Consider the following 57,671-nt stretch of genomic DNA (forward strand, 5'->3'; position numbering starts at 1 on the left):
CCATAACTGAATTCACTGAACTGCTTTTCAAATATCGGACTGAGTACTTGATGAATGGCTTGTTGAACGACTCTATCCACTACTGTTGGTATTCCCAATTTGCGCATCTTGCCATTCTCTTTTGGGATTTCCACTCTTAAGGCAGCTTGTGGTTGGTATTTTCTTGTTCTGATGCGCTGACGCAGTTCATTCTTGTTCTCTTTCAGGTATTGCTTTAGTTCGTCGACTGTTACGCCGTCGACCCCACTTGCACCTTTGTTTTTAAAGACACGTAAGTAGGCTTCATTCATATTTCGATTACTTAGAATCTGTTCTAAAAGGTCCACACTCGTTTCTCCTTTCCTCTCACGTAGTAAGGGACAGCTCCATTTTGGTTATCCTTTGAGATACGCTCATACCTTCACCATTAACACATTCGGAGTTCGTCACTTACGCATTCGCGGCGTTGAAACACTATAAATTGTTCAGCCCTTCATGATCTATTCATTACTATGGCTTCTGCTGACTTCTTGCGATTAACCTTTTTCGACTGTACTTTTGTACATCCGCAAGATCTCCCAGGGTAAGACAACGATCTTTCCTCTTTTACTCGCCTGATTTACCCGACAAAGTTACGCACATCTTTTGGACTTTGACTTGTTATGGAGCCTCATCCCTTTGAAGAGCCTTGGTATCAGATTTCTGTTCGTCGAGCCAAGATTTTATTCTACGCTTCCTCCAGCCCTTACCTCACGGTAAGTACCTTGCGCTTCCTTAGTGGTTGGTTGATGTGTACCCCCACAGTGGACTTTCACCACCTAGATCGCTGCCATGCCCGGCACACATAAAAAACGCTACTTCATATGGGCGAATGTGATCCCAATGAACATACCGATTTATCTTCAACTTATTTAGCAAAATGAAATTACTTTTTCATCCTGTCATTGCACATAACAGCATGCGAAAGCAACGAGTCGGCAAAATGGTTTGAAGATCGTTCGTTTTATGATTGAACCTTACATTTAGTATACGTGTTCCTCTCTGTCAATGGAAATTCATTTTATTGGGTATTTTTTTCGATTCGAATGGTTAAATTACAATTATATATTTCATGGACAAAATGTCAGGCGATGATCGGGAGGTGACGATAAAATTCAAAATAATATTTCTGCGTTGCAAGGTTACTCCATTCTTTTACTTTCGATCGGCCTTCTCAATCATGTGGTCTTGATTCCCATATTGTTGGACGCAGCGGGAAGAGATGCTGTAGTCTCCGTTGGGATGGCATTGGCCTTGTTGCCTGTTTGGGGGGCGTGCCTAGTCTATATCATGAAACACAAGGGTCAACAGCCGTTCCCCGATTGGTTGCAGCACCATTTCGGCAAAGGCTTGTCCGTCATTATCCTTGCGGCAGTCAGCATCTACATATGGCTGCAGGGTTACGTTACCCTCTTTTATTTCATTGTATGGACCCATTCGACTTATATGCCGCATACACCTAAATTCGTGCTTGCTCTTCTCGTATTAGCCTGCTGTTTCTTTCTTGCAACCGGGGGCCTTCGTTCCATCGCGATTACGTCGGGTATTTTGCTGCCATTTGTGGTGATTCTCGGAGTATTAGTTATGACCTTCAACTTCAAGCATAAAGACTACAGTCTTGTTCTCCCCCTCCTTGCCGATGGATTCGCTCCCGTTTGGCGGGGCAGCCTATATGCGGCGAGCGGAATTTTCGAGCTTGTGCTTCTTCTTTTTTTTCAACATCGTCTGATCAATCGCCCTTCATTCGCCGGCGTGCTGTTCATGATTTTTTCGCTCGCCGGATTGACAATAGGCCCTTTAATGGGAGCGATTTCGATTTATGGGGCAGAGGAAGCTGCTTTGCAGAGATATCCGGCATTTGAACAGTGGCGTGTTCTCGAACTGGGAAAGTACATAGAACATTTGGATGTTTTTGCAATCTATCAGTGGGTATCCGGAGAATTCATTCGCCTTTCGCTTTCCCTCTTCATCATTGCGGATGTGTGGAAACCGAAAAACAGAACGCCGCTTCTGCTGCTTGCGACCGGAACTCTGCTTATTGCCATTTTGGCGCCGATAAGTGACGTGCGGTTTTTGCAATTTCTAAAAACGATGTATTTCCCATCCACCTTCGTCCTGGTAATCGGACTCACCTTCTTGTTTGCGGGAAAAACATGGATTTCAAGATGGAGGATGAGGGGATCATGAAGAACTGGTTGATGCAATGGTTCCGAAAGCGGTCTTATCCACCTGCTTCGTTGCCTGCGGAACAGAGAATCGGGCATTCCAACGATGCTTGCGCGAATGACCTGGGCTTGACCGAACAGGAGATCACCGGTTTATTTCAAAATTCCGCCGATGTCAAATCTGTTTCTTGCCTGTGTGACAGGCAGAATCCGAACTCCTCTGTTTTATTGCTTTATTGCGAGGGGTTGACGGATCCAAGGGAATGGAAAGACATCGTTCTGCCGCGTTTAAGGCGGCTCTTTAGAACAACAGGCTTCAATGGCGACTCCATGACCCGCAATGATGAGCTGCCGCTAGAGAAGGTAACGGGCAACGGGCTGATGTTGAGACGGCAAATCGTACAGCATGTGCTGGATGGAAAACTCATTATTTTTACGCCTGTTCAACAGTGCGTGTATGCATGGGATATGGCCAAGGTGCCTCAGCGAAAACCGGAAGAATCCAGTATCGAGGTGTCGATCAAAGGTCCTAAAGACGGTTTTGTGGAAGAGATTGCGACCAATGTCGCTTTAATTCGCAAGCGCATGAGAACAGGCTCCTTATGTTATGAACAGGTAACGGTCGGACAGCGCACGCAAACCCGAATCGGATTGCTTTATTTGCAAGATGTTGCGAACGCGGCGCTGGTTGACAATCTTCGAACGAAACTGCAGGGTATCAAATATGACGGGATATGCAGCGCCGGGCAGCTGGAAGAAATGCTTTCGACTCCGAAATCCATATTCCCGATGATGGCCTATACAGGACGGCCCGATTTCGCCGTGGCCTCGCTGCTGAGCGGTCGTTGCGTCGTTCTAACGGAGGGTACGCCCAGCGCCCTAATTGCGCCGGCCGACGTCTTCTTCCTGTTAAAGACCGCAGAAGATATCCATTATCCCGCGCTGAGCGTTGCTGTAGCAAGAGGGCTCAGAATAGTCGGGATTTTGATAGCTCTGTTATTGCCCGCGCTATGGACTGCGCTGCTAAGCTTTCACATCGAACAAATACCAATCTTGCTATTGGCTACCATTTCGGTACAGCGGCTGGGCCTCCCATTCTCTGTCGCTCAAGAAATGTTTCTGACGCTGATTTTCCTGGAAGTTTTTCGTGAGGCGGGAGCGCGGTTGCCTGCTTCATTAGGACAAACGATTACTGTCGTAGGAGGACTGATTATTGGCGATGCCGCGATTCGGGCAGGGTTTATGTCGCCCAGTGTTCTGGTTATCGCCGCGATTACCCATGTGTTCGGCTCTATGGTGCCGAATCATTCGTTGAATACTACGGTCAGTATACTGCGGTTTGGCCTTTTCTTTGTTTCTGCCGCCTTCGGTTTATACGGTTTTTTTTGCGGAGTGGTACTGCTGCTTTCCTATCTTTCCACCCTGCAGTCTTTCGGATTACCTTATTTATCTCCTTTGTCGCCGCTGGACAGGGCAGACTTGCCTCAAGCCCTGTTCAATCTTCCATGGGCTTGGCGGCGGAAACGTCCGAATGCCGTGAATACGCAAGATTCAACCCGGAAAGCAGAGGAGGACTCATCATGAAGGCGATTTTAATCTTGGTCGCGGGAGCGAGCTTGCTTCTGACGACAGGATGCTGGGGCTCGTTAGAAATCCAAACGATCCATTATGTTACGGCTATTGGAGCCGACTACAAAGATGGAGAGTATGTTCTTTATGCTCAGATGTTAGACTTTTCGGATGCAGCCAAATCGGAAGGGCAGGCAAAAACAAAAAAGCCAACCAGTTATGTAGGGAAAGCGGCGGGAAAAGAGGAGGACTCATCATGAAGGCGATTTTAATCTTGGTCGCGGGAGCGAGCTTGCTTCTGACGACAGGATGCTGGGGCTCGTTAGAAATCCAAACGATCCATTATGTTACGGCTATTGGAGCCGACTACAAAGATGGAGAGTATGTTCTTTATGCTCAGATGTTAGACTTTTCGGATGCAGCCAAATCGGAAGGGCAGGCAAAAACAAAAAAGCCAACCAGTTATGTAGGGAAAGCGGCGGGAAAAAGCCTTTGGGATGCGGCCAATAAACTGCAAGCTACATCTCAACAAGCGCTTTTTTGGGAACAGGTATCGACGATCGTCGTTACCGACAATGTATTGAAGGCGGACAAACATCTGGAATTTCTGGAGTTTACGAATCGCTATAAAGAAATACGGTACAATACATGGATATTCAGCACAAAAGAAAATATCGAAGATATCTTCAAAGCCCAAACCTTTTTCAAATTTTCTCCGCTTTACACCCTGTTGCATGAACCGAAAGATCAGTATCGGCAAAGCTCCTCGATTTCCCCCGTCCGCTTGTATCAATTTATACGTTCATTAAAAGATAAGGCCAGGTCAAGTTATTTGCCGTCATTGACATTAAACGCCGCTTTTTGGAGAGAGGACGGTAAAAACATGAAGCTTTTGGAAATTGATGGCGCGGATCTGTTCCAAACGAAACGATGGAACGGTTGGATCAGTCGAACCGATCTTACGGGCTGGCAATGGGTGAATCCAAAGACGCAAAGCTATCCCGTCGCTTTATTGTCCGACGATGATATTTCGGCCGTCATGCTGTTTAAAAAACCGCGCATCCATATTCGACCTCAGGCGAAATGGGACAAAGCCTATTTTGACATGACGATTACATTGGACGCGCATCTTGTCGAACTGCGCGAAGCCATGACGGAAAATGAGTTGATGGAACGATATACAAAACTTTTGGAAGGTCAAATCCTCCATGTTTTTCGCGAAGGTATCCGCATCCATACCGACGTGTTGAACCTGGGAGATACACTGTATCGATCCAATCCGCGTGTATGGCAACAGATGGCCGATGACCATTCATTCGTTCTTCATAATGACGCAATTCGTCATTTGAAAATCAATATTCATTTCAATGATACGGGTGAATATAAGTTTGTGCCGCAAAAACAAAAAGATGAGGATAAATAACCAGAAGTCAGCGGCAGCACATGGAGCGTTTTACCAGGACGCAGAGACAAAGGCTAGGCTTCGATCATAACCTCGTTGTCATGCCGGCTTATACGCAGCTTCTCCCGGGCGCTGGAAGATCTTCAACAGCCAGTTGTACATAGAGGGCCTCGTAGATCATATATCCTTTCTCTAACGCCTCATGATCTTTGTCACTTGTCATTCTTAATCCCTGGCATATTGCATCTAATCCGGCAGCGTTGGTCAAGTCGCCGCCGCAGGCGTGAATGCTCCTTATAATTGAAGATTAAAATATAAATAAATACAGTGCTAATAGATATATAAGAATATACACCACAGAAGCTATTCTTCCGAAAGTCGTAATACAACCTTTGTCTTCTCTTAAAAAGATTAAATATAAAATACTTAATACAACCATTAAAATATACAATGGTGAAACAGCAAGTTGTGCAAATTCATTAGCCATTTGATAATTCACACCCCTATTAAATGCTAATCCTTATTTTATCAAAATTAAGAGTCCTTTCGCTTATTTTCATTAACTATATAATTTTCTATGCCAATTAATAAAGAATAAAATAAATAAATAGACACCTCTTAAGGAAAACTATATTTGATTAAGACTTTTCTGGAGGTGTCAACATTGTTTAGTAAGAAAAAAATCTTTTTTGCCCTCGTAATGTTTTTGTTAATTCCCTCTATCGTTTATGGGAATGAATCGAGACTTCTAGAAGCGCCTATTTATATTGACGATGTCCCGATAAATACTAGATATATCATGAGAGAAGGGCATTTAATGGTACCCGCACTTTATTTGAAACATACAGGTGCATATGTGGATTGGAACGATCAATATCGGTCTGTCGTATTTAAAGCAAAAGATAAAATGTTTGCATTACCAGTCGGAAAGAGCTACTCAGACGATTTTAATCAATCAACAGGAAAGTGGATCAGGCATCCTCTTCCAACATCAACCATTGATTTCGGCGGGGAACCATTTGTTCCGTTAATTGATGTTGCTAAGAAGTTAGGTATGGGGGTCAGATATGACCCAAAAGTGAATAGAACCTTTATAACAACAAATTTACCAATTGCAGCAAACTCAATAGAATCAGCAGGTACAACTGAAAAACTGGTTGCACTTACGTTTGATGACGGACCAGAAGACTACTATACACCAAAAATATTGAGTATTCTTAAGGAAAAAGGCGTTCCTGCAACCTTTTTCGTCGTCGGTAGACAAATCACTTATTTCCCTGAAATTATGAAACAAATTGCTAAAGATGGACATGGGATTGCCAATCACACATGGCATCATCCAGATTTAAGATATCAATGGTCTTCAACCGTAAAAGAAGAAATTATATCGACTCAAAATGAAATGCAGAAAGTCCTGGGAAAGAAACCTGATGTGTTTCGTCCTCCTTATGGGGCATATACTAAGGCGGATGTTGCGATCTTAAATGAAATTGGAATGAGAAACATTTTGTGGTCTGTTGATACCCTTGATTGGAGTGGAATGTCTGCAGAAGCAATTATGGAAATTATTCATCGAGACGCATCACCTGGGGGAATCATTTTACAGCATAATTTCCAATCCAAGGCCCGTTTATTGGATGGAACAATAGAAGCACTCCCACGAATCATTGATGACCTGCAAAAACAAGGATATAAATTTGTTACGATACAGACGATGTTGGATGAACAAAAAGGACAAAATCCTCCTGCAGAAGGGCAAGCTATTGAACCGCCAGTTTCTCAACCACCTGCACAGGAGAAGCCGATTGACCAACAGCCAATTGTTCCACCACCTGCACAATAGATATACAATACCTGAACTATAAAAACGCCAAACCTGTTAGGGATTTGATCTGATATATTAGGAGATAAAAAAAGATCTATACGTTGAAAGTTCTGCATTTACATCGTTAAGGTATTCCAGTATTCTCTCAGTGATGTAACTGAGAAATTGGGATTTAATTATTCAACAATGGCGCCCTTATCTGGAAGGCTCGATATCAAGATAATATTAAAGGCATAACATAACGATCTTCTGTTTTTGCTCCCATTTGAGGAATAAAACTGATTCTGCCCATTTGTGGTATAAAGCTTTGAGTTTTGACGAAAGTCATGTAAGGAAATATAAAGTAAAACCCTTCCTGATCACTTGGAAGGGTTTTCTGTTTGGGGTACCGCCAACATTTCGGAAATTTTGTACGCTAAGAGAATTTTAAATTAAAAAAAGTCGAATCCCTGTACGTTAAGGAAACGACGTTTTAGGTGTCTTCATAATTTGCACGCTACTAAATTTAAATAGTAAAAAACCGATGCCTCAAAGAATAATCGATTCTTATATTTTGCAATCGTCAGCATGAATGATGTTCAGTATTTTTAATCTAACCTTCCATATCCGGTAATTTAGAATTGGTTTTGTCAATCGCTTTACGAAGGCCTTTGGCTAATTTTTCTGCATCATCATTCGCCCAAAAATGGACAAAAAAGAGGCGTGGTTCTTCGCTCAGCATGTGATTATGTAATGCTGTTACTTCAATACCATGTTCGCGTAAAGTCCGTATCACAGGATTTACTTCTTTAGCAGTTAACACAAAATCTCCTGTAATCGCTGCTTTTCCCTCTCCTGTTGGTTGAAAGTTAATGGCAGTGGCAGTCCCCATAGTAGGAGGAATTATCATACCGTTTTCTTTTATCTCTTCAACACGAGGAAAACTCATTTTATACACTTGATTACTAACGGTTCCTTTTTTGCCGAAAATTTCATCAAGTTGTTCTTTATTTAATGGCAACTGACCATCAGCTGTATCACCCTTCTTATCATCATTTATAGGAGTTTGAGATTTACCTATTCCCTTACGAAGTGTTTCAGCTAAATCTACAGGATTTCCATGTCCTTCGATATGCATATACATAATATCTGGAGATTCTCCCATTAAATGATTGTGCAAAGCTGTTACTTCTATACCACCTCGAATTAGCTCAGTCATTACTGGATTTACTTCTTCTTGTGTAAGAACCAGGTCTCCCATGACCATTACTTTATCATTCATTTCTTTAAATGCTAACCAAGAACCTAATGCAAAAGCTGGTTTTAGTTGAATTCCATTTAGTGAAACCTGTAAATCGCTGCGAGGTAAACTAAAGTAGAATACATCTCCTTCTTTCATTTGTCCACTTTTACCGATCACCTGTTCAACGTCTTCCCAGTTTGTCTTTTGTGTAGCCATCGCAGGAGTATCTTGATTGGAACTTTGATTTTGTGGTTGTGCTTGATTCTCTTTAGAATTAAAGGAACAGGCTCCAGTAGCCAATATCCCAAAAACCAATATTAACCCAATTATGATTTTATTATGCTTTTTCACTTAATCATTTCTCCTTTTTATAAACATGTAACGGTCTGCCATCATTATAGGTTTATAGATGTTAAACTATACAATGACTAAGATATTAAGCTTCATCACGTGAGGAAATAATTTGGCCAATCCAGTAAAGACCTGAAAGGGCAATCATTATAAACACGATATCATCAAGAGGATCCCAGACTTTTTCTAAAACTTGATCAAGAATATTGATATCTGTGACAAAATAACCCCAAGAAAATGCCCCGATAATTAAAAACCAAAAAGCAATCCAATCCAATAAACCTTTAGGTCGCATATTTTTCTCCCTTCTTTGCTCAATTATTGTCGTAACTTTTATCCCAAAAATAAAATTAAGACATTAGTTACAGTTATTAACACGCAGAACATAGCAAACAGAAATGATTTCTTCCAATCCTTTTTAAAATATTGGATCGTAAACATCAATAAGTAGCTTGCAACAAGTACATTTAACAACGTTTCTAACATCCAATTGGGTTTGAATAAGAAATATTGTACGTTGATGACCTCTCCAATCACAATTAATACAATGATTAGAATCCTAATTCGTCCAAACATCTTATCAGTGGAAGCTTTTCTCTTTTCCTCTACCGTTTCCATTCTTTCACTCCTAAAGGGTAGATTATCGCAATAACCATACAGTTGTCCCCCTACTTCTAGCAGTTACTAGTTTCTTCCGGGATATGAAACCGTGGTTACATCTTCAACTACTTTTATTATAGGCACAAAATAATTTTGAATTCAAGGTTAAAAAGGACGAAGGAATTTCAACCTATAAAAAAAAGCATAGAGACTAAAACCTATCTCTACGCTTTTTTACTTACACCTGGAAGGCAAATAAAGACATTAGCCCAATAATAGTTAAGGTTATAAAAATAACTCCCGTTACATATGTAGAAATGACTTGTGAACGTGGAGTAATTGTAATCCCCCATGATACCATAAAAGACCATAGCCCGTTGCTAAAATGAAAAACGGTGGAAATAATGCCAAGCGCATAAAAAATCATCATGAATGGATTATCTAAAATGTCAGCCATCATGTTAAAATTAACTTCTTCACCGAGAGCTTTTTGGATACGTGTTTCCCATACATGCCAGGAAATAAAGATTAGAGTGATCACTCCGGTAATACGCTGGACAAAGAACATCAGGTTACGAAAATAACCATACCGAGAAACATTATTAGATGCTTGGAAGGCAATATAAATACCATAAATACTATGGAAAAGTAACGGAAGGTAGATAAGAAAGATTTCTAAAAAAATTAAAAAAGGTAATCCTTCAACAAACTCAATAACGCTATTGTAAGCTTCTGGTCCCCTTGTCGCAAAGTAGTTAGCTACTAAATGAAAGACAAGGTATAACCCGATTGGAAAAACCCCTAATAAAGAATGGAGTCTACGATTTACATGTTCATTCATTGATCCCATTGTTTTCCCCCTATTAAACTTGTAGAACTCTATTTTACTGTGAAGCCTTTAATTGTTCATAAATAGCAGTGAATATCATAAATCCTCTTTCTAACGCTTCTTCGTCACCCTTACTGATCAAGCGTACACCTCTGCAGATAAAATCTAATCCTTGTGCGACAGGCTCTAAAAATACCTCTTGAACTGTATCGGCCTCGTCAACGATTTGTGCGATACGTTCTAATAAAGGATCATGGATATCATACTCTTTTAAAATCGTGCGAAAGCTAGCATGTCCATCTCGATGCGAAAGTCGAACACCTGGTAAATCAAAAGGTTCTCCATCTTCCGGTAGCAATCCGCCTTCTGGGAGAAAAATAAATTCCGGTGTTTCATCTATATAATTTTTGATTAACCAACAACAGGCCATTCGATCAACACCAATATTTTGTCTTGTTACCCATTTCATAATCTAGTTCCTCCTTGCCTTTTTTATTGCCTCTTGGACTTTAATTCCTTCAGGAGAATCAAAATAATCAATCATTTTGACACGTTGATATCGTTTAGAGAGAGAGACAAGATCTCCTTTTTCAACATATAGGTCATTTAAGATCTCTTGATATTCTTCATTAACTTGAGCTATAAATTGTTGAATTAAATTCTCATCTTTTTGACCTAAAAGTAACGAGGCTTCCCATAGGGAAGCTTCCCCTTCCATTTCTTTAATTTCCATAACTAACCATTCAAATTGTTCAAGAGTCCATGGATTCTTTGGAAGAATCCATACGGAATCATGAAGTAAGATAGCCCCTAAGCGTTTCTTTAATTTTCTCCAAACATAAACTCTACGAGACGTAGGGTTACGTGGCACTTTATAATGTAAATGTAACCAAACTTTCACATTGTTACCCTCCGGCGATTTTATTATAGGAAAGGATTGTTTTTGGCTAATAAATTTTTTATACATGAGCCAAATATGTAGAATACGGCTTGCATCCATTCCTCCATATAAAGTTTAGGCCCAACCTGGCAACTACCATTTCTGATTCTTTTAAAATTTCAGTATATCCTATATTGACTTCTGTTAAAAACTGTTGGATTAACGTTTCATCTTGCCCGGGAAGGATCAATTCTGACTCAAATACCATAACACTTCCACCAAACTCTTTAATTTCTACTGATAACCATTGAAATTGCTCTCGTGTCCAACCTGTAATGGGCAAACACCATACGGTATCGTGGAGCAAAACGGCCCCAAGGCGCTTAAGTTTTCGCCAAACATAAACTCGGTGAGAAGTCGGTTCAGGTGGAACTTTATATAGAAGTAACAACCATAAACGTTTCATACAGTCTTCTCCGATCTTACTTTAGGAGTGTAAAAGGGGATAAATAATCAATCCTAAGACCGCTGCCCCGAGTATGATGATAGGTTCTGAAATCTTTTTAAACTTCCAAAGTAGTCCCAAGGTAACAATCGCAAATAATGCTGTCGGGATATCATAAATGGATCTTTGGCCTAAAACAATCACGGCACCGGTAATAGCTCCAACTGCCCCCGTCGTTACTCCTTCAACGAAAGCAGAAATAGATGGCAGCTTTCCATATTTTTTAAACAATGGTGCTGGGATGATTGTTAACAAGTATGCAGGAAGAAACGTAGCCACAGCAGCAATCGTCGCTCCTGAAAAACCGTGTAGTAGATACCCTATAAAACCTGTTGTAATGACTACAGGTCCAGGTGTAATCATAGCCACAGCTACAGCGTCCACAAACTCCTGAGCATTCAACCACTGATTCTCGACTACTACACCACTATAAAGAAACGGGACGATCGCTAGACCACTACCAAAGACAAATGCACCTGCTTTGGAAAAGAACCAAAAGATTTGCCATAATAGTCCTGTATCTACAGTGGATGGCGCTTTCGCCATGGCAAAAGCTAACGGCATTACTGCAATACTATTTACACCTTTTTTAAGATTTTTCAGCCATTGAGGAGGAGCTTTCACAAGTAACACTATAATACCTCCTGCTAATATTAAAACAATTGACTCAGACTCCGTAACTGCAGTGAATATAGCTGATGTTAAATAAATTCCTATAAGCAACCATTTTTTCCCTACCGTTTTTGTTGTGAGTTTATACGCACTAAAAGCAATAATACCAATAACACTTGCTCCTACCGCATAAAAGACAGCTTGCATCCAGGTCAGACCACCATATTGAACGTAAGCCCAACCAATAGCAACCACCATAATGAACGATGGAAGAGCAAAAGCAATTCCTACAAGGGTGGCTCCTATAAATCTATAATGGACATAACCGAGGTAAATTCCTAACTGTGCAGCAAGTGGTCCTGGGGAAAGCTGAGATAAAGCCAACCCATCTTTATAATCGTCCTCTGAAATCCATTTACGTTGTTCGACAAGGTCACGATACATATAATTGGCTAAGGCTACTGGCCCTCCAAATCCAATCGTTCCTAATTTCAAAAAATACATCACAATTTGCCAGAGTGAATACTCTGCCACTTGAGGTTTATGGGTCTTTTTAACTTTACCCAATACCGGTTCAGACATGTCTTTCTCCTCCACTTCACGAATATGGTGTAACTGTGGTTACATTATATTCTAAAAGATTAAATAAATAAATAAGAATTTCTATAATTGTGCTAGCAATTGCTGTTAGAGAGAAATCCCGTAAATGGTTCCGCAGTCCTAATGTTAGATTTAAATGAAAACTATTTAGTTAATCTAGAATCGATTTTTACACTACGGTCACTTAAATTGATAACAAGGTTAATACCAAAGTTACTTTCCTTTGTTTTCCGGTTCCAAAAATGGGTTTATGGAACTTTCCATTGAAGATAGTAAATCCCCCTTTTTTACTAGATAAGAGGACCAAAACTCATTTCCAATAACATTTTTTATGTAGTGTCAAAGGATGATTGGGGAAAAGCAAAGGTTCAAGGGACTAATATAGCTGTTCACTTAAGTTTTGAACAGTATTTACAAAATAAATGTGAGACTTTAAATACTAAACTTCAATGGATTTCCAAAAATATTGATAAAGTTGAAAGTATTAATATTGAGAAACAAAAGATACATGTTGAGAGACTACAAGCAGATACTCCTGAAGAAGCTAGAAATTTTAGTTTAGCTCTTTATAATATGCTTCCAAGAGTTAAACTTACGGATTTATTAATGGAAGTTGCTGAATGGACTGGATTTGAAGAGTCAATTATTCACGCTTCTTCTAATCAGCCACCTAAAGGTGAGGAAAAATCTATTGTAATGGCTACCTTAATGGCGATGGGGACGAATATTCGATTAACTAAAATGGCAGAAACAACTCCTGATATTTCATATCGCCAGATGGCCAATGTTATGCAATGGAGATTACATGAAGATGCTATGGCTCGCGCTCAAGCTACACTGGTAAATTATCAGCACCGTCTATCTTTAGCTACATATTGGGGAGATGGGACAACATCTTCTTCAGATGGTATGCGTGTCCCTGTTGGAGTATCATCGTTACATGCAGATTCAAACCCGCATTATGGAACTGGGAAAGGTACAACCATTTATCGTTTTACAAGTGATCAGTTTTCATCTTTTTATGCAAAAGTTATCAATACAAATGCAAGAGATGCTGTACATGTAATAGATGGATTATTACATCATGAATCTGACCTTTCAATTGAAGAGCCTTACACCGATAAGGCTGGTTACACAGACCAAATATTCGGACTGACTCATTTATTAGGATTTAAATTTGCTCCTAGAATAAGAGATTTATCAGACTCAAAATTATTTACAATAGAAAAAGCAAGTGAATATCCAAAATTAGAAACCATTTTACGTGGCCAAATAAATACAAAGGTCATTAAAGAAAATTATGACGATGTTTTGCGATTAGCTCATTCTATAAGGGAAGGAACAGTTTCAGCGTCTCTTATTATGGGGAAACTAGGTTCTTATTCAAGACAAAACAGCTTAGCCACAGCCTTACGTGAAATGGGACGAATAGAAAAAACGATCTTTATTTTGAATTACATTTCTGATGAATCATTAAGAAGAAAAATACAGAGAGGATTGAACAAAGGAGAAGCCATGAATGGATTGGCAAGAGCCATTTTCTTTGGAAAACAAGGTGAGCTAAGGGAAAGAACCATACAGCATCAATTGCAAAGGGCAAGTGCCTTAAACATAATCATTAATGCCATCAGTATATGGAATACCTTACATCTAACAGAAGCAGTTGAATATCAAAAGCAGTCTGGTAGTTTTAATGAGGAATTATTGCACCATATATCGCCTCTAGGTTGGGAACATATTAATTTGCTAGGAGAATACCATTTTAATTCCGAGAAAGTGGTCTCGTTAGATTTTTTAAGACCATTGAAACTTTCTTAACGTTGTTAAAAATGGGGGAACCGTCTCGAAAATGTGCTTACCGTTGTAAATCCGCATTTTCTGACGGTACCCCAATAGGGAATAAAGCTAAAAAGTGTATACGTAAAACTCATACCAAAAGCCAATACCATTATCTCTTCTATTGGAGGAGACAGTATATGGTTAGGGTTTCTGTTGGATCTAAATCCTTCTTAGTAAAATGAAGAAGGATTTAGTGTTTTTTTCCTTAATTTGATTGAATCGAATGAATGATCTTACCACATCCTAATTCTTGAAAGGATGGATGATGGTGGTACAAGAATTTTTAAATTGGTTTCACAATATGGGAATCGTTTCCCTGTTTATAATCATGGTTATAGAGGGATTATCTATTCCGTTTCCTGGGTTAATTTTGGCTATAACTTACGCATGTCGGTGCATCGAACTCATTAATTTTTCTTGCCAATAGAATTGTTATATTAGGGTAATCTAATACTATTGCTTAGAGTGTAAATTAGCGCTAGTATCATCGGCCATTATTTATTTAATAAGGGAGGCTAGTTATGATTGTTGAAAATATATTAATTTTTTCTGCCTCTATTGGCAATGGGCATAATCAAGCAGCTAAGGCATTATCAGAAGAGTTTGAAAAAAGGGGTTATCAATGTGAAATAATTGACACATTCAAATTTATTAATCCGGCCTTTCACAAAATGATATTAGAAGGATACCTGAAAATATTAAAGTATTGTCCGAGTGTTTGGAGAAAATTGTATAGCCATACTGAAGAACGTCCTTGGTATATGATAATGGACCAATTTGGAACAATGCTCTGTGACAAACTTTACTCTAAAATCAAAGAAAGTAGATGTATTTCATTAATTTCCGTACATCCATTTTCTACAGCTATTTTGTCAAAAATGAAGAGTAAAAAAAATGTTCATATACCATTATATAGTGTAATAACTGACTTTGTATTGCATCCAGCTTATTTTAGGAACGAAGTAGATGGATATTTTACGGCATCAGACCAATTGGATTATTATTCATCAAGATACAATGTCCCTTTATCAAAGATCCACTCAACTGGTATACCAATTCGTTCAATACCATCAGCAATGAAGTCTAAGTTGACACTAAAGCATGAATTAAACTTAGACGCTGAGAAAAAAACAATATTAATCACAGGCGGAGCAATTGATTTAACCAAATTCACGAAGGTATTAAAGGCTTTAAACACTCTAGAAAGTAATCTACAAATAGTATGTATAACTGGTCATAATAAAAAAGCGACAAAGAAAATTAAGCAATCAGATTGTAAACATGAAACAGTTAGTATTGGATTTACAAATAGGTTTACCGATTATTTAAGGGCGAGCGATGTTATTATCTCAAAAGCGGGCGGTTTAACAATGTCAGAGTCTTTAGTTTGTGAAACACCTATACTGATTTATCAACCAGTTCCCGGGCATGAAGAGCATAATTCCCAGTATTTATTGAAATATGGTGCAGCTTTAATAGCTGAAGTTTACAAAGATATACCAGTGGTGCTAGAACAGTTTCTATCTAATGAGAGTTATTATGAGGAAATAATACAAAATATAAAAAAAATACAAAAACCTAATGCTGCTAAAGAAATTATTGATAAAATTATCAATATTTAATATAAATGGTCACATAAAGTAATGAGCCTTATCAGTAAAATCCCTTTAAAGAATCTTTTTTTGTATAAACAGAAAATGTAATGGACATGTTATAAAAAATATTATATAGGGGTGTTAAGAATGAGGCCAATTAATTAAGACCAGCAATATTGTACATTGTGATTTACAGGATTAAAGGGAAATTGGAATCTGATAAAATTGAAAGGAGATTTGGTACATGGTCAAATTTATTAGAGAGTTTTTTGGTGTTGTAAATAATATGATCATTGCCTAGGTGAATTTGATTATGATGAGGCTTTAGAAAAAATGAAAAGAGATAAATAATATAGTAACAAACAAAAATCCTTATTTTATGGACTAAAGAGAATAAGGATTTTTGTTTTGGGAAAATATTAAAAAACATATAAACTATGCGGTTCAATCCTAATTTGAGCTGGAGTCCGTCCTATTATTTCACCATCTCCATGAATCATCAATGGAGTTGAAGAGTTTATTTCGAGTTCTGTTCCTTTAATTATTTTAATTGAAGGAGAAGACATATGTTGTCCTTTTAGAACTAATTTCAAAATACGAAAAAACTGAAATTTAGTCATTCCATGCACTATGCAGATATCAAATAAACCATCAGTGCATTCAGCTTTTGGACAAATAGGAAGACCACCTCCATAGAAGGGCAAATTAGCTACGGCGACCAGCCAAACTTTTTGAAATTTGTATATTTTCTTATCAATAACAACAGTGATATCGGCAGGAGTGAATTGGAACAACACCTTAATAGTGTTAATTATATAAGTGAGATGACCTATCCGAATTAAATTAAAGATTTTTTTAAATATGGACTGATTAGATACATAGGCAACTTCCCCATCAAATCCTATTCCTGCAACTGTGCAAAAGTAAGTTGAGTTGACAATTCCAATATCAATGATTTTAGATTCACCATTTAATATTCTATCTAACGCCTTATCATGTTCTAATGAAATACCGAGTCCCCTTGAGAAATCATTGCCCGAACCAGCTGGGATTATTCCTAAGGGTGTATTGGAACCGATTAGTCCATTAAGAACTTCATGAATGGTTCCGTCACCACCTACTACAACAATAATACAATTACATTTCTCATTGATTAGTTCTTGAACTATTAAGGTAGCGTGTTTTGGTTTTTCTGTATAATAAACACAATATAGTACATTTTTTTTTATAAGTATTCTTTCAATTTTATTCCAAATTTTAAGAGCTCTTCCATTTCCGGAAACTTTATTGACTATGAAACAATACAAAAACCTCACCTATTCATTAAGTAATAGAACCATTTTAGCCTAATTTATTATATTGTATACAAATGTATTTTTCTGTAAATATTACAAAGTGAAAAGAGTGGCTGGAGAAAACTTCATCATTAAACACTTGAAATGAAAAGACCTAGTAAAGGAATGGGAATATTGTGGAAAAACCTACAGAGGCGTTATTATTGAGCATTGCACTTCCTGGCTTTTGGCAACTTATAAACGGAAGACTGGTAAAAGGAACAATTTTATTGGGGTTAGAATTTATCGTAAATATTAAGGCTAATCTTAACGAAGTTATTATTTCTAGTTTTCACGGCGATATTGAAAAAGCAATTGCTCATGTTAATCAATGGTTGATGTTTTATCCTTGTTTGTATTTTTTCTCGATGTGGGATGCGTTTAAGGATGCAGGAGGAGGAAAAGATGAATTTTCTTTTTTTCCATTTGTGTTTGCAGCTTTTTTTGTAACCGTAGGATGTATATATTCCTCCACTATTAGGTTGTTTGGAGTAATATTGGGTCCTATTTGGCTTCCGATGTTGTGTGTAGTACCAGGAATTCTACTAGGAATTATTTTTATGACTACTTTAAAGAATTTTAAAGACAAAAATGTGTTTTGATATATCTTAACATATAGAATGTGAATGATAGTTATAACGGGAGTTTTAGAATTGGGATTTAAGAGCCAACGAAAATGCAAGGTTTTTATGTACTACTTGCGTATCTTGGCTCTTTTTACATTCATAATGGATACTGCCATAACCATACTTATTTATTCAGATTTTCCAGCATCATTAGTGTCTTTATTTGTTCCATTACAAATAAGGATATGGTTGTGTCTTTAGATTTATCTACTTTTACATCATTGACATATATTAATGGTCCAATTATGACTTTTATTGTTTTACGATACTTATTTTCCAAAAATATGATAGCAACCGGTAAAATGGGAATACCAGTTTTGGAAGCAAAATAACCTACTCCTCTTTTCGGTGGGATTTCTTTCTCATTTTTACGCCTTTTCCCCTCAGGAAAAATACCAAAAATTTCACCGTCTCCTATTATTTTCAATACCTTCCTTACGGGACGTATAGGATTGCCCCCATGCCTATCAATAGGAATAGCATGTAGGGCAGTAAAAAAACAACTAGAAAAACGACTTCGAAACAATTCCACTTTAGCCATATAATGGATTTTTCTCATTATAGTACACGATAGAACTAAAGGATCGTAATTACTAATATGGTTGGCAGCTACAATATATGGTGTTTGATGTGGAATATGTTCTGTCCCAATAACCTCTATACGAAACTTTAAGTACAATATTAATTTTGCAATGGGTTTTAGCAATGTATATAACATAACATCTGACTGAACTCCTACACTGATTTTTATTGAATATTATGAACTGGATCAGGGGAAAATATTCCAATAAAACTCTCCCTATTAAAATTTTTTTAGGAAGTATGCAGTTGAAATTTTTATTAAACCATGTATTTTCTATAGGTAGAGTTTGATACTATTACAAAGATCTCAAACCCTTGGTATAAAAAAGTTGAATTTAAGATAGAGTTAGTAATAATCTGAAATTGGAGGTTGAGCAATGAGGCGGCGTTATTTACTTCTTTTTATTTTTCTTTTAATTATAGTTATTAGCTTTAAAGGGTCAAGTCTCTCTTTTATAGAAGCTGATTATAACATAAACGAAGTTTCAGAAAAGAAAAATGTTGTTATGATAATAATCGATTCCATGACAGGAGAAATATTGCGAGAAGGTTTTAAAAATAATAACTTTTCGGCCTTGCTGTTTTTGGCGAAAAACGGCATGTTTTATGATGATTTAGTTGCTCCAATTCCTTCAATGTCAGTCACTATAGAAAGTACCATACTAACTGGAACGATGCCCGATTTTCATAGAATTCCCGGCTTAACTTGGTATAAACCTGAGGAAAATCGTTTGGTTAATTATGGTTCAACTTTAAAAGCATTTTTGAAAATAGGACCTACAGCTATGTTTGAAGACGTTATATATAATTTGAATAATGAACATTTAAGTAAGGAAGTTTCGACAGTTTTTGAAGATTTACATAACCGGGGAAGAACTTCAGGAGCTATAAATACTCTTGTATATCGAGGTAGTCGTGATTATGAAGTAATGGTTCCCACATTATTAAGAAAGATAACTCATTCGCCAAGAAACATCGAATTAAAAGGACCTGATATTTTAGCCTTCGGTAAATTGGTACAGCCGGAGCTGATGCATGAAAAAAAACTACCTGATAGTATCTTCAAAAAATATGGACTAAATGATAAGTATTCTTCTGAAGTAACACAAACATTAATTCGGCAAAACAAACTACCAGATTTTTCAATTGTTTATTTTCCCGATTTTGATAAAAAAGCCCATAAGCATGGTCCAATGTATATTGATGGTCTAAAGAAAGCTGACCAATATCTTGGAGAGGTTTTAGATGCTTATGGAAGTTGGGAGAAGGCAATCAAGGAAGATATTTTTATTGTGATTGGTGATCATGGGCAAGATAATACGATTAAAAACAAGGAAAAATTAACAATAGATTTGGATGATATATACGAACAGTATAAAATTTCCCGATTTTCTGGAAATGTAGACAAGGGAGAAATTGCTTTTGGTAACAATCATCGTTTAACATATGTTTATTCTATCGATGAAAAGTTGTCATTTTCAAACTTAGCCAATATTGCAATGAATGATAATCGTATAGCATTAAGTGCTTGGATTGAAAATAATTGGATCAATGTCATAAGTCCTGATGTTAATGGTATCTTTAAATTTAAGTCTGGTGGCAAATGGAGGGACAAATATAATCAAGAGTGGACTATAGATGGTGATCCTAATATATTGTCTATTGAGGTACATTCAGAGAATAAATTAAGGTATGGAGATTACCCGGATATTTTAAATCAACTAGAAAGTGCACTTAAAAGCCATGATGTCCCTGTCATGATACTAGCAGCTAAACCTGGCTTTTCATTCTACTCCGAAGCTGCCCCAATACATAAGGATGGAGGAGAGCATGGAGGGATTCATAAAAATGAAATATTGTCTGCAATGATTATTACTGGTACGGATGAAGTACCTCACTACCGCCGAATGGTTGACTTAAAAAGTTATATTCTCTCTCTCTTTGATGAAAAATCGTAAAATAACGCTCAAATATCCTAGTAAAGATCGTTTTACAATTTTATTTGAATTGTTTGTAGCGGAGGGTACTTGACTTATGAAAGAAATGAGGGGAAAGGAAGCCCCCTACGGACTAGGAAAAGGAAACTCCCTTTCCCACCCTTGGATTATTGCTTGGAGCGCAAATCAACGGGTGAAATGATTAACCTATATAACAACAATCTATGCTACAAAACAGCTTGTTTAAGATAGCCAAAGTTTAAAACAAGCGAATACCTCAGTTTTCACTTTTTTCGACATTAAACAGTCTCCATAAACTGCCTTTTCGAGACAAATCCTCTTTGCTAAATCGGCTATTTCCTTTTAATACAAATAGGAATAATTCTCTTATTATTTTTGTATGTATGAGTTAGTGGGTCTTACAATTCTTCAATCATTCGGAACAGTCTATTCACCATACAGAATTCGATCTATTGTAAAGCGAGGTGAAAAGGTATGGGTGTTATTCAATATACAGAGGCACATGTAAGACTGCTTGCCCGTCTGATTCGAGCCGAAGCGGAAGGAGAAGGAAATCTCGGGATGCTGATGGTTGGAAATGTTGGAGTCAATCGTGTTAGAGCAGATTGTTTAGATTTTATACAACTTCGAAGCATCCAGAACATGGTTTTCCAAAGTCCCGGCGGTTTTGAGGCCATACAGAAAGGTTATTTTTATCAAAGGGCAAGACAATCGGAAATTGATTTAGCGCGAAAAGTTATTAAAGGACAACGCTACCATCCGGCTACAAATTCCCTATGGTTTTTTCGGCCAGATGGTTCTTGTCCCGCACAATGGTACAATCAGTGGAATTCTGGGCGCTTTAAATCTCATTGTTTCTATCATCCTACTCAGCAAGATTGTCCAAGAGTCTTTTAATTTCTTTCTAGGAGGGAAATAACATGTATCCAAACTATGGTACTACACCAACAGGTTTTCAGCAGTTCTATACAGGAGTCGGATATCAAACTCCAGCTCTACAAAACATACAGCCTCAAGTACCTGTAGCACATGGTGTTCCAGCTCAAACTTTCCCTGCGCAGCTTGGTCAACAGGTTCCAGGAATGCTACCTTTAGAAGAATCCTATATTGAAAATATTCTTCGCTTAAATAAAGGTAAGTTGGCTACCGTCTACGCCACTTTTGAAAACAATCAAGAATGGAATGCGAAAGTATTTAAAGGAATCATTGAAGCTGCTGGGAGAGACCATTTAATTTTAAGTGACCCGCAAACAGGACAAAGAATTCTATTGCCAATGATCTACTTAGACTATGTAACCTTTGATGAGGAAATCGAGTATGAATATCCATTTGCCCCTCCACGGTTATCCATGTACCGTCCACGTTGAAAAAGAGTAAGTTCCTGATTCACAATGATATGCGGACTGGTAACTACTACGATTATAAATGGCCAAATCTAACTAGATTTGCCTTTTAGTCAAAAGCAGATTTCCCAAAGATTGTTTATCTTAAAAATATTTATTTAAGGAGTCTATAGGCTGTTGAAAAAGTCTTTTCAACAGCCTATTTCTATGTTCATTATCCAGAAAGTTCCCCACTTCTTCTATATTTTATTTCTGTTTGAACCATATCGTCATTTAAGTAAAAGTATGAACTAACTTTTATTAGTTTTGCTCATAATTTAGCGAACTTATCTCTTGTTGAAAAAAAATGAGCAATTAAGTAAATGGCGAAATAGATGAAATAGGAATAAATATATTCCCAATTAGGATACTTAAAATACCCTAACCACATGAAAAATGGCTCTGCGCCAAACGATACTATTAAAGCAAAGATGCCAGCTTTTATAAAAGGGTTTATATAAGGTTTATATTGCAAAAAGAACATTATAAATACTGGCATAAGACTAATATCCCATGGTTTATAAGCAGGAGCAATAGGCAATACCTCGTATGTATAATACCACCATCCTAATTTGGCACCAAGATTGTCTAGCCATACAGAGAGGAACATTACAAAAAATCCAACTAACAGGAGTCGATGTGTACTCTCTTTTTTTCTTAATTTCCACCATATTATCCAAGGAGCTATTGTTAAAATAGCAAGTAACCACCAACGCCAAGAAAATACAACATGTTCTGTCCAAAGGTCTAATTGAAGATCTGTCGTTAGTTGCAATAGTTCATATGCTTTCACTGCACCTTCCGTTACCTTCCCTATATCACTCATAAAAGAACCTCTTTTCTAGTTATTAAATTATTAAATTTCTATCTAAGACCTTTACTATGTGTTTTACTTATATATTTTTACCTTGCTTAGTATTTATTAGTATTAATTTTACTTTAACTAAAAAAATTTTCCAATTAAGGGATAAAGAGTTATTTTACAGGCAATAATACCTACTATAATTCAGTGAATGAATGTAGGTGATTTATCTTTGGAAGCCTTGCAATTTGATTATAAATTGAAGCCTTATATTTTTAGCAAGATCGTGGGAAGATTCATTCCTTCTGTTTATTGGAATACTAGCTTATCTTGTCTGCAATATTGCCATCACTCAGAACCGCATTTACCAAACGAACATTGGGTAAAAGTCAAAGTGAAATTTGGGGGTATTTGTGGGAGTGATTTAAATCTACTTTTTTTAAATGATAGCCCTGCTACTTCACCCTATGTTTCGTTCCCATTCACAATTGGTCATGAAATTGTCGGGGAGATTTCTGAACTAGGCTCACAAGTTTCGGAATTAAAAAAGGGAGATAGGGTTGTAATTGATCCTATTTTATCGTGTGCTGCAAGAGAAATACCCGATCCATGTCCAAATTGTGTTAAAGGGAATTATAGCTTGTGCTTATATAAAGCAGAGGGACACTTGTCACCGGGTTTATTAATAGGTGCATGCCGTGACACTGGCGGAGGATGGAGTTCTTGTCTTGTAGCTCATAAAAGTCAGGTCTTTAAACTCCCTTCTGAGGTGGATGATTTAAACGGCGTAATGGTTGAACCATTTAGTTGTGCTTTACATAGTGTTTTAAGAAATCCACCAAGTGAAGACGATACTGTTCTTGTTATAGGGGGAGGAGTTATAGGTATATGTATCATTGCCGCTATTCGAGCACTCCAAATTCCATGTAAGATTGTCGCTTTGGTAAAGCACTCTTTCCAAGCAGAGTTGGCAACCAAATACGGAGCTAATGAAATTATTTTACTTCAGAAAACCACGTATATCGAAAATTTAGCAAATGCTCTTAATGCTCAAGTATTAAACCCTCTTTTTGGAGCAAAAGTTATACAGGGAGGCGCAGATATTATTTTTGAATGTGTTGGAAAAAAACAAAGTATTAATGATGCGCTTCGTTTTTCTAGAAACGGGGGGAAAGTTGTTTTGCTAGGACTTGCCGGCATAATGGACGGTATTGATTGGACAACAGTTTGGCTTAATGAATTGAATGTTAAAGGAAGTTTTGCCTATAGCACGGAGGATTTTAATGGAAAAAGAATACGAACTTTTGAACTGGCAATTGCGTTGATGCGCAGTGGAAATGTCAACCTTTCTCCTTTAGTAACACATCGATTTCCATTAAGTGATTATAGGAATGCACTTAGTACGGCTTTAAATAAGAAAAATCATACTGCGATCAAAGTGGTTTTTGAACCTTAATTTTTTCTAAAAATAAGGAGGAATTCAAGAAAATGAATAATTTCACGATAACTAGTTTGAAAAAAGATCCATTTCTCACTTGGTATACAGAAGGTTTAAAAGAAAAATTTTTAATTGAGGGATACGAATTTTTTGAAGAGCCAGTTGATGATATTAGGCTGGTATTTAATATAATCGACCAAGAAAAACCACGACCATATCGTCGAAAAGCACAAGCCACTTTTGTCGTATCGATACTAGTTGTGAACGAAGAACCTGAAAATATATTTGAATTCGCTTATCCTTTTCTTATAAGAACAATAGCAAATCAATTAATTCTGATCGTGCAAAAAAATGAAAATATAGACCATTATTTTATAACACCTGAACAAGGTTTTTACAAATTGAGCTATCATGGGGTAGAAAAGGAAGATTTTTTCAAAAGTATTTATCAAAGATTGGAACCAGTTGCAGCAGCTCAACTAGTCATAGACAATCAGTTTATCAATGATTTGGACCAGAGTTTATGGAATGGCAATGAAATAACACAAAAAATGTACGAGGCAGGTAAGCAATTAGACCGAATGAATTTATTGCCTGCTCCATTTCCTCTTGAAAAATACTTGTCCGTTCGTGATATGCGTCAATTAAAGAAGTTATACGGGATAGGTGGCCTAAGTTATGGGAATCTAAGTAGTCGACATAATGATTCTCACTTTTGGATGAGTGCTAGTGGGGTCAATAAAGCTAATATGCGTGTAATAGGACAAGATATTTTATACATCAAAGGGTTTAATTCTATAAAGAATGCAATGGAAATAAGTATTCCAACTGCTATCTCTCCAAAAAGGGCATCTGTAGATGCAATTGAACATTGGATGATTTATAAAGAACATCCAAATGTTGGTGCGATTGTTCATATTCATGCATGGATGGATGGAGTAATTGCCACAGAAATTAATTACCCTTGCGGTACAATTCAATTAGCCGAAACTGTTGCAGATTTAGCACGAAAAGCTAAAGATCCTTCTAGGGCTATTATTGGTCTCAAGAATCATGGTTTAACAATAACCGGTCGAGATCTAGATGATATCTTTAATCGGATTGAAGGTCAAGTCATTGCCCAAGTACCAAGTGCATAAAAATTTTACACCAGTTGAAAAACTTCTTAATGCTTTAGAAGTGTTCTCTTTATAAAGGGTTTTTTGACTGGATAAAACATCGCCAATAGAAATTTTAAAATGTTGGAAAGGAGAGAGAAGATGGAAGGGTTGATTGAACCAATCGACAGGGTTGCGATTAGTCTTGGTCCTATTCGAATATATTGGTACGGTGTGATAATCATGACAGGTGCTATTATTGGCCTTTTAATCGCTACCAAAGAAAGTGAACGACGTTCTCTTCCAAAAGACACCTTTGTTGATCTAGTCCTTTTTGCAGTTCCTATTGCTATTGTATTTGCACGTGCTTACTATGTGATATTTAAATGGAAGTATTATTCTGCCCATCCAGATGAAATTTTTGCAATTTGGGAGGGCGGACTAGCTATGCATGGAGTATTATTAGGCACTGTTTTAACGTTTATAGTTTTTTCAAAGATACGAGATATTTCATTCTGGAAACTTGTTGACATTTTAGCACCAAGCTTGATCCTCGGTCAGGCAATTGGGCGATGGGGAAATTTTATAAATCAGGAAGCTCACGGTGGCCCTGTATCACGTGAATTTCTTGAGAGACTGTATTTACCTGATTTTATTATTAATCAGATGTATATAGAGGGAACGTATTATCATCCAACATTTTTATATGAGTCTGTTTGGAATTTTTGCGGATTTGTTTTCTTGATGTTCCTCCGAAAAATGAATTTAAGACGGGGTGAGCTTTTTTTAACTTATATTATCTACTATTCAATCGGTCGTTTTTTTATCGAAGGAATGAGAACAGATAGTTTAATGTTGACTGAACATTTACGTATCGCACAAGTAATGTCAATTATTTTAATCTTGGTAGCGATTTTAATAACTTGGTACCGAAGAAAAAAAGGATATGCCGATATTCGGTATTTAGACAACGCAGTCTAAATACGTACGGTCATTTCGGTTGAAAATCAATTTGATTGCCTATCTTATTAATACCGATTTATTAACCATTTCGGAAGGGAGTGAGATAGAATGTAATCACCAATTCCTAAGAGAGTCAGGCTTGTCCTTAAACCGAGGTTCGAGGAGGACAAGTACATATTTTGATGGCTACGATTCATCGTATCCGAAAATGGCTAAAAAAATTGTAGGTATGAAAAATGGGTATATGAATCTTATTTAGAGGAGGGGTTACAAAGAAACAAAGTAGCAAAAATATTGTTTCCTACAGACAGATAAATTTTTCGTTTCAACTTTTAAAAAATAAGGATAAAAAAAAGGGAAATAATAAGTAGAGAAAAAAATTCAATCTATAGAGGTGATTTTGATGAGATTTAAAAAAATCATGTTAGGTATGTTTACAGCTTTATTAACAACTGGGTTATTGTTTGGGTGTGGTACACCTAATGATGAACAAGAACCAGATCCAACTGAAGAGCCTTCTGAAGAAAAAGATCCAGGTGAAAACGAACTTGAAGAAGAGCAGAATCAATAATAATCACACCTGAAGTTTTAATTAAATGATTGAAGGAGTCATAATTATTTCTGCATTTTAGAAATAATATTTGGTTATTAGAAAAACGGGTTACAAATTGATGAAATTAACCTTTCTTCAAACGGTACTCAGCTTGTAGACAGTCTGCTTCGCAGAACACATCTACAGGCTTTTTATCTTTAGGTTGGCTATATAATTCTTCATTTTAGAAATATGTAAAAATATCACGTGGCACTCTCACGATACTGGCCTTTACTAACCAATCTACTACCGTATTTTAAAAGAAACTTTGTTAATATGGCTATTCGCTCCATCCTTTGTTGTTCTTATTGATTCTACACATGTAAAAGCTAAAAAAGATATTCCATACATTCATGTAGATATATCTGAGGTTCTCTCTGATCAACATAGATTTTACAAAAGGAAACGAGCTATATATCATAGCTCGTTATAACAGGGATATGACCAAATTGTTTTAGATGTTTTGTTCTTAATCCGTCAACCACAATTTTGCAACTGCATCTGCTTTATCCTCTTCATTAGGAGCAGCATATCTCATTACCATATCCGCATTTGCATGTCCTGATAATGCTTGGACGACGCTAAAGTCTTCACCATTTCTGACAAGTTTCGTAATAAATGTGTGTCTGAGAGCATGTACATTCATATTTTTGAAAAATATGTTGAACAGTTCTTTCTGAAATGCGTTTATTCCTATTAGAAAGGAACAATGCTTCATGCTGGTCTTTACGTATTTCTAAGTATTTTAATACGAATCTTCTAGTTTCAGGAGATAAAGGAATTTTTCGTTCATTATTACCTTTTCCGTATCTAACGGTTACGGAACCTTTCCTCTCAGAAACATCAAGGTCTCCACGATCAAGATGTACTAATTCTTTTAGTCTCATTCCAGTGTTTATTAGTAATTGAGCAATAGCAAAGTTTCTAATGTTTCCAGAACGATCAATCTCACGGATAACCTTATTTACTTCATTCCGGTCAAGCGATTTAGTGTATGCAGACAATTCATTTAATGGAGTACAGATTTATGGAATTTTCCTAGCTGCTATGGCAATAGGAGCCTTGATCTGCGCTACTCTTATCGGTAGGTTGGAAAGGATATGAAAAAGAGGGATTTTATATTACTTATTCATGGCCTTATCCGGACTGTTTATATTGGGTATATCGTTCACTCCTCCCTTATTAGTATCACTTCTCTTATTAGCAGCTATAGGTTTTTGTTTAACAGCATTTATCATTATTTGGGATAGTGCAACCCAAGAATTAATTGAAGAAGAAGTATTGGGTCGCGTAGTTAGTTTCCAAATGTTTGGGGGTCTCTTACTCCTCCCTATTGGGTATAGTATATTTGGATTTTTATTAGATAAGTTAGGAACTACCCTATCCATGAGTATAGCTGGAGTTAGTATAATCCTGGTAGCAAAGGGCCGAAAAAACAATATGGTTACTTAGCCCAAAAGCCAACTGTGCAAATCCTTGAATGCCAAATCCTAGGCTTAGTGTAATCCAAAGCTTATTGGTCTTCTTATTACCAATATAAAATGCACCGAGTGCAATTCCAACAAACCAAATTGCTTGGATTATGCCATAACCACTTGCACCTGCATTTACTACTTCTTCCGCATATACTGGTCCTAAAACGGTTATTGGGGTACGACCGAGATACGTGTAAAAAAGGGTCATAGGGTGGAATAAATTCCCACCTACGACCCTTTTGCTTTTCCCCGTCTTATACACTATACAGGAATATCTCCCTCGATTGGTTGTGGGACATTTTCTAAATCGATCATATAGTCTCCGAAACGTTTTATATGCCTAGTCAAATATGGGCTAAGCATGACAATATCTTCTTTTGAAAATACATAGCCTTCTTTAGAAAGTTCCCACAAAATAAGTGTTATGTCACATACATTTTGGAATATTACTGCGTTTGCAACTAAATCATTATATTTAATTCGCTTTTCTTGTTCTTCTGGATCATTTTCTGAAATGATGCCATCGCCACCAAAAAATAGCCATTTAGAAAATCCGTTATATGCTTCGACTTTGTTTGTACTAGCACCAATTTGCTCTCTTAGTTTTATATCAGATATATATTTAAGCAAAAATACAGTTCTTACAATCCTTCCTAATTCCCTAAAAGCTTGATATAATCGGTTTTTTCTACTATAGTTACTAAGTTTTCTAAGTAGTGTAGAGGGTAATATTTTACCGGCTTTGATCGAAAGAACAACTTGGAACAGGTCTTGCCAGTGTGTATCAATTAGTTCCCAGTCAACGGTATCACTAAACAATTGGTCAATGTGGTGATATTGTGTGTCCTTATCAGCCCTATAAAACTTTAAATCCTTCCAATTTCGAATACGTGGCATTAAATTAATCCCCAATAAATGTGCAAGTGCAAAAACAGGTGTTGATTGTCCTTGCGTATCTGCATGTAAGGTATCGGGTTGAATGTCTGATTTATTTTTTAGCAAACCATCAATAATATAAACTGCTTCCCATACCCCACATGGAATGAAGTGGCTAAAGAGTGCAATATAAGTATCTGAAACATGGTGATACGCAATCCCTCCATAACCTCCATATCGTATGTGATATTCTGAGATTAAGTTTTCTTCATAGAGATCAAATTTTGTTCCATCCGCAGCAGCCGATTTTCCATCACCCCATAGTTTAGGCAAACTAAATTGATTGTATTGATTTAAAATATCACGAATGGCTTCGTCGATTTTAGATGCGTTAATATGTCGACGATTTACAAATGAAATCATGTGTGGGGTTACTGACTTTTTCATGTGCTTGGAAGTCTGTGTCGGTCCTAAATTACATCCGTATCCAAAAGAAGTAATGATATATCGTTCCATTGCATTTTCAATCTTAGGATCTGAACCAGATAATGGTCCATAATGCCGTGTCCATTTTGTCCAATGTGCAACATTACAAAGAATATCTAAGACATTTCGTTCAGGTAAGCGTTGAGAAATAACTGCCTCTAGCGCTTTACTTGTCTGAGGTTGTTCTTTTCTCATTATTTTTCTTAACGTGGGTTCTCCATTTTCATTAATGATTACCTGACCGTTATCAGGGTAGCTTATATCTACTTTTTGCGCAGTATCTTCTAGCCAGTGCTTTAATTGTTGAACAAAATCTTCTGAATTTGAAGAAAAACCGAGTTCTTTACAGTATTCAGCTACCATCGGCTTACACTCATCCCAAGAAAGGAGCTGTTCACGGTAATCAGCAAAATTTTCTGACCCTTTCACACAAAGGTCCCCAGTTTTTAACTCGCTCGCAAGATAGGAAAAAATACAGATTTCAAGGTGCTTACGATGTAATATGTTATTTTCTTTAGGAACATAAATCGTTTTTTTCCACTGTTCACTAACAAATGAAAGCTCAAAATCAATTTGTAGGTTTTCAATTTTTCGGTTCTCATGATTACGTAAAAATTGCAAGGCTTCTAAAAGTGATTGATCCTGAGTGGTTGAATCTATTTCAATCATACTAATCAATCTAAAAAGAGTTTTCCTATGACTTTTATAGAATTTCCATAAAAGGGGAAGGTAGTTATTGCCATTATATGATGAAATGGATTCGCAATCTTCTTTTAATGAGTCAATACCACCTCTTTTTCCTAATAGCTCCTTTATTTTTTGACCGGTCAAGGTATCGTCCTCATTAATACTTGTGGTATCCAAGACTTCTACCAAAACAGAGATGAGATTTTCAGTTTTTGATCTATGTTTTTCTCGAAGGAGTTCAAGCTCCTCTTTTCCTTTATTATGTATAGTTCTGACTCTTTTGAGAAACATCTCTACCAAGCTATCAATAGCTGAAATTTTCGAGCGATAAGTCATACATAGTAACAGCATATATCTCTTAGGCAAATTAAAGTCTTTTAATTCAGATACATCAAGCGCTTTTGCCTCTAAAGCGAAGTGCTTGATTTTTGAATTTGGAATATTTTCTAGTAAGTTATCAATTTCTTCTATAAAATTAGATAACCAGTGTAATTTATTTTGGATTTCCCTCATATGAGAAAGTGTTGCGCTTTTTGGAACTTCTTTTAAAAGGTTATATTCAGAGGTCCGATTATCATCTGTAGTAACAAGTAAGTGGTCTAATTTTTGCTTAACTTCGGGAGTCAGTTTTGAAAATAATGCATTAAATAACTGGTGATTAACTAATGTCCTTATACGGCGCGCCAGTCGATCTAATGTACTAAAAGCAGGTAACTCACACCTTTCTTTTATTAACACTTCAATGGATACATTGATAAGATCAGCCGGATTGTCCATTGCCTGTGTGGCCTTATAAATTGAAGTAGTTGCAATATGTAATACTTCTTTTCCATAAGAACGTACATCAAGGTATTCTCTTATTGCTTTTTGATGTAGGTAAATTGATTTACTGTTGTAATTCGGTTCAACACTAGCAGAGATATTCAAACAACTCCGAATATGAATTACGATCTCTACAGGAATATCTTTCGGCCGAGGGAAATAACCAAGACGTTGGAAAGATTTTAACATAACTAGTAAACTAAGAACTGAAACTGGCCCCCTAGCAACTTTATGTGCAAATTGATTCTCTTCGGGTGTGGGAGAGTATACATCACGAAGTTCTTTGGAAGTGGGGCGTTTTTTAAACCTGGGGTAAGCCGTACGTTCAATAGATGCCAAATTACCAACTCCAATCACAGTAAGTTAGGGCAGTAACAAGGGCTGCTCTAGTCCATCACATTTCCCCTAAAATCTAACAAGTTATTAATTCATTTTTTCTAGTTTTCTTTTATTAATCGCTCGATATAATGATCCCTGTGAAAGTCCTGTACCTTCCACAATTTCTTTTACCGAGTATTCTTTACTGTCATACATCCTCAAAGCTATTTCAATTTTTCCTTGATCTACTTTAGGCCTTCCAAGTTTTTTTCCTCTTTTCCTACTTGCTTCTAATCCCTCTTTAACCCTTTCTACAATTAAATTTCTTTCTAACTCTGCGATGACACACATCATTTGAAACATGGCTTTTCCTGTTGATGTTCTTGTATCCATGTTCTCTTTGATAGAAACAAACTTTACACCTATATCCTCGAATTGCTGAATAATAGAAAGAATATCAAGTGTTCTTCTCCCTAAGCGTGAAATACTTTCTACTACAACGGTATCATCTTTCCTTATTAAATCTAACAATGAATTAAGTCCACCTCTATCCTTAATAGTTCCAGTAAATTTCTCTTGAACCATTTTTTCGCAACCATACTCAGAAAGTAATATAATTTGTCGGTCTAAATTTTGGTCAACGGTAGAAACACGGGCATAACCGATTATCACTAAAAAGCCCCCTGCACAATTTAATAATTTTATTGTACAGTAGACTTCATTTTTGTAAAAGTATTTGGTAAAACTTTTGGAAACCATTTTTGGTAACCTATAAACCTAACAAAATCAAGCATCAGATTTTCTAATTAACGTTGTTACAAAAAATATTGTTTTTGGTAATCTGATAGGCTACCTATTCAATGTTTAGTTGTTTACTATGCGGTCGGATATTAGTAACCCTGTCACTACCTCTAATAGATTGGAAAACACGTCTAACGTTCTAGACATTATCAGTTGGAGTTTTACCAAATTTTGATTAATATCCAATATTTAATAATCTAAGTATAATTATCTGGACTATCTTGGATAGTACATAACTTGAGAGGAAGAAAAATATTTTATGTCTTCAGCATTTAGGTCTTTTTATCGCTATTTTGCGATAATCGTATCATTTTGCATTATTATCAGTTTAGTAGGACCTTCTTTTGCAGAAGCAGCGCCAGGAGAGGCAAAAAGAGTTCCTAAAAAGGAAACCTTAACTGCAAACATTGGTGAACTACCAAATAAACTTCCAAAGGAAAAATTGGAGTTAGTAAGTAAACGTACTCCATTTTCAAAGCGATACTTAAATCCAGATGGAAGTTTCACCGAAGAAATCTTTATGGAACAACAGTTTTATCAAGATTCATCAGATAAAAAATGGAAAAAAGTCGATAATAACCTCAAAAACAACCCAAATAAATCGGGGAAATTTGAAAATACTGCAAACGATCAAAAGGCCTGGTTTACGAAGGAAACTGGAAATGGAGAACTTGTCATTGTTGAAAAGAACGAAAAAAGTATTAGTCTCGTTCCGGTGAAAGCCAACAAAGTACAGGGTACAATTAAAGAAAACGAAGTTAACTATGAAGGTATTTTCGACAATGTCGATGTTCGTTACCGTGTACAAGGTAGCGCAGTGAAAGAAGATATTGTTCTTAATCAATATCAAAACGAAAATACATTCAGTTTTGAACTGAAGATGAAAGGTGTTACATCTCATAAAGAGAAAAATGGCACAATAGTTTTCAAAGATTCAAAGGGAAATACAATTTGGTTCTTTGAAAGTCCTTTTATGACGGATGCAAAAGGCAAATATTCCGAAAAAGTTTCTTTGGATCTGCGTGAAGAAAACGGGAAAACATTTGTTGATGTTATTGCCGATCAGGCATTCTTGAAAGATCCAGAAACACAATATCCTGTCACGATTGACCCGACGATCGACAGTTGGAATGTGCTGCGCGATAATTTTGTTGCAAGCAGTTTTCCTGATTCTGTTTACTCTAGCAACTCTTACGTGCATACAGGTTATAACAGCTATTTTGGTAATACACGTGCACTTGCAAGATTTTATCTTCCGGCACTGCCTAGCGACAGCGTGATTGACAGCGCGACATTTAACGCGTATCAAACGAGAAATGACGGACAACAAGTATCTGTTGATTTATACCGTGCTACAAGTGATTGGCCGTCATCTGTGACATGGAATAATCAGCCAACAACTGCAAGCACAAAGGAATCCACAGTCGCAAGCACTTCCTATAATGCATACTGGAGTTGGGACATTACAAAGCTTGCAAAAGACTGGTACAACGGTGTACAAGCCAACTATGGTTTGATGCTGAAACAGCAGAATGAGACCACTTCACCATATCGAACGTTTACTTCTGTGAATAATGGTACCAATACACCTCGTCTAAGTATTAACTACCGAGTAGAAGCTATTGGTAATGAAACATTCTGGATGAATACAAAAGATGGCGTAAATCCAGCAAATGGAAACCTTGTTTATCAGGAATCGGATGTAGAGATCCCTGGACGCGGTCCAGGAGTAAGCATAACTCGAACATTCAATAACCGGAAATCTTCTTTTAAAGGTTTATTCGGATACGGATGGATTACTAATCTGGAACCATCAATCGTTGATTCAGGGAGCGGACCGATCACCTTAATTGATGAAGATAACACGCGTCATATTTTTGGAGAAAAAGTCGGAGGTGGATATGAAGCAGCCGGAGGTATTTATCTTGATTTAGTCAAGAATAGTGACGGAACTTATACCATTACCGAAATTGACGGTACAAAAACGAATTTTAACAAAGATGGCAAAATTAGCTCGATTGTTGACACAAATGATAACACAACGACTTTCGTGTATGACGCTTCTGGAAAATTATCAAAAGTCCAAGACGCTTCTGGGAGAGCAACAACTCTGGCTAACGGAACAAACGGATATGTATCAAGTGTGACTGATCCAGCAGGCCGGGTAACGAGCTATGAATACGATGCTTCTGGCAACCTCACAAAAGTGACCGATCCAGAAGCAAAAATCACAACATTCACGTATGATACGGATCATAATGTGACTGGAATCACCGATGCCCGGAATATCAAGACAACAGTTGGATATGACACATCAGACCGTGTTACTAGCATTAGCCGCCCTATCACAATTAATGGCGCTGCCACTACTAGTCAAACGACATATACCTTCGATACCACGAATCTGGTAACTTCGGTAACAGATGGTGAAGGTAAGCGCGTGGACTATACTACAAACGCGAACGGCAATGTAGTGCAAATAACGGAAAACCCTCTTGACCCAGCAAACAAGGCCGTCACAACTTTCAGTTACGATAACAATAACAACATGACAAAAGTTGTCGATGCGAACACGAACAAATTAAACGGGACAGCAGCGTATGTATACACATATGATGCGAACGGAAACATTACAGGAGTGCAATTGCCAGAAAACCAAAACGCGACTTATAGTTATGACAGCCAAAACAACCTGATAAAAGAACAGGACTTTAATCAAAACGTAAGCAGCAATGATTACGACTCTAAAAACAACCTGACGGAAGCGACAGATCCAAACGTGCAGACGTCTGCCAGCCGTTATGATTCGAAAGGGAATCTCCTTTACGATACACATCCGATGTCTGCGGCAGACAATATGCTGACAAATTCAAGCTTTGAGTTGGATCAAAATACGGATAACTGGCCTGATAACTGGGAGCAGCTAAAAGACTCTGGCAGCACAGCCAATTTTGCTTGGTCAAGTACGAGTAAGTTTGGTGGAAAAGCAGTCAGCATCTCCAATCCAACAAGTTGGGCAATTATCCGTTCAGATAAGTTCGACTATACAGCCGGAGAAAAATATATAGCGAGTGCCTATGTCAAAACCAGCAGTACAGTTGGTTCGGCTCTATTAAAAATCGAATTTTTCGATGATCAAAATAACTGGCTAGGACAGGAATTTTCATCTGGATTAAAAGGAACCCATGATTGGACTCGTTTGCAGTCTGTTATTGACACGGTACCAGCAAATACAAAAAAAATCACAGTGGCAGTTGGGTTGAATGCGGGTTCTGGAACTGCATATTTTGACGGTGTTCAATTGGAAAAAGGAACAATGCTTTCCGCTTATAACCTTGTCGAAAACTCAAGTTTTGAAAGATATGCTACTCAAGATGGAAAACCCAATAACTGGGATTCTAGCAGTAATCTATCTGTAAATGATAAAGTTGTTCAAAACGTTAACCCAGAGGATGACAATATCTATATCGGCAAATCTTCCTTCCAAATGACAGGAGAAGCCGGAAAGAATAAGTACCTCAAGCAGCGAATAAATATTTCCGGGGATGCCAATACACAGTTGACGCTATCCGGTTGGTCCAAGCAAGTTGGTGCAGACCCGAACGGCGGCTATTACTCTATGCAAATTGGTATCAATTATACAGATGCCACAACCGATTGGGATTACGCAAACGACTTTGATAAAACAGCAACAGACTGGCAACATGTTGCAGCAGAAGTAAAACCGAAAAAAGTGTTCAATTCGATAGACGTGTACTATTATTATTACAACCAGGCAGGAACAGCGTGGTTTGACGCAATACGGTTGGAAACTGGGGCATCGATTACCTCCAACACATACGATACTGGCGGTAACTATGTAACCAGTGTAAAAGATCAGGTTAAAAATACTGTTTCGTTCGGTTATGATACGGTTGGTAACCAGATAAGCACCACAGATACTAAGGGACAAACCACTTCGTTTACGTATGATACCCGTAATTTGTTGTCAAAAGTAACGGATGCTAAACTTGGTGAAACTTCCTATGGCTATGACGGCAATGGAAACCGTACAACAGTTACTGATACTAAAGGAAATCAAACTAAGTACGATTATAACGAGTTTAATCTTATATCAAAAATCACTAATCCATTAAACCAAGTCACGCAGTTTGAGTATAATCGGAACGGCCAACAAACAAAAGTTATCTTTCCAAAAGGTAATGCTATTACCAATACGTTTGATGCCCTTAATCGTATAAGTGGTATTTATGTTAATGGAGTAAAGAAATGGGATTACGGTTATGATGCGAACAACAACATAACTTCGATTACCAATGCTACAGGAATACAATCTTCATTGACTTATGATAAAAATAATCGTCTTACACAAAAGGTTGAGGGGTCGAACAAACTAGAATATATATACGACATGAATGATAATGTCACAGCAGTAAAAGCAACCGTAGGTGTAACAAATATATCTACCGAATATCGGTATGATTCATTAGACCAAGCGGTTGCGATAATACGGAATGGGGTCAACTTAGCAAAATATGTATACGATGAGCGCGGCAATATTAGTTCCATTCGTAAATCAAACAACACGTATACCAGTCAGGAATATGATGAAGCAAACAGACTAAGTCTCCTAAAGAATTACTTGCCTGACGGCTCGGTTTTAGACTCTTTTAAGTACAATTACGATAAAGAAAATCTAACGAGTGTAGTTACAAATAAAGGCTCTATTTCTTTTGAATATGATAGTTTAAATCAAATAAGGAAAGAAACACTAACAGATGGAACCACTTTGACTTATGAATACGATGCTGTTGGTAACAGAACAAAAAAAATTGAAACAAAAGGTTCCACAACAACATCTACAAACTTCATTTATAACGTGGCAAACCAATTGACATCTGTTAATGGTAAAACGTATAGCTATGATGAAAATGGGAATTTAGTAAATGATGGAGACAAATCATATATTTACGATTCAGAAATGCAACTTATTGAAATTAAAGATAGTAACGGTTCAAGCTTGGCTAAGTATACTTATGACTATGACGGAAAACGTACTAGCATAACAAATTCCAGTGGGACAACCTATTTCCATTATAGTGGGAATAAGGTGATTTATGAAACAGATGCTAATAATACTATTACTGCTGAATATTCTTGGGATGACAACGGGAATCCGGTAACCATGACAAAGGGTGGTAAAATATACTACTATCATGTTAATGGACATAGTGATGTTACTGCATTAACCGATGAAAATGGGAATGTGGTTGCACAGTATGAGTACGATGCTTGGGGTAACACCATTTCTAAGGCAGGCTCCATGGCTGAATCTAATCCCTATCGATATGCTGGATATCGCTACGATGAAAATACGGGATTATATTACTTATTGGCAAGATATTATTCCCCTGTAAATGGACGATTTTTATCGGAAGATCCGGTATTTGGAGAGCTAAAAAATCCAGTTACCCAAAACAGATATAGTTACGCTGGAAATAACCCTGCTATGTATATTGATCAAGATGGTAGATTCCGAACATTGGTAAGATGGCTTTCGAGTGCTTTAATTAAAAAAATCAAAAAGGAATTTAAAGATGATGATGAACCTTCTTTTAAAACTGGAGCAGCCGGTGAAAAGTACCTTAAACAATTAGTCGGAGGACGAGCACAAGTTTATTTTAAAACAAGTCTAGGTGGAAGGTATGTTGACCAATTGGCCAATGGTATTGCACATGAGTCAAAAGTTGGTTATGTTACGCTTTCAAAAAGAATAAAAGAACAGGTACAAAAAGATGCGGAACTAATAAAAAAGAAATCTATCAGAGGCGCTGTATGGCACTTCTTCAGAAGTGCAGTAACTGGAAAAATCGGAGGATCAAAAAACTTATTAAATTACCTTAGAGATCGTAAAATTGATTATATTATATATGATTAGGAGTGAAGAAAGTTGGACTACCCTTTAATGGATCCGCCTTTTGAGGTAAAACCTTTTGGGAAAATGTCAGCCAAAGAAGCGAAGAAACACTTTGAATGGTATGTTTCAGAAGTGCCTAATCGAATAAATCTATTGATTGATTTATTTGGTGCTACTGGGGGCGGAGAAAAGAAATACCTAGATTTATCCCCTAAGTCATTAATTATTTTATGGGAATGGTTCTTGCCTAATATTAAAACCACCTTAAAGACTAAAGAAGAGATAGATGATCAATTACAAAATATTCCTGATTGGCTTAAAGATGAAGTAAGAAGAAACAACAAAAGGTTGAGTGTGGCTAGCACTACATTAGCAATGGATATAGCAATTTATTTTGCAGAAACATTAATAAAACATTTCGAAAAAAATTTAAAATGGGGGTACATTACAAAACCTAAATCATTAGAATATGTTAACAGCCCAGTGTTAGTAGGGTTCAAATCTGATATGGAACTAAACCCGAGAACTGTAGTTTACAATTTAACTCTTGATGCAATTGATGGCAATACTAGTAAAGAAGCACTTTATCAATTATTCAAAGTTTGGCTTGAGTATATTTAAGACAGCACTCAAAGATTAGCTACGTACCCTGGCGCTTAGCGCTGGGGATTTTATTTAAAGATAAGAAACCCTAAGCCGAATTCCCCTACACTAAGGGAGATTCGGCTTTATTTGCAGTTATTGATTTAAAATGTTTTTGTTCATTATGAGTATACTCTTATAAACAAAGAATCCTTAGATTCTATGAAATCTAAGGATTCTTTGTTTGCTAATAATTCAGTGTTATGTAAACAACAGGTGCTTCGCCTGTTTACCATCCTACAGAAAAAAGAGAAAAAATCCCACCGTTATGAGAAAAAGACAGTTTTTTATATATTGGGTGACTGTCTATCAGTGTACCCTGTGTCACAAGAAAGTAACAAAGCGTTAAAATATTTCCCTATTTCAGGGAATTCGGCATACCTTTATTTAGTAGTGGTGAATGTTGTCTTGCGGAAACAGCTCTACCCTAAGAATTCATCGGTGTTAACTGATGGGCATGTCCGGTAATCCCTTATGTTTAAAAAGTGGAAATAAAAACCATGCTGTGACTCATTTTTACAAGTATCTCGGTTGTACCCCTATGTATGCCGAAGCATATGAGGTGTAAAATTTATTCCTGTTTTGTTCTTCATCCGTTTAATTAAAGAACGTACAGAACCATCAGTCATTGGCTTACCACGATTTGGTCCAGTTAAAGTGATAAAAACATAATTGCTATCAATTTCGTAAGAATGATGGTCTATTAGATAATCTTGAAAGAGATTCATAGTCTCTATAGACACATAAACTTTTCGTTTTTCTCCGTCTGATGTTTTGGATTTCCTAACCGTTATAGCGTTTTTACCTATATCAAAATCCTCTACCCACAGAGAAAGGGCCTCTCCAATCCGTAATCCTCCTTCATATAATATATGGAATAATAATTCATCCCGTATATTGCTGCACGCATCATGGATGACTTGGATTTGATTTTTACTCAAGGTTTTGATTAAACGCTTTGTTTCCTTAATCTTTAAAATGTTTTTATCATAAGAATTCCCTTTTGTAATGTGATGAAGGAAAGGTTTAAAAGTCTTAAAACGTCCAGGGACTTGCTTTTTTAATTGATCATTTAAATTTCCAACGTAATCCTCGTTACGAGTCAGATAGTCATAGAACCCTATGACACAGGTTATGATGGTATTGACCGTTTTTTCTGATCGTTTTGCTAAGGTTTCTTCAAAGTAAATGACTTTTGTAGATTGATCAGGAATTCTTAGCCAACCGATGAATTGAGCCAAAATATCAAGGTTTACTTCTTGATATCTTAATCCACTCTCCTCTAGGAATTGAAAGTAAAGCTTTAGATGGTAACAGTATGACTTTAGTGTGTTTTCAGCTTTTCCAATGTTATCTAAATACTTTATATACTTTGCAACAGGTATGATAGGATACCCAGCCTTGTCAATTAAAAGAAATCTTTTCTTCTCTTGAATGAGGACTTCTTGTACTTTCAACATTACCACCCCCTGGTTTCATAAGATACTATATATTCATAAATTTCATAGTACACATAACGATTCTTTAAAGAAATAAAAAAGAAGTAGTTGGTATCGTAAGATACGTTAATAACTACTTTTAATACTAGTACAATTAAGGCTGGTTATACAGATCAAGTCTTTGGGTTAAGTCATATTCTTGGCTTTCGATTTGCACCAAGGCTTAGGGATCTTTCTGACACTAAGCTTTACACAATGAGTACTGCACGTGATTTTCCAAAGATAGAAAGTATATTACGAGGGCGTATTAATACAAAATTGATCTATGATAACTATGATGATGTACTAAGGCTAGCTCACTCAATAAGAGAAGGAAAAGTATCCGGTTCACTCATAATGAGTAAATTGGGGTCATATTCACGACAAAATAAATTAGCAACAGCTCTTCGTGAAATGGGACGGATTGAAAAAACTATCTACATTTTAGATTATATTTCTAACGAAGCATTACGACGTAGAGTTCAAAAAGGATTAAATAAAGGTGAAGCGATGAATGGCCTTGCTAGGGCTATATTTTTTGGTAAAAGAGGTGAATTAAGAGAGCGAGGTCTTCAAGAACAACTTCAGCGAGCAAGTCGAGCAAGTGCTCTAAATATCCTAATAAACGCTATTAACGTTTGGAATACCGTTTATTTAACAGAAGCTACAGCTGCTTTAAAAGATAAAGGGCTATTCAAAGAGGAATTAATGCAACATATCTCCCCTTTAGGTTGGGAGCACATCAATTTCCTTGGGGAGTACTCATTTGATATTAACAAAACTACTAAATTGAGTTCGTTGAGACCTTTAATAAAATAATGAAGAAAGACGAATTTTCTTAGAGTAGGAAAACTCGGCTATTTTGATGTCGAAATTTGCTTAGCGTATGTTTTCCGCGTTTTGCTACCGGGACCCCTATATAATCTACGTCCCTTATACAACTGTCGATGCGTTAAAAAAGACAGTGTATGATATTCTCGCTGAATTAGATAGTGAGGCTGATATGAAGAATTGTTTTATTGAAGCAGATGTTTATTGCGATGAATTAGGACTCTCATGGTAATTTCAAGGATTTCTCTTTTATTACCATATTAAATAAGTAAATTACTTTTACTGGAAGAAATCCTGCGGACTAGAGCAGCTACCCTGTCACTAGGCCTTATTCAAGTAAGCAATCGATAGAAGAACGCGAAAACCTGTTAGACCGCGACTTTACTACTAAGACTATTAATGAAAAATGGGTAGCTGATATTACTTATATCCACACTCTTAAAGATGGATGGTGCTATTTAGCTTCTGTAATGGATTTGCACTCTAAAAAAGTTGTTGGATACTCTTTTTCACAAATCATGAATACAGACTTAGTGATGAAAGCATTAGATAACGCATATTTGGCACAAAACCCAGCAAATGGGCTTATTCTGCATACAGATTTAGGCTCTCAATATACCAGTGAAGAATTTCGGAATTACGTTCAATCAAAGGGTACCCTAATGGAGTTCTCGATCTCTTGTGGTGTTTTATATCCCAAACTACCATGAATCCTTTTACGATTATACCAGCCTTCAATGTATTGAAATAAAGCTATCGCAGCTGATTTGTGATCTAAATATTTAACATGAGGGTTTTCTTCTTTCTTCAGGGATTTTTATGCAAGGCTTTGTTAAGGCTTAGGGTTGATATTGTTTAGATTCCGGTAAATTGTGCCATCCTGATCGTAAGAATATTACGAAAGAGGTAAGGCTGATGCCGACTTTAGCGAATGTCCTAGCTGACGTTTCAGATTTAGCAGACAAGGATAAAGAATATCTATTTGAATTTCTTAAACGTATTTTTATCCCATAAGCTTCTCAACAAGGTAACTTGATTGGTGAGCTTAGAGAACGTAAATTTACTAGTGGTTATCATTGTCGACATTGCGGAAGTGTGTCCGTTGTTCGCTTCGGTAAGCGTAATGGTCGTCAAAGGTATAAATGTAAGGATTGCTTTAAAATCAGCAATGACCTAACAAATACTCCACTATATCGGTCCAAAAAAGCTAATAAGTGGATTACGTTTATAGAATGTATGCTAAAGGGGCTATCTCTTCGCGAATCTGCTAAAATTGTCGGTGTTCATTTCACAACTTGTTTCTAATGGCGGCACAAGATCCTATCTGCTTTGGCAAGGCAACAAACACCTTCTTTTGAAGGCATAGTAGAAACTGATGAAACCTATTTTTTAGAGAGCCGCAAAGGAAGAAATGTTATCACAGATAGAAAACCTCGAAAACGTGGTGGTTCTGCAACTAAACGAGGCATTTCCTCTGAACAAGTATGCGTACTAGTCGCAAGAGACCGTAATAAAACTACATTATCCAAAGTAGTAGGAATGGGACGTATACTCACTCAACAATTAGATGGAAATTTAACACCACTTCTACATGGTGATACTGTACTGTGTTCGGATTCTCATCACTCATACAAGTCATATTCAAAAATAAATAATGTCGAACATATCATCATAAACACTAGTAAAAAAGTGTATGTTAAACGTGGTATCTATCACTTGAATAACATTAACAACTACCATTCTCGACTAAAGAAATGGATAAGAAAGTTCAACGGTGTTTCAACGAAATATTTGCAACTATACTTGACCTGGTTTCAGTTTCTTGAAAACCGTGAAATGGAAGCAGATTTGAGCAAAAAGAAACTGATGCTCTTTTTAGCCTGTGTATTAGGTACTTGGGAAACGGCAGACACCTTACGATTACGGACAGAAGCATTCTAAAGCCTTATAATTTCAATTTTTTAAATCAACCCTTATCAATAACAAAGCGTTATGCAAAAAAAAGAACCGGTTTATCTGAATCTCCTTCCGGCTCTTTCCTCAAAAATCTCGTATTTTAAAAATCTAAGTTATTCCGAAGGCTGTTTTTCGTCCGTTTTTTTAGTCAGAAACCAGCCAGCTGCGGCAATCCCAATCAAAACAGTATAGAAGATGAGCTTCCATTCTGTTGAATGTGCAAATTCATATGAAATAATTCCGACATCTGGATGTCCTAATGTAAAGATGGCAAGTTTTACACCAACCCAGCCGACAATCGCAAAAGCGGCAATTTCAAGACCTGGCTTTGCATGAAGCAATTTCACAAAGTAGTTAGCAGCGAAACGCATGATAATTAAACCGATTAATCCACCGGCAAAAATGACGAGGAACTTACCACCATCTATACCCCCAATGTTCGGAATATTTGTGTTCGGAAGGGTCATAGCCAGCGCAACAGCAGCCAAAATTGAGTCAACAGCAAAAGCAATATCTGCCAATTCTACTTTAAAAACTGTTCCCCAAAAACCGGATTTCTTTTCTTCCTTTTTTGCCTTATTCACATCTTTATTTTTAATGACGAGTTTCCTCAAAATATGATTGATTGCGATGAATAACAGGTATAAAGCACCTATAGCCTGTACCTGCCAAACATCGACAAGGAAAGAAATGATGAATAATGAACCAAGGCGGAAAACGAAGGCACCTACTAGTCCATAGAAAAGTGCTTTTTTTCTTTCGTCCTCAGGAAGATGCTTTACCATTATGGCCAGTACAAGCGCATTATCCGCTGCCAACAAGCCTTCGATGGCGATTAATAATAGCAATACCCATCCATATTCTAATAAAATTGAAAGTTCCAATTAAATTTTCCTCCTATTAAATAGTTCTATGTCTAAAAATAGTTCTAGCTGTGTCATTATTTCTAATATCCTCAGTGATCCGAATAGCATCCTGATCCAAGCTTTCTAGACTTTTTTTGAAAGCTAGTCCTGTTTTAAATCGATAAGATAATGTGGCTGTCGATACTCGGGTAGAGTTCGGTAGCCGGAAAAGATAGCATCTGCCTGAATACACTTGGTTGTTAAAATAGTAACAGAATCAACGATTTCTTCGTTTTTCTCCTCCCTATCCATTAGGACCAAATCACAATCGATCCGTTTCAGTTGTTGTAATATAGTTCCACCTTTAATCAAGAAATATCCCTTTACCTGCTCACCTGCCCTATATGTTTCCTTTTCAAGTATAAGATCGATCTGTGTTGATCCTATTCCTAATAGTGCCCTATATTTCTCAGAATCATGAATGTCTTCCTGTTTTTATTTCGGGATCTTTAGCCACTTATTTTTTGGGCATTACATGTCTTGCATCGAGCCGTTCCTCTATTTTTGCAACCTGCTTTTTATCTTTCAAGAGATCCTCTTTATTTTTTTTGACCAACTCCACAAAGGATACTTTTCTTTTCATAATCCTTCTCACCATTCTTTCTATAGTTTGATATCAAAAAGTCCTATTCATGCAACTCAGATCTGGAAAAACAAAAAGACTTTTACCAATAGGCAAAGGTCTTGCTAACAACGAATTCGCTGCCAACAAAGCCGAGAGATTAGAAATCTCCGAAATGACGACTTTGGTGTAAAAGCTACTCCCCTTTTAAAAAGGATGTAGTATTAATGTATAGCTTTAGTTTAAATATTAAGTCAACCATTCTTTCTCACTTTTTAGTTCTAAGGATTACTATAACTTTTATCTAGCTAAGAACTTCAATAAAGCTATTATATTCTATTATTAAGACCTAAATCGTAAAAAGTCATTAAAAATTGAGGGGAATGCATATAAATATGAATAATATGTATCGCTCTTTAGCTTCCTTGTTCCACAAAAGGGCCATTCACAAGGTCGTCATTGAGAGAACGAGTGTTTACCGGTATTGTGGGAACAGAATGCGGGGCGGCAACCACGGCACTCTGTTTCTTTTTTAATTGGTCTGCTAACGAAATAACGGATTCGGATATTTGTATAGCCGTAATTTCTTCCCCTTGACAATAAAAACGCATTACGCCAGATAGCGATTCTTTTACCAGGATTTCCTTTACAGCGTATTCTTTAGGTAGTAGCCATTTATGTCCTTTATAAGAAAAAGTACTATCAAAATGTGTTTTACGATAAACTGGGTAGCTAGTATCATAATCAAGCTTTGGTAACGGACCTAGTTCTCTTCAGACCAACGTTCTTGTGGTGAAATTCCTGTTGTATCATTACTCTTTCGATTGCCAATACGGTCTAACCAACCCTCTACAATGGTTATCGTAGACATTATGATATAGTACTGTTTACAAAAATATTATAATTCTCAAGGTGACATCCCTTTATTTTTTTACATAAAAAGATTTTTCTCAAGATCATTAAATAATTTAAATACCATCACACGTTCACCTGTACGAGAGCTTATATCAGTATGAAAACTTTTCACTTCTTCTCCCGTTATAGTTAATATAATACCCTTAAGATCTTCTATACCTGATTCAACTAATTCCGAACGAGTTTTCTTTATAGTTAACATTCCCTCTTTTGTTTCACAAACGGTATATTCAGCTGGTGTTAAAATACCTTTTAGATTTACAATAATCATATCCCTTAATATATCTGTCTTAACTGATACAGACCCACGCCCAAGAAAATCCTTTTCCCATTGAGTAATTGCCTTACTTATCTCAGATTCATAAGAACCTTTAGATATTTTCATATATACTACATCTCCTATCAAACCAAAAAATTGGTTTATTCCATATGCTTTTTTTAGTCTTTATGACGATTTTCATCCTTATAAAATAAAGTTGAGCGCCTGTCGTCAATCCTGAATTCAAAAGTTTCCAAGATGCATGCTATATTGACAAAATTGATTATTCTAGCCATCAATTAATAATCTCTAATGACATGACCTTCATATACACCTTCAATATCCAATTCAATTTCACTGTTCCTTGTGATCTCTACAATTTTGGATAAAATGTTTTCTTCCATCATAGAGTGTATATATAAAAATCTAATAACACCTGATTGAGTTTCCTCAAGTTCTTCATAAGATTTTAAATTATAAACATCAATTGCTTTTCTAATAACTCTTTTTATACATTCTAAATCTTTATAATCAAACATACTAATATCTTCTATTGTTTCAATTACAAAATCAGTTAAATTAGAGTCCATTAAATTCTCCTTATAACCAAGAAAAACATTATCCCTATTATTTAAATTCTAATAAGAAAGAATTGATTCACTTAATATAAAAACTATATAAAAAGCTAAAAGCTTTATTGCTCCTAGCTCCTGGCTTCTGATTCTTAAGGATTACACCAATCACAATAAGTGGGAGATGATGTTGTAACACCATCTTGACGGGGTTCTTCTTTTTTAAAATTGCAACTAGGACAGCCATAAACTTCTTGAGCAATTTGTTTTGTCCTAAGGCCACAAGCTTCACAAGGTAACCCACGAACCACATCTATTACTCCCCATCCTGGACAACAACAATTTGGACAAAAGTTCATCAATCGAACAGCTAATTTTTCCGCCAACTTATTGATTACCTTCATCCGAGTAGGGTTTCTATGAGCTCGCATATCTGTTTCAACATAAACTAAACCATCTGCAGATGCAGAAGTACAAAGATCAATGGCTTCCTTTACCTCAGAAGCTCTCTTTAATCCCTTAAAAGTAAAACCTTGAATGAAACCTGAATTTGGTCTAACCACTAAGGCATGGGAAGGGAAATGTACCTTATCTAAGAAATCTTTAAGATCATTAAATGTAGAAATTGTTTTTGCATCAAAATTAGTCTCACCGCTTACCTCATGCTCTATAACCTCTATTCCTCGCTCTTCATCAATCCATAAAAGAATCTCATGATCCTCTGCAACCCAAGGAAGATAACGATGTGGTCCAAAACTGCCTTCACTAGCTATTCCAAGAGGGAGACCAAGTTCCTCCATTCCCATTCTTGCTTTTTTCCGGAGAGTTTCTAAGGGCGTAAGCTCTCGCTCTATCTCTCCAGAAAAGGTTCCTAACATGTCTGTATTGATCTTATTAGGGACTTGTATAGAAACATTTAAGAATTTTTTAAAAGGTTGGACAATTGCCTGCTGTTTCCCATGCATTGTAGATAAAACTGCCTTTTTCCCCATGTATGGGTGCATAGAAGTTAACTCCCCCTTCCATTTCAGATGATCAGGTAAGGTTTGACGCTGTTTTATTAGTAGGAACCTCCACAATTGAGGATTTTCCATCCTTATTATTAACTACTAAACCTCGAACTTTAACATATGACGGCACTAATGGATGATGACGAATGATATCAACACTTTTTTCGATATTGCCACTACCATTTTCTTTTCCATTTAGCCATTCATCGACCGTATCACCTGAAAATTCAGGCCTGCAATTTTGAAAAAGATAATCCAATGTTTGTATTTTGTCTTTCATTGATTCAAGTTGAGTTAGTACATTAACTGTGTCAGTCCTCTTATCATTTGTTCCTACAACAAAAATCTCCTCAACATTTTCCTGATAAATAGCAATGATAACAGACCTCATTATATCTCCATAAGGATGTGAGATTAAGGTATCATAGCTTTGTATAGTCAGCATGTTTTCTGCTCGTATATTAGTCACTTCTTGTAAAATAGGCTCCAACCCATTTTCAATGTCCGTTAAAAATAGTGCTTTTTTATTTTTATCTAAATTCATTTAATACACCTTTCCTATTTTTTAAATTTTTTGATTGAGTAAAAAATCATTATATAAATGTTTATTTTAGCAGTTACCAATTTTCCCAGCGTCCATCTGGATCAACACTAGCAAGTCGAACCCATCCATTTTGAACTTTTTCTCGATATACTGAATCATTATTTAATAACCGTTCTACATATTCGCTAGGTGCTTGGATGACAATCAGCAAACGAAGAGGAGAATGATAAGCCTCGTGATCTGATTGCATGACGGATTGCCAAGGTAGTCCGGCTAACAAGTCACTTGCATTCCCCTGCATAACACCGAGACCTGCTGTAACGGTTTGAGTAACTTTATTTCCACTACCATAATAATGAGGCGCTACCGTTGAAGCGTAATATTGTAGATTGATCCATTGGGCCACCGTTCCTGGTCCTGCAATAATATTAGCTAGGAGATCACCACCTTCATCCTGCTTCCAATCATAATTATGAAGGAAGGCTCTACCTTCCAAGTCACAATCCTGAGTTAGTTCACGTTGGCCGATAATAAAAGCTGCATTACGAGCTAATCCCCATTCCGGACGTATCTCACTCCAATCTTCCGCAAATCGGTGTGCCTCAGCCTTTGGATTTTTAAGTTTCGATTGGAAATTCGGTAATAGGGCTAGACGCTCTGCATTTGCTTTATGGCTCACTTTCGGCATAATAGCTTCGATACGATCAAATGCTTCTTGTGCAGCTTCGGAAAGCTCAGGAACATAAATCCAGTGTAATTCATCCACCGTTGTTTTATGCTCAGCAGCCACGAAAACGGTGTCCTCAGGGATTTTAATTCCTTCAGAAGAAAGCTCTTCTCTTACCTCAGGAAGGTTGCATAAAGCAGCTAAAACCCTAGCATTGAATCCACCTGCCGCCCCACCGCAGGCACCACAGTCGAGAGCAGCGGCATAGGGATTGTTGGTACTTTTACTACCATGACCACATATTACGACTAATGGTGCGAAATTTTTTGTTAACCCCATCATTTTCAGAGCTTGGCGCGCATAATTCACTTTTTCTTCTTCAGAAAAACCAACAGGTATCTCTGCTTCTGTATTATGAACATGATTAAGCGAGAGCGTTATATTAGGTTTGCGTAACCAAGTCTCACAAAGGTTACGAATAAAACGATCTGCTCCTCTTGGCACAAAACTACGTGCTACCATTTGTAGACTAAGCCAAGGTCCACTTAGCTCAGGTAAAAGTAAGCTCGAAAGTACATTCTGTTTCATCATTTTAAATGTATAGCTTAAGGAATTAACTGCCTGCTTACGTTGTTGATATGATTTGAGTTCATTTTCATTTGCAGACTCTTTTATTTTGTGTCGAGGCTTTAGTATAACTGGCAAGGAAGAATGGCTGTGATTACTCCCGAGTTCACTTGTTGCTATTGGTAAGCCAAAGAAACCGGCAATTCCAATCGTTTCAAACGGACCTTCTTTTTCAAGTTGACGACGAAAAGGTTCTGATCGTACATCAATGCAGAATGCAAATTGAGCTAATGCTGATTTTTTATCGTTTGTCTCACGTTGTTTAGAGAATATCTTCTGACCTAATCGATCCGTGTGTGTTTGTTCCCAAGCTTCTAACCAAAGTTTCCTGCGAAGCTTCTCATCAAAGCTGTAGGCAAATGATAAATATTCGTTTTGTTCAGCGGCTGACATCTGTGACCATTCCTCGATTGTAAGGTCCCCCCAATGGATCCAAGATGCTATAAGGGGAGTAATCGAAACTCTTTTCCCAGATCGTTGATTGGTCAAAGGTAAGTAAGGCTTTATAAGCGCCAATTCCATAGAAATTCGAACTGCTAAATATTTTGTTAGGAGTGCATGTTCATGGCTCGATTGTCGGGAGCGCCAAAGCATCATCCCTGCCCACCCAGGTAAGGAAAGTAAATGACCTTCAAGATAAGTCTGTATCTCTGATTCAGGTATTTCTAGTACGAATAACGCTTCTTTTAAAGCCATATGTGCCTCTTGTGGCCAACCTTTTAAACTTTCGCGTTGCTTTTTACTAAGTGCCGGATCATATTGAATGAGACGCTGCCAGGCACGATAGAAACCTTCCTCACGATTTGGCATTGTCCAACCTGCCTGAGAGTCATCAAGATATAATTTACACCACTTGATGACATGATGATCAAGAATATTAACTAACCTGTCACCATCTTTATTCTCTACATGCGAACTTATTGGTTGCATTGGAAAATTCTCGATATTATCCGTATTCAGTCCACTAAATTTACCTACCAATTTCTCTACCAATTTCTCCAGCTTGCGTGATGATAAAAGGTTAGAAGGTAATGGAACTAATTTTAGTGCAGCATGGCAAAATCGCTCTGCCACGTCCCGTGGGATATTAAAGGAATGTGAATCAAGCCAACGCTGTAGCCCCATTTTCACAAAAGCTTCATCAATCTCACCTTTACTCTTTGCCGAATGGATCATAGACGCACTAGGGTATATATCAACATCACGAGTATTTTTTAACCAAGCTGCAACCTGGTCAAAAGATTGCTTTTCAAGTCCCATCCATGGATTACGTGCTGCAAATGTAGAAATAGGCCAAAGTGGTGCAATCACTCGGCTAGCAGATTCAATTAAAACGTTAATATCACTTTCTTGAAAATCAATATCTGTATCTTTCTTTTTTGCATTTTCTTTCGTTAATACGGATGTTACACCCATCACTGATGACCTCCTTATGATAAGTATTGTTTAAGGTAGTTTGGATGACTCTCTACTGACTTTGGTTTTGCTTCACCTAATCGCACTAACCAAAGATAGAGTACTGCGAAGAAAACAGATGAACGATTACGAACAACCCACGTACCTAAAGCACTACCAAATAGTAAGAGACATACGACAATGATGACAACTGAAATTGGAGGTTGAACACTTTGAAAAACGGTTGTATGCAACCACTCATAGAAGAGGTTATGAATGATAAAATAAACGATGGCTGCTCCTCCTAAAAATGATAAGCCAGCAATTCGACCAATTCTCCCCTCTCCAAAAGCTACGAGCTGTGTCCAAGAAACGGACAATGACCACCCTAAGATTAGCGCACTAATCAATTGATACCCCTCTCCAGGAGCCATGAGCCAAAAAGCAACCCCTACAACTAAGGCTAAAATCCGACCAGCCATGATCCATAAATAGGATGACTTTTCATTAACGCGAGTCGATACTTCGAAACGACGTACTGCCGAACCAGCCTGTAAAAACAGCGTAGCTTTGAACAAACCATGTAAGATAAGATGAATAATGGCTGCTATATGAGCACCTAATGCACACTGAATGAGCATAAACCCCATTTGTCCAATCGTTGAGCCTACTAACTGACGTTTATAGTCAACCTGGACTAAACTAATTCCAGATCCAATCAATACAGAAATGCTTGCAAGAATAAGTAACATAATCGAAGCTATATCACCATTAAAAAGAGGTGAAAATCGAGTTAGCATAATCCCACCTGCATTTACTAAACCTGCGTGCATAATCGCAGAAACAGGAGTAGGAGCAACAACAGACTCAATTAACCACCTTTGGAAAGGCCATTGGGCCGCAGGAATTATCACTGCTAATATAATCAATAAATTAATCCCTGTTCTCTCCCATGATCCAAGTTGAGCTAAACTATCATTTGTTAGAGCTAATGATAACTGCCATTGACCTGTGACTTGAAAAAGCCAAATCATCGCGAATAACAGAGAAAACCAACTTAACATAAATAATCGACCAGAAACCTTGGCTGCTTGACTAGTTATTTTCCAAGCACTGTTTAAACTTATAAGTAAGGTTAAACCGACGAGAGTTGCTCCCCAAAATATAACCATCAAGCGGAGATCACCACTTAACCATGCAATTGAAGCAGCACCTGTAGTGAAAGTAAAAAGCGCAAAATATTTTCGATAAGAACGATCCCCCATTAAGTAACGTACAGAAAAACGCTGAATGATTAAACCAATTGTAAGAACAAAGAAAGCCATTAACCAAGCTAAGGAATCTAGGTACCAAGGACCAAGATTTCCATTCTCACTACTATTAACAAGAGCCACTAAGGAAACCAAAGGCGGTAATGCCACGATACCAATATGAATGCGAACAAAACTCAAGGGTACTCGTGGATGTAAAAACAATAGTCCACTTAGCCCAGAAGCAATAAGCATAATAAAAAATAATGTTAACAATGATGACAAACTCAGCGAATCTAACATTTCAAATTCTCCCTTTTTTAAATGATGTTAACGTACAAAAAATCCTTTTAATTAAGGTGATATTTTTCTAGAATTTCATACAATTTTATTTTCTTCTTTTATTGGTTAAATGTTGTTTTTCAATAAAAAAAACCGACAACTTCAAAACTTCAATGATGATATTAAATCATTGAATCTTGAAAATTGTCGGCTTCACTTCAACTAACTTCAGCGAAGTTTTTTGAAGAGCTACCTTTTTATAGGTTATATTACTATGTTTTAACTTCCTTCTAAAGAAAACATCGGTATAACTTTAATTTAGTCCCTTGATTATGAAATAAATCGATTTACGTTACTCTTCCTTTTTATATTAGGATACTTTTTCAACCAGTCAATATTAAATATTAAATATTAAAAGAATGCTAATGGCCAAATTATTTAAAAAGGCGAAAATAAACATCTGCCGATTATTAAGTTAAGTATAAGATATGCCAAATTTTAAAAATTGTCAACAAGAAAGCCCCCATAAATGAAGTATCAATTTCCTCTTTTTTAAACAACATATTTGATAACTATCGTTTTAGCTTAATACATTCCTTCACAATCTCTTTCCTATCATAACATATTTATCCAATTTAGTATCCCTGAAAAGTACCGAAAACGGACGTTTATGGAACTTTCCATTGAAGATAGTAAATCCCCCCTATAACTTTTATATTTATTTTGCGCTTTTTTTAATACTTATTTTGCGTAATAACACAAATAAAGGAACATATATATTAGCTTGACTAATATGTATGTTCCTTTTATATCTTTTCAACAAATGAGCCCTTTAAATGGAGAACGATCTCCCGATTATGGAATTATGATGTTCCACCGTATGAAATGAACTTTTTTCTCTAGAATTTGCTGAAGAGCTTTTTCAATTTTGGAAAATTTAAACTTAAATCCTTCTCTTTTCTAATCATTCCGGGAATACCCTACAAATTCTTAACATCATTGTTGATTTTACCTTAAAAAGGGAATATTTTTTTTGATTAGGTAGATACTGAGAAAATAATATATTTCTTGAAGGGAGAAATTAACTTTGAAAAGAAAAAAATACTTACTTGTACTAATATCTTCTGTTTTATCCCTAGGATTTCTATTTGGATGTAATGGCGTTGATGAAGATGAACCAGATCCAACTGAAGAACCTTCTGAAGAACAAAACAATGAAAATAATCAGTAACTAATTATTAAAAGATTAATCATTGTAATTCAATACAAGTTAAGAAAGGAAGTTTTTCATTCAAATCATGATTGAAATCATAAAAAGTATCATTGGAGAAATAAACAAAATGTTTGTGGCATTAGTTGAATTTGATTATGAAGAGGCTTTAGAAGAAATGAAAAAAATAATCTGTGTTTAAATCATGAGAACCCTTACTTCATCAAAACTATGAAATTGAGGGTTCTTCGTCGTTTTGTTAATTGTTTCTCAAATAACATATAATGCACATGGTTGAATTCTAATTCGGGCAGGAGTTTGGCCAATCACTTCCCCATCCCCATGAATCATCAGTGGAATTGGGGAATAAATTTCAAGCTCTTTTCCTTTAATTATCTTAATAGAAGGAGAGGATGTATGATTTCCTTTAAAAACTAATGGAAATATACTTAAAAATTCCCACTTGGACATTCCTTGAACAATACATATATCAAATAAACCATCATTGCTTTTAGCCTTTGGGCAAATAACAAGTCCTCCACCGTAAAAAGGTAGATTAGCTACGGCAATTAGCCACACCTTTTGAAACTTGTATAGCTTTTTATCAATCAATATAGAAATATCCGTTCGTTTGTATTGGAATAACACCTTAATTGCACTAATGATATATGAAATATGACCCATCCGTATTAAATTAAGTAATTTCTTATATATTGAAGCATTCGTCACATGAGCTACTTCCCCATCAAATCCTATTCCTGCTACTGTACAAAAGTATGTGGAATTTACAAATCCGATATCGATGATTTTTGGTTTCCCACTTAATATACGTTTTAACGCTTTATCATGTTTTAAAGGTATACCTAGTCCTCTTGAAAAATCATTTCCTGAGCCAGCAGGAATAACTCCTAAAGGTATATTCGTACCGACTAATCCATTAATCACTTCATGGATAGTCCCATCGCCACCTACCGCAACAATTACAGTTACTTTTTTCTTGCTGATAAGTTCTTGTACTAATAAAGTGGCGTGTTTTGGTTTTTGTGTAAAATGAACACAGTAATAAACGTTTTTTTCTTGAAGTTTTTTTTCAATTTTACACCATATTTTTAGTGCTCTGCCATTACCCGAAACTTTATTAACAATAAAACAATACAAATATCTCACCTATTTATAAGTTTTTAACAATATAGCCAATTTTACTTGTAAATATACAAGCATCATAAGGCGTTCTTAATATGAAGTTAACTAAAAACATGAAGATGCTGGGGCAATACGTTAAAATGCAGGCTTTTTACATCAGCCTTTTCGCCATCAAGATTGAGCGCGATGTCCTCTGAAATCGTAAAGTAACCAGATTTTTTACAAGTGAGAAGATGAAAATAACCATCATTATGTGTTGAATTCTTGATAAGACGTTCAAAAGGACCAACGGAGTCTCCATTCATGATTAAAAATAAAGAGAGTTCAGAAATTACTTCATTTGTGGAAACATCAACTGAAATAGTATTTGATTGTTTTGTCAAAAAAAATGTTTTAAGAAAAGGAATGCAATAGGCCCATTCACCAAAACACGATTTAAGGAAAGGAGAAGTTTTATAGGTAATATCCGACAACCAACCAGCTGCTGCAATGTTGGCAAAGTATAGGTTTCCAAATTTTCCAATGTCAATTTGTTTTGTATTACCTCTTTCAATAATTGAAAGAGCTTGTATATTGCAATACATACCTATATATTTTGCAAATCCATTACTCGTTCCAAATGGAAATACCCCTACAGTGGGCCTATATTCTTCTGCCGCTAAAAATTGGAGCGATTGGTTCACAGTGCCGTCTCCTCCGGCAATAAAAATCGCATCCCATCTGTTTTGGCATGCTTTTTTAATGGGATGAATCGTTAATCGATACCCCATTTCAGAAAGTTTTTGTAGTAGCATCGGAAAGGCTTTATGAGATCCCTTTTTTCCAGAAAACGGGTTATAAACCATTAATGCCTGTTTGTTTATTGTATTCATAGTCAAATTCCTCCGATTCATAAGACCTTAAATATTATAACCATAAAACTATTTTTCTCTTTCTCACTTCAAAATAGTTTCTTTTTTCAGGAAAATACTTTCCATATTTATCAAAAAAATGAATAGTAAGGAAATTGTCGGGGAAAATTATTATATGAAATTGTTGAAGAAACTAGGTGATATGTGTTGAAAGTTTTGCAATTCGATTATAAAATACCCCACTATATATTCAGTAAAATAATCGGAGGATTTATTCCTTCTGTTTATTGGAATGCTCGGCTATCCTGTTTACGATTTCACGAACAATCGGAGCCGGAGCTCCCGAATGAAAACTGGGTTAAAGTAAAGGTGAAATATGGCGGTATTTGTGGCAGTGATCTTAATCTTCTTTTTTTAAATGATAGTCCTGCTACTTCACCATTTGTTTCGTTCCCATTCACAATCGGTCATGAAATCGTAGGAGAAATTGAGGAAGTAGGTTCACAAGTTACTGATTTAAATAGCGGAGATCGAGTTGTTATAGACCCTATTTTGTCGTGTGTATCAAGAGGTATAGAACATCCTTGTCCCACCTGCCTTAAGGGTAATTTTAGTTTGTGCGCATATAAAACTGAAGGAGACCTTTCACCAGGTTTGTTAATAGGAGCTTGTCGTGACACAGGTGGGGGATGGAGTTCGTTTATAGTGGCTCACAAAAGTCAAGCATTTAAACTCCCAGCAGCTGTGAATGATTTAAACGGCGTGATGGTAGAGCCTTTTAGCTGCGCTTTACATAGTGTTCTAAGAAATCCACCAAGTAAAAATGACACTGTATTGGTCATAGGAGGAGGAGTGATTGGGATATGTGTCATTGCGGCTATTCGAGCACTGGAAATCCCGTGCAGAATTGTTACATTGGTGAAACATCAATTTCAAGCTGAGTTGGCGTCCAATTATGGGGCTAACAATATAATCCAGCTTAGAAAACATACTTATGTAGATGACCTAACAAGAATTCTTAAAGGGCAGGTATTAAAACCCCTTTTTGGTCCTCAAGTAATTCAAGGAGGTGCAGATATTGTCTTTGAATGTGTTGGAAAAAAACAGAGTATCAATGATGCACTTCGATTCTCTAACAACGGTGGAAAAGTTGTTCTGTTAGGTCTAGCCGGCATAATGGACGGAATTGATTGGACGACAGTTTGGCTAAATGAGTTAGATGTCAAAGGAAGCTTTGCTTATAGTACGGAGGTGTTTCAAGGAAAAAGCACACGAACGTTTGACATAGCGATTGAATTAATGCGTACTGGAAAAGTCGATCTATCACCATTGGTTACGCACAGATTTCCAATAGAAGATTACCGAAATGCTCTTGGTACTGCTTCAAATAAGAAAAATCGTGCAGCAAGCAAAGTGGTTTTCGAACCGTAACAATTTGATAGAAGTTAGGAGGAAGACAAAAATGAAGAACTTTACAATAACAGGTGGCGAAAAAACTCCTTTTCTCACATGGTATACGGAAGGATTAAAGGAAAAATTTTCAACTGAAGGATACGAGTTTTATGAAGAACCAGTTGAAAATATTAGGATTGTATTTAATGTGATCGAACAAGAAAAACCACGTCCGTTTCGTAGAAAGGCACAAGCGACTTTTGTCGTATCGATACTAGAGAAAAATGAAGAACCGGAAAATATATTTGAAGCTGCTTATCCATATCTAATTAGATCTTTAGCGAACCATTTAATTTTCATTGTGAATAATAAGGAAAAAACAGATGTTTATTTTATTACTCCTGAACAAGGATTTTACAAATTAAGTTATCAAAATGAAGAAAAAGACTTTTTCCAAAAAATTTATGAAAGATTAGAACCGGTCGCATCGGCTCAATTAGTGATTGACAATCATTTTGTGGATGATTTGGATCAAGATTTATGGCATGGTAACGATATCACACAAAAAATGTACGTATCAGGCAAAAAATTAGATGAAATGAATTTATTACCTGCACCCTTTCCACTTGATAAATATTTATCATCTCGTGATATGCGTCAGTTAAAAAAATTATACAGTATAGGTGGTCTTAGCTATGGGAATCTAAGCAGCCGACACGATGATAAAAGCTTTTGGATGAGTGCTAGCGGTGTCAACAAAGCTAATATGCGAGTAATTGGCCAAGATATTTTATATATCAATGGGTTTAATTCCAAAAAAAATGCGATGGAAATAAGTGTTCCTCCTCGTATTTCTCCAAAAAGAGCGTCGGTTGATGCAATTGAACATTGGATGATTTATAAAGAGCATTCAAAAGTGGGGGCAATTGTTCATATTCATGCATGGATGGATGGTGTACCAGCAACGGAAATTAACTACCCTTGCGGTACGATTCAATTGGCGAAAACTGTA

Annotated in this window: 46 protein-coding genes and 8 pseudogenes (1 of these 54 running past the window's edge); 23 read left to right on the forward strand and 31 right to left on the reverse strand. The window is 36.6% G+C overall.

Annotated elements, in window-relative coordinates; translation table 11 throughout:
* Window positions 1-326 (reverse strand): annotated as a pseudogene (locus tag ACFFIX_RS21365) (group II intron reverse transcriptase/maturase); the annotation flags it as partial.
* Window positions 327-1,143: 817 nt separating this feature from the next.
* Here ACFFIX_RS21365 and ACFFIX_RS21370 point away from each other — a divergent pair.
* Genes ACFFIX_RS21370 through ACFFIX_RS21385 form a run of 4 tightly spaced genes read left to right on the forward strand, consistent with a single transcriptional unit; the run spans window position 1,144 to window position 5,175 of the window.
* Window positions 1,144-2,205, forward strand: a complete 1,062-nt coding sequence (locus tag ACFFIX_RS21370) for an endospore germination permease (RefSeq protein WP_311315997.1) — start codon at window positions 1,144-1,146, stop codon at window positions 2,203-2,205.
* The gene (locus ACFFIX_RS21375) at window positions 2,202-3,767 is read left to right on the forward strand and encodes a spore germination protein (protein ID WP_251157350.1); all 1,566 of its coding nucleotides are present in this window, start codon (window positions 2,202-2,204) and stop codon (window positions 3,765-3,767) included. The genes ACFFIX_RS21370 and ACFFIX_RS21375 overlap by 4 nt, the downstream gene beginning before the upstream one ends.
* Window positions 3,764-4,012, forward strand: coding sequence for a Ger(x)C family spore germination protein (locus ACFFIX_RS21380; protein WP_251157351.1), 249 nt, complete (start codon window positions 3,764-3,766; stop codon window positions 4,010-4,012). Before ACFFIX_RS21375 ends, ACFFIX_RS21380 begins: the two co-directional genes overlap by 4 nt.
* Window positions 4,009-5,175, forward strand: coding sequence for a Ger(x)C family spore germination protein (locus ACFFIX_RS21385; RefSeq protein ID WP_378937692.1), 1,167 nt, complete (start codon window positions 4,009-4,011; stop codon window positions 5,173-5,175). The genes ACFFIX_RS21380 and ACFFIX_RS21385 overlap by 4 nt, the downstream gene beginning before the upstream one ends.
* Window positions 5,176-5,263: 88 nt before the next feature.
* Here ACFFIX_RS21385 and ACFFIX_RS21390 read toward each other — a convergent pair whose 3' ends face one another.
* Entirely contained in the window at window positions 5,264-5,422 is a 159-nt protein-coding gene (locus tag ACFFIX_RS21390; protein WP_472843804.1) for a chromate resistance protein ChrB domain-containing protein, read from the reverse strand.
* A gap of 396 nt (window positions 5,423-5,818) precedes the next feature.
* On the opposite strand from ACFFIX_RS21390, the gene ACFFIX_RS21395 reads away from it, so the two are divergent.
* Window positions 5,819-6,997: a polysaccharide deacetylase family protein gene (locus tag ACFFIX_RS21395; protein ID WP_251157353.1), complete on the forward strand. Its 1,179-nt coding sequence runs from the start codon at window positions 5,819-5,821 to the stop codon at window positions 6,995-6,997.
* Between the two features lie 574 nt (window positions 6,998-7,571).
* On the opposite strand, the gene ACFFIX_RS21400 is transcribed toward ACFFIX_RS21395, so the two are convergent.
* The 8 genes from ACFFIX_RS21400 to ACFFIX_RS21435 form a co-directional block, all read right to left on the reverse strand.
* Window positions 7,572-8,552, reverse strand: a complete 981-nt coding sequence (locus ACFFIX_RS21400) for a DUF1259 domain-containing protein (protein WP_251157354.1) — start codon at window positions 8,550-8,552, stop codon at window positions 7,572-7,574.
* An 85-nt stretch (window positions 8,553-8,637) separates the two neighbouring features.
* Window positions 8,638-8,847 carry a DUF378 domain-containing protein gene (locus ACFFIX_RS21405; protein WP_368298816.1) on the reverse strand — a complete coding sequence of 70 codons (210 nt, stop codon included), beginning with the start codon at window positions 8,845-8,847 and terminating at the stop codon, window positions 8,638-8,640.
* 38 nt (window positions 8,848-8,885) lie between these two features.
* Window positions 8,886-9,170: a hypothetical protein gene (locus ACFFIX_RS21410; protein ID WP_251157356.1), complete on the reverse strand. Its 285-nt coding sequence runs from the start codon at window positions 9,168-9,170 to the stop codon at window positions 8,886-8,888.
* 220 nt (window positions 9,171-9,390) lie between these two features.
* Complete coding sequence (locus ACFFIX_RS21415) at window positions 9,391-10,002, reverse strand: succinate dehydrogenase cytochrome b558 subunit (protein ID WP_251157357.1); 612 nt, start codon at window positions 10,000-10,002, stop codon at window positions 9,391-9,393.
* A 34-nt stretch (window positions 10,003-10,036) separates the two neighbouring features.
* A complete protein-coding gene (locus tag ACFFIX_RS21420; RefSeq protein ID WP_251157358.1) occupies window positions 10,037-10,450 on the reverse strand; it encodes a chromate resistance protein ChrB domain-containing protein in 414 nt (137 codons plus the stop codon).
* A 3-nt stretch (window positions 10,451-10,453) separates the two neighbouring features.
* On the reverse strand, window positions 10,454-10,882 hold the full coding sequence (locus tag ACFFIX_RS21425) for a Chromate resistance protein ChrB (protein WP_378937696.1): 429 nt from the start codon (window positions 10,880-10,882) through the stop codon (window positions 10,454-10,456).
* Between the two features lie 58 nt (window positions 10,883-10,940).
* Window positions 10,941-11,327: a Chromate resistance protein ChrB gene (locus ACFFIX_RS21430; RefSeq protein ID WP_378937698.1), complete on the reverse strand. Its 387-nt coding sequence runs from the start codon at window positions 11,325-11,327 to the stop codon at window positions 10,941-10,943.
* Between the two features lie 21 nt (window positions 11,328-11,348).
* A complete protein-coding gene (locus ACFFIX_RS21435; RefSeq protein WP_378937700.1) occupies window positions 11,349-12,560 on the reverse strand; it encodes a chromate transporter in 1,212 nt (403 codons plus the stop codon).
* A 348-nt stretch (window positions 12,561-12,908) separates the two neighbouring features.
* Here ACFFIX_RS21435 and ACFFIX_RS21440 point away from each other — a divergent pair.
* Window positions 12,909-14,396: pseudogene (locus ACFFIX_RS21440) on the forward strand (Tn3 family transposase); the annotation flags it as partial.
* Between the two features lie 542 nt (window positions 14,397-14,938).
* Window positions 14,939-16,039, forward strand: coding sequence for an MGDG synthase family glycosyltransferase (locus ACFFIX_RS21445; RefSeq protein ID WP_378937702.1), 1,101 nt, complete (start codon window positions 14,939-14,941; stop codon window positions 16,037-16,039).
* Between the two features lie 392 nt (window positions 16,040-16,431).
* Here the strand turns inward: ACFFIX_RS21445 and ACFFIX_RS21450 are convergent, their stop codons facing one another.
* A complete protein-coding gene (locus ACFFIX_RS21450) occupies window positions 16,432-17,319 on the reverse strand; it encodes a diacylglycerol/lipid kinase family protein (RefSeq protein WP_378937704.1) in 888 nt (295 codons plus the stop codon).
* A gap of 164 nt (window positions 17,320-17,483) precedes the next feature.
* Here ACFFIX_RS21450 and ACFFIX_RS21455 point away from each other — a divergent pair, with 164 nt between their 5' ends.
* Window positions 17,484-17,948 carry a hypothetical protein gene (locus ACFFIX_RS21455; RefSeq protein WP_378937706.1) on the forward strand — a complete coding sequence of 155 codons (465 nt, stop codon included), beginning with the start codon at window positions 17,484-17,486 and terminating at the stop codon, window positions 17,946-17,948.
* 148 nt (window positions 17,949-18,096) lie between these two features.
* Here ACFFIX_RS21455 and ACFFIX_RS21460 read toward each other — a convergent pair whose 3' ends face one another.
* The gene (locus ACFFIX_RS21460) at window positions 18,097-18,690 is read right to left on the reverse strand and encodes a lysophospholipid acyltransferase family protein (RefSeq protein ID WP_378937708.1); all 594 of its coding nucleotides are present in this window, start codon (window positions 18,688-18,690) and stop codon (window positions 18,097-18,099) included.
* Window positions 18,691-18,931: 241 nt separating this feature from the next.
* Between ACFFIX_RS21460 and ACFFIX_RS21465 the strand changes: the two genes are divergently transcribed.
* The 3 genes from ACFFIX_RS21465 to gerQ all read left to right on the forward strand — a co-directional run bounded on the left by ACFFIX_RS21465 (window position 18,932) and on the right by gerQ (window position 21,879).
* Complete coding sequence (locus tag ACFFIX_RS21465; protein WP_378937710.1) at window positions 18,932-20,512, forward strand: alkaline phosphatase family protein; 1,581 nt, start codon at window positions 18,932-18,934, stop codon at window positions 20,510-20,512.
* A 474-nt stretch (window positions 20,513-20,986) separates the two neighbouring features.
* Entirely contained in the window at window positions 20,987-21,409 is a 423-nt protein-coding gene (locus ACFFIX_RS21470; protein WP_378937712.1) for a cell wall hydrolase, read from the forward strand.
* 23 nt (window positions 21,410-21,432) lie between these two features.
* Complete coding sequence (gene gerQ, locus ACFFIX_RS21475) at window positions 21,433-21,879, forward strand: spore coat protein GerQ (protein WP_378937714.1); 447 nt, start codon at window positions 21,433-21,435, stop codon at window positions 21,877-21,879.
* A 286-nt stretch (window positions 21,880-22,165) separates the two neighbouring features.
* Here the strand turns inward: gerQ and ACFFIX_RS21480 are convergent, their stop codons facing one another.
* Window positions 22,166-22,720 carry a CBO0543 family protein gene (locus ACFFIX_RS21480; protein ID WP_378937716.1) on the reverse strand — a complete coding sequence of 185 codons (555 nt, stop codon included), beginning with the start codon at window positions 22,718-22,720 and terminating at the stop codon, window positions 22,166-22,168.
* A 208-nt stretch (window positions 22,721-22,928) separates the two neighbouring features.
* Here ACFFIX_RS21480 and ACFFIX_RS21485 point away from each other — a divergent pair, with 208 nt between their 5' ends.
* The 4 genes from ACFFIX_RS21485 (at window position 22,929) to ACFFIX_RS21500 (ending at window position 26,765) form a co-directional block, all read left to right on the forward strand.
* Window positions 22,929-24,152 carry a zinc-dependent alcohol dehydrogenase gene (locus ACFFIX_RS21485; protein WP_378937718.1) on the forward strand — a complete coding sequence of 408 codons (1,224 nt, stop codon included), beginning with the start codon at window positions 22,929-22,931 and terminating at the stop codon, window positions 24,150-24,152.
* A 32-nt stretch (window positions 24,153-24,184) separates the two neighbouring features.
* Window positions 24,185-25,273: a class II aldolase/adducin family protein gene (locus tag ACFFIX_RS21490; RefSeq protein ID WP_378937720.1), complete on the forward strand. Its 1,089-nt coding sequence runs from the start codon at window positions 24,185-24,187 to the stop codon at window positions 25,271-25,273.
* Window positions 25,274-25,393: 120 nt separating this feature from the next.
* The gene (gene lgt, locus ACFFIX_RS21495) at window positions 25,394-26,212 is read left to right on the forward strand and encodes a prolipoprotein diacylglyceryl transferase (RefSeq protein WP_378937722.1); all 819 of its coding nucleotides are present in this window, start codon (window positions 25,394-25,396) and stop codon (window positions 26,210-26,212) included.
* A 385-nt stretch (window positions 26,213-26,597) separates the two neighbouring features.
* Window positions 26,598-26,765: a hypothetical protein gene (locus tag ACFFIX_RS21500; RefSeq protein ID WP_378937724.1), complete on the forward strand. Its 168-nt coding sequence runs from the start codon at window positions 26,598-26,600 to the stop codon at window positions 26,763-26,765.
* 490 nt (window positions 26,766-27,255) lie between these two features.
* On the opposite strand, the pseudogene ACFFIX_RS21505 reads toward ACFFIX_RS21500, so the two are convergent.
* The 4 genes and pseudogenes from ACFFIX_RS21505 to ACFFIX_RS21520 all read right to left on the reverse strand — a co-directional run bounded on the left by ACFFIX_RS21505 (window position 27,256) and on the right by ACFFIX_RS21520 (window position 32,122).
* Window positions 27,256-27,790, reverse strand: a pseudogene (locus ACFFIX_RS21505) (tyrosine-type recombinase/integrase).
* Between the two features lie 376 nt (window positions 27,791-28,166).
* The gene (locus ACFFIX_RS21510; protein WP_378937726.1) at window positions 28,167-28,523 is read right to left on the reverse strand and encodes an MFS transporter; all 357 of its coding nucleotides are present in this window, start codon (window positions 28,521-28,523) and stop codon (window positions 28,167-28,169) included.
* Window positions 28,523-31,471, reverse strand: coding sequence for a Tn3 family transposase (locus tag ACFFIX_RS21515; protein WP_251157371.1), 2,949 nt, complete (start codon window positions 31,469-31,471; stop codon window positions 28,523-28,525). Before ACFFIX_RS21515 ends, ACFFIX_RS21510 begins: the two co-directional genes overlap by 1 nt.
* A gap of 84 nt (window positions 31,472-31,555) precedes the next feature.
* The gene (locus tag ACFFIX_RS21520) at window positions 31,556-32,122 is read right to left on the reverse strand and encodes a recombinase family protein (RefSeq protein WP_378937729.1); all 567 of its coding nucleotides are present in this window, start codon (window positions 32,120-32,122) and stop codon (window positions 31,556-31,558) included.
* Between the two features lie 388 nt (window positions 32,123-32,510).
* Between ACFFIX_RS21520 and ACFFIX_RS21525 the strand changes: the two genes are divergently transcribed.
* Both ACFFIX_RS21525 and ACFFIX_RS21530 read left to right on the forward strand, forming a co-directional pair.
* Window positions 32,511-38,189 carry a DNRLRE domain-containing protein gene (locus ACFFIX_RS21525; protein ID WP_378937731.1) on the forward strand — a complete coding sequence of 1,893 codons (5,679 nt, stop codon included), beginning with the start codon at window positions 32,511-32,513 and terminating at the stop codon, window positions 38,187-38,189.
* 12 nt (window positions 38,190-38,201) lie between these two features.
* A complete protein-coding gene (locus ACFFIX_RS21530; protein WP_378937733.1) occupies window positions 38,202-38,789 on the forward strand; it encodes a hypothetical protein in 588 nt (195 codons plus the stop codon).
* Between the two features lie 560 nt (window positions 38,790-39,349).
* On the opposite strand, the gene ACFFIX_RS21535 is transcribed toward ACFFIX_RS21530, so the two are convergent.
* Entirely contained in the window at window positions 39,350-40,270 is a 921-nt protein-coding gene (locus tag ACFFIX_RS21535) for a site-specific integrase (RefSeq protein WP_378937735.1), read from the reverse strand.
* Between the two features lie 129 nt (window positions 40,271-40,399).
* On the opposite strand from ACFFIX_RS21535, the pseudogene ACFFIX_RS21540 reads away from it, so the two are divergent.
* Window positions 40,400-41,107 (forward strand): annotated as a pseudogene (locus tag ACFFIX_RS21540) (Tn3 family transposase); the annotation flags it as partial.
* A 335-nt stretch (window positions 41,108-41,442) separates the two neighbouring features.
* A pseudogene (locus tag ACFFIX_RS21545) lies at window positions 41,443-41,793 on the forward strand (transposase); the annotation flags it as partial.
* Here the strand turns inward: ACFFIX_RS21545 and ACFFIX_RS21550 are convergent.
* Window positions 41,763-41,930: pseudogene (locus tag ACFFIX_RS21550) on the reverse strand (IS3 family transposase); the annotation flags it as partial. The pseudogenes ACFFIX_RS21545 and ACFFIX_RS21550 sit on opposite strands and share 31 nt — an antisense overlap.
* 104 nt (window positions 41,931-42,034) lie before the next feature.
* Between ACFFIX_RS21550 and ACFFIX_RS21555 the strand changes: the two are divergent.
* Window positions 42,035-43,060: pseudogene (locus tag ACFFIX_RS21555) on the forward strand (IS1595 family transposase).
* A 128-nt stretch (window positions 43,061-43,188) separates the two neighbouring features.
* On the opposite strand, the gene ACFFIX_RS21560 reads toward ACFFIX_RS21555, so the two are convergent.
* From ACFFIX_RS21560 to ACFFIX_RS21605, 10 genes and pseudogenes are all read right to left on the reverse strand, one after another.
* The gene (locus tag ACFFIX_RS21560; RefSeq protein WP_251157374.1) at window positions 43,189-43,959 is read right to left on the reverse strand and encodes a MeeY/MeeF family manganese export membrane protein; all 771 of its coding nucleotides are present in this window, start codon (window positions 43,957-43,959) and stop codon (window positions 43,189-43,191) included.
* A 123-nt stretch (window positions 43,960-44,082) separates the two neighbouring features.
* Entirely contained in the window at window positions 44,083-44,403 is a 321-nt protein-coding gene (locus ACFFIX_RS21565; protein WP_311316000.1) for a sporulation protein, read from the reverse strand.
* A 34-nt stretch (window positions 44,404-44,437) separates the two neighbouring features.
* Entirely contained in the window at window positions 44,438-44,563 is a 126-nt protein-coding gene (locus ACFFIX_RS21570; RefSeq protein WP_285855299.1) for an FbpB family small basic protein, read from the reverse strand.
* 395 nt (window positions 44,564-44,958) lie between these two features.
* On the reverse strand, window positions 44,959-45,153 hold the full coding sequence (locus ACFFIX_RS21575) for a hypothetical protein (protein WP_378937738.1): 195 nt from the start codon (window positions 45,151-45,153) through the stop codon (window positions 44,959-44,961).
* A gap of 320 nt (window positions 45,154-45,473) precedes the next feature.
* The gene (locus tag ACFFIX_RS21580) at window positions 45,474-45,842 is read right to left on the reverse strand and encodes a Na-translocating system protein MpsC family protein (protein WP_251157375.1); all 369 of its coding nucleotides are present in this window, start codon (window positions 45,840-45,842) and stop codon (window positions 45,474-45,476) included.
* Window positions 45,843-46,015: 173 nt separating this feature from the next.
* The gene (locus ACFFIX_RS21585; RefSeq protein WP_251157376.1) at window positions 46,016-46,306 is read right to left on the reverse strand and encodes a DUF6407 family protein; all 291 of its coding nucleotides are present in this window, start codon (window positions 46,304-46,306) and stop codon (window positions 46,016-46,018) included.
* 134 nt (window positions 46,307-46,440) lie between these two features.
* Window positions 46,441-47,280: a DUF6671 family protein gene (locus tag ACFFIX_RS21590; protein WP_378937776.1), complete on the reverse strand. Its 840-nt coding sequence runs from the start codon at window positions 47,278-47,280 to the stop codon at window positions 46,441-46,443.
* A gap of 39 nt (window positions 47,281-47,319) precedes the next feature.
* Window positions 47,320-47,842 (reverse strand): annotated as a pseudogene (locus ACFFIX_RS21595) (carbonic anhydrase); the annotation flags it as partial.
* A gap of 73 nt (window positions 47,843-47,915) precedes the next feature.
* The gene (locus ACFFIX_RS21600) at window positions 47,916-50,552 is read right to left on the reverse strand and encodes a DUF2309 domain-containing protein (protein WP_378937741.1); all 2,637 of its coding nucleotides are present in this window, start codon (window positions 50,550-50,552) and stop codon (window positions 47,916-47,918) included.
* 14 nt (window positions 50,553-50,566) lie between these two features.
* Entirely contained in the window at window positions 50,567-52,084 is a 1,518-nt protein-coding gene (locus ACFFIX_RS21605; protein WP_378937743.1) for an NADH dehydrogenase subunit 5, read from the reverse strand.
* Between the two features lie 1,066 nt (window positions 52,085-53,150).
* On the opposite strand from ACFFIX_RS21605, the gene ACFFIX_RS21610 reads away from it, so the two are divergent.
* The gene (locus tag ACFFIX_RS21610) at window positions 53,151-53,294 is read left to right on the forward strand and encodes a hypothetical protein (RefSeq protein WP_251157325.1); all 144 of its coding nucleotides are present in this window, start codon (window positions 53,151-53,153) and stop codon (window positions 53,292-53,294) included.
* 249 nt (window positions 53,295-53,543) lie between these two features.
* On the opposite strand, the gene ACFFIX_RS21615 is transcribed toward ACFFIX_RS21610, so the two are convergent.
* Together ACFFIX_RS21615 and ACFFIX_RS21620 are read right to left on the reverse strand one after the other, a co-directional pair.
* Window positions 53,544-54,431 (reverse strand): diacylglycerol/lipid kinase family protein, encoded by an 888-nt coding sequence (locus ACFFIX_RS21615; RefSeq protein WP_378937746.1) that lies wholly within the window; start codon window positions 54,429-54,431, stop codon window positions 53,544-53,546.
* 86 nt (window positions 54,432-54,517) lie between these two features.
* Complete coding sequence (locus ACFFIX_RS21620; protein WP_378937748.1) at window positions 54,518-55,288, reverse strand: diacylglycerol kinase family protein; 771 nt, start codon at window positions 55,286-55,288, stop codon at window positions 54,518-54,520.
* 186 nt (window positions 55,289-55,474) lie between these two features.
* On the opposite strand from ACFFIX_RS21620, the gene ACFFIX_RS21625 reads away from it, so the two are divergent.
* Window positions 55,475-56,698, forward strand: coding sequence for a zinc-dependent alcohol dehydrogenase (locus tag ACFFIX_RS21625; RefSeq protein ID WP_378937750.1), 1,224 nt, complete (start codon window positions 55,475-55,477; stop codon window positions 56,696-56,698).
* Between the two features lie 31 nt (window positions 56,699-56,729).
* A protein-coding gene (locus ACFFIX_RS21630) for a class II aldolase/adducin family protein (protein WP_378937752.1) crosses the window boundary here: on the forward strand, window positions 56,730-57,671 show its 5' portion. It continues 144 nt past the right edge of the window; only the first 942 of its 1,086 coding nucleotides appear in the window; it begins with the start codon at window positions 56,730-56,732; its stop codon lies beyond the right edge, outside the window.

The sequence above is a fragment of the Metabacillus herbersteinensis genome, assembly GCF_042433335.1.
Classification (GTDB): domain Bacteria; phylum Bacillota; class Bacilli; order Bacillales; family Bacillaceae; genus Metabacillus; species Metabacillus herbersteinensis.

Bases quoted from the DNA above. Each gene is read 5' to 3' on its own strand.
- ACFFIX_RS21375 (WP_251157350.1), top strand. From the start codon at position 2,202: ATGAAGAACTGGTTGATGCAATGGTTCCGAAAGCGGTCTTATCCACCT.
- ACFFIX_RS21380 (WP_251157351.1), top strand. From the start codon at position 3,764: ATGAAGGCGATTTTAATCTTGGTCGCGGGAGCGAGCTTGCTTCTGACG.
- ACFFIX_RS21385 (WP_378937692.1), top strand. From the start codon at position 4,009: ATGAAGGCGATTTTAATCTTGGTCGCGGGAGCGAGCTTGCTTCTGACG.
- ACFFIX_RS21405 (WP_368298816.1), bottom strand. From the start codon at position 8,847: ATGCGACCTAAAGGTTTATTGGATTGGATTGCTTTTTGGTTTTTAATT.
- ACFFIX_RS21410 (WP_251157356.1), bottom strand. From the start codon at position 9,170: ATGGAAACGGTAGAGGAAAAGAGAAAAGCTTCCACTGATAAGATGTTT.
- ACFFIX_RS21415 (WP_251157357.1), bottom strand. From the start codon at position 10,002: ATGGGATCAATGAATGAACATGTAAATCGTAGACTCCATTCTTTATTA.
- ACFFIX_RS21420 (WP_251157358.1), bottom strand. From the start codon at position 10,450: ATGAAATGGGTAACAAGACAAAATATTGGTGTTGATCGAATGGCCTGT.
- ACFFIX_RS21430 (WP_378937698.1), bottom strand. From the start codon at position 11,327: ATGAAACGTTTATGGTTGTTACTTCTATATAAAGTTCCACCTGAACCG.
- ACFFIX_RS21435 (WP_378937700.1), bottom strand. From the start codon at position 12,560: ATGTCTGAACCGGTATTGGGTAAAGTTAAAAAGACCCATAAACCTCAA.
- ACFFIX_RS21445 (WP_378937702.1), top strand. From the start codon at position 14,939: ATGATTGTTGAAAATATATTAATTTTTTCTGCCTCTATTGGCAATGGG.
- ACFFIX_RS21460 (WP_378937708.1), bottom strand. From the start codon at position 18,690: ATGTTATATACATTGCTAAAACCCATTGCAAAATTAATATTGTACTTA.
- ACFFIX_RS21465 (WP_378937710.1), top strand. From the start codon at position 18,932: ATGAGGCGGCGTTATTTACTTCTTTTTATTTTTCTTTTAATTATAGTT.
- ACFFIX_RS21470 (WP_378937712.1), top strand. From the start codon at position 20,987: ATGGGTGTTATTCAATATACAGAGGCACATGTAAGACTGCTTGCCCGT.
- gerQ (WP_378937714.1), top strand. From the start codon at position 21,433: ATGTATCCAAACTATGGTACTACACCAACAGGTTTTCAGCAGTTCTAT.
- ACFFIX_RS21480 (WP_378937716.1), bottom strand. From the start codon at position 22,720: ATGAGTGATATAGGGAAGGTAACGGAAGGTGCAGTGAAAGCATATGAA.
- ACFFIX_RS21490 (WP_378937720.1), top strand. From the start codon at position 24,185: ATGAATAATTTCACGATAACTAGTTTGAAAAAAGATCCATTTCTCACT.
- lgt (WP_378937722.1), top strand. From the start codon at position 25,394: ATGGAAGGGTTGATTGAACCAATCGACAGGGTTGCGATTAGTCTTGGT.
- ACFFIX_RS21500 (WP_378937724.1), top strand. From the start codon at position 26,598: ATGAGATTTAAAAAAATCATGTTAGGTATGTTTACAGCTTTATTAACA.
- ACFFIX_RS21525 (WP_378937731.1), top strand. From the start codon at position 32,511: ATGTCTTCAGCATTTAGGTCTTTTTATCGCTATTTTGCGATAATCGTA.
- ACFFIX_RS21535 (WP_378937735.1), bottom strand. From the start codon at position 40,270: ATGTTGAAAGTACAAGAAGTCCTCATTCAAGAGAAGAAAAGATTTCTT.
- ACFFIX_RS21570 (WP_285855299.1), bottom strand. From the start codon at position 44,563: ATGAAAAGAAAAGTATCCTTTGTGGAGTTGGTCAAAAAAAATAAAGAG.
- ACFFIX_RS21575 (WP_378937738.1), bottom strand. From the start codon at position 45,153: ATGCGTTTTTATTGTCAAGGGGAAGAAATTACGGCTATACAAATATCC.
- ACFFIX_RS21580 (WP_251157375.1), bottom strand. From the start codon at position 45,842: ATGAAAATATCTAAAGGTTCTTATGAATCTGAGATAAGTAAGGCAATT.
- ACFFIX_RS21585 (WP_251157376.1), bottom strand. From the start codon at position 46,306: ATGGACTCTAATTTAACTGATTTTGTAATTGAAACAATAGAAGATATT.
- ACFFIX_RS21590 (WP_378937776.1), bottom strand. From the start codon at position 47,280: ATGGGGAAAAAGGCAGTTTTATCTACAATGCATGGGAAACAGCAGGCA.
- ACFFIX_RS21600 (WP_378937741.1), bottom strand. From the start codon at position 50,552: ATGGGTGTAACATCCGTATTAACGAAAGAAAATGCAAAAAAGAAAGAT.
- ACFFIX_RS21605 (WP_378937743.1), bottom strand. From the start codon at position 52,084: ATGTTAGATTCGCTGAGTTTGTCATCATTGTTAACATTATTTTTTATT.
- ACFFIX_RS21620 (WP_378937748.1), bottom strand. From the start codon at position 55,288: ATGAATACAATAAACAAACAGGCATTAATGGTTTATAACCCGTTTTCT.